General features: G+C 70.3%; 43 protein-coding genes (1 of these 43 cut by a window edge). 17 read left to right on the forward strand and 26 right to left on the reverse strand.

Features of this window, described 5'->3' with window-relative positions; translation table 11 throughout:
* The 6 genes from ACZ7L9_RS16230 to ACZ7L9_RS16255 all read left to right on the forward strand — a co-directional run.
* Window positions 1–1,402, forward strand: the 3' portion of a protein-coding gene (locus tag ACZ7L9_RS16230; protein WP_471415805.1) for an FGGY family carbohydrate kinase. The gene continues 170 nt to the left of window position 1, outside the view; only the last 1,402 of its 1,572 coding nucleotides appear in the window; its start codon lies beyond the left edge, outside the window; the stop codon is at window positions 1,400–1,402.
* Window positions 1,403–1,477: 75 nt separating this feature from the next.
* A complete protein-coding gene (locus tag ACZ7L9_RS16235) occupies window positions 1,478–3,151 on the forward strand; it encodes a glycerol-3-phosphate dehydrogenase/oxidase (protein WP_471415806.1) in 1,674 nt (557 codons plus the stop codon).
* Complete coding sequence (locus ACZ7L9_RS16240; RefSeq protein ID WP_471415807.1) at window positions 3,148–4,701, forward strand: FAD-binding oxidoreductase; 1,554 nt, start codon at window positions 3,148–3,150, stop codon at window positions 4,699–4,701. Before ACZ7L9_RS16235 ends, ACZ7L9_RS16240 begins: the two co-directional genes overlap by 4 nt.
* A 43-nt stretch (window positions 4,702–4,744) precedes the next feature.
* Window positions 4,745–5,404, forward strand: a complete 660-nt coding sequence (locus tag ACZ7L9_RS16245; RefSeq protein ID WP_471415808.1) for a glycerol-3-phosphate responsive antiterminator — start codon at window positions 4,745–4,747, stop codon at window positions 5,402–5,404.
* Between the two features lie 5 nt (window positions 5,405–5,409).
* A complete protein-coding gene (locus ACZ7L9_RS16250; protein WP_471415809.1) occupies window positions 5,410–5,712 on the forward strand; it encodes a putative quinol monooxygenase in 303 nt (100 codons plus the stop codon).
* Complete coding sequence (locus ACZ7L9_RS16255; protein ID WP_471415810.1) at window positions 5,709–6,848, forward strand: zinc-binding dehydrogenase; 1,140 nt, start codon at window positions 5,709–5,711, stop codon at window positions 6,846–6,848. Before ACZ7L9_RS16250 ends, ACZ7L9_RS16255 begins: the two co-directional genes overlap by 4 nt.
* A gap of 74 nt (window positions 6,849–6,922) precedes the next feature.
* Here ACZ7L9_RS16255 and ACZ7L9_RS16260 read toward each other — a convergent pair whose 3' ends face one another.
* The 3 genes from ACZ7L9_RS16260 to ACZ7L9_RS16270 all read right to left on the reverse strand — a co-directional run bounded on the left by ACZ7L9_RS16260 (window position 6,923) and on the right by ACZ7L9_RS16270 (window position 8,903).
* Window positions 6,923–7,348: a nuclear transport factor 2 family protein gene (locus ACZ7L9_RS16260; RefSeq protein ID WP_471415811.1), complete on the reverse strand. Its 426-nt coding sequence runs from the start codon at window positions 7,346–7,348 to the stop codon at window positions 6,923–6,925.
* 302 nt (window positions 7,349–7,650) lie between these two features.
* Window positions 7,651–8,229 (reverse strand): dihydrofolate reductase family protein, encoded by a 579-nt coding sequence (locus tag ACZ7L9_RS16265; protein WP_471415812.1) that lies wholly within the window; start codon window positions 8,227–8,229, stop codon window positions 7,651–7,653.
* A complete protein-coding gene (locus ACZ7L9_RS16270; protein ID WP_471415813.1) occupies window positions 8,226–8,903 on the reverse strand; it encodes a class I SAM-dependent methyltransferase in 678 nt (225 codons plus the stop codon). Before ACZ7L9_RS16270 ends, ACZ7L9_RS16265 begins: the two co-directional genes overlap by 4 nt.
* Before the next feature lie 65 nt (window positions 8,904–8,968).
* Between ACZ7L9_RS16270 and ACZ7L9_RS16275 the strand changes: the two genes are divergently transcribed.
* Window positions 8,969–9,364, forward strand: coding sequence for a hypothetical protein (locus ACZ7L9_RS16275; RefSeq protein ID WP_471415814.1), 396 nt, complete (start codon window positions 8,969–8,971; stop codon window positions 9,362–9,364).
* 66 nt (window positions 9,365–9,430) lie between these two features.
* Here the strand turns inward: ACZ7L9_RS16275 and ACZ7L9_RS16280 are convergent, their stop codons facing one another.
* Window positions 9,431–9,946 carry a DinB family protein gene (locus tag ACZ7L9_RS16280; protein WP_471415815.1) on the reverse strand — a complete coding sequence of 172 codons (516 nt, stop codon included), beginning with the start codon at window positions 9,944–9,946 and terminating at the stop codon, window positions 9,431–9,433.
* Between the two features lie 233 nt (window positions 9,947–10,179).
* Between ACZ7L9_RS16280 and ACZ7L9_RS16285 the strand changes: the two genes are divergently transcribed.
* The gene (locus tag ACZ7L9_RS16285) at window positions 10,180–11,412 is read left to right on the forward strand and encodes an MFS transporter (protein WP_471415816.1); all 1,233 of its coding nucleotides are present in this window, start codon (window positions 10,180–10,182) and stop codon (window positions 11,410–11,412) included.
* On the opposite strand, the gene ACZ7L9_RS16290 is transcribed toward ACZ7L9_RS16285, so the two are convergent.
* From ACZ7L9_RS16290 to ACZ7L9_RS16320, 7 genes are all read right to left on the reverse strand, one after another.
* Window positions 11,399–12,016: a DUF4097 family beta strand repeat-containing protein gene (locus ACZ7L9_RS16290; RefSeq protein ID WP_471415817.1), complete on the reverse strand. Its 618-nt coding sequence runs from the start codon at window positions 12,014–12,016 to the stop codon at window positions 11,399–11,401. The genes ACZ7L9_RS16285 and ACZ7L9_RS16290 overlap by 14 nt on opposite strands.
* Window positions 12,017–12,146: 130 nt before the next feature.
* Window positions 12,147–15,917, reverse strand: a complete 3,771-nt coding sequence (locus ACZ7L9_RS16295) for a S8 family serine peptidase (RefSeq protein WP_471415818.1) — start codon at window positions 15,915–15,917, stop codon at window positions 12,147–12,149.
* Window positions 15,918–16,022: 105 nt separating this feature from the next.
* A complete protein-coding gene (locus tag ACZ7L9_RS16300) occupies window positions 16,023–17,174 on the reverse strand; it encodes an XdhC family protein (RefSeq protein WP_471415819.1) in 1,152 nt (383 codons plus the stop codon).
* Window positions 17,175–17,230: 56 nt separating this feature from the next.
* A complete protein-coding gene (locus ACZ7L9_RS16305; RefSeq protein WP_471415820.1) occupies window positions 17,231–18,682 on the reverse strand; it encodes an NCS2 family permease in 1,452 nt (483 codons plus the stop codon).
* Between the two features lie 340 nt (window positions 18,683–19,022).
* Window positions 19,023–21,407, reverse strand: a complete 2,385-nt coding sequence (pucD, locus tag ACZ7L9_RS16310; RefSeq protein ID WP_471415821.1) for a xanthine dehydrogenase subunit D — start codon at window positions 21,405–21,407, stop codon at window positions 19,023–19,025.
* A 2-nt stretch (window positions 21,408–21,409) separates the two neighbouring features.
* On the reverse strand, window positions 21,410–22,003 hold the full coding sequence (locus ACZ7L9_RS16315; protein ID WP_471415822.1) for a (2Fe-2S)-binding protein: 594 nt from the start codon (window positions 22,001–22,003) through the stop codon (window positions 21,410–21,412).
* 2 nt (window positions 22,004–22,005) lie between these two features.
* Window positions 22,006–22,896 (reverse strand): FAD binding domain-containing protein, encoded by an 891-nt coding sequence (locus tag ACZ7L9_RS16320; RefSeq protein ID WP_471415823.1) that lies wholly within the window; start codon window positions 22,894–22,896, stop codon window positions 22,006–22,008.
* Between the two features lie 258 nt (window positions 22,897–23,154).
* On the opposite strand from ACZ7L9_RS16320, the gene ACZ7L9_RS16325 reads away from it, so the two are divergent.
* Together ACZ7L9_RS16325 and ACZ7L9_RS16330 are read left to right on the forward strand one after the other, a co-directional pair.
* On the forward strand, window positions 23,155–24,927 hold the full coding sequence (locus tag ACZ7L9_RS16325) for a PucR family transcriptional regulator (RefSeq protein WP_471415824.1): 1,773 nt from the start codon (window positions 23,155–23,157) through the stop codon (window positions 24,925–24,927).
* Window positions 24,928–25,090: 163 nt separating this feature from the next.
* Entirely contained in the window at window positions 25,091–25,876 is a 786-nt protein-coding gene (locus ACZ7L9_RS16330) for a hypothetical protein (protein WP_471415825.1), read from the forward strand.
* 18 nt (window positions 25,877–25,894) lie between these two features.
* On the opposite strand, the gene ACZ7L9_RS16335 is transcribed toward ACZ7L9_RS16330, so the two are convergent.
* The gene (locus tag ACZ7L9_RS16335; RefSeq protein ID WP_471415826.1) at window positions 25,895–26,701 is read right to left on the reverse strand and encodes a GntR family transcriptional regulator; all 807 of its coding nucleotides are present in this window, start codon (window positions 26,699–26,701) and stop codon (window positions 25,895–25,897) included.
* 146 nt (window positions 26,702–26,847) lie between these two features.
* On the opposite strand from ACZ7L9_RS16335, the gene ACZ7L9_RS16340 reads away from it, so the two are divergent.
* On the forward strand, window positions 26,848–27,696 hold the full coding sequence (locus ACZ7L9_RS16340) for a (2Fe-2S)-binding protein (protein WP_471415827.1): 849 nt from the start codon (window positions 26,848–26,850) through the stop codon (window positions 27,694–27,696).
* Window positions 27,697–27,887: 191 nt separating this feature from the next.
* Entirely contained in the window at window positions 27,888–28,964 is a 1,077-nt protein-coding gene (locus ACZ7L9_RS16345; RefSeq protein WP_471415828.1) for a DUF2637 domain-containing protein, read from the forward strand.
* 42 nt (window positions 28,965–29,006) lie between these two features.
* Here the strand turns inward: ACZ7L9_RS16345 and ACZ7L9_RS16350 are convergent, their stop codons facing one another.
* A complete protein-coding gene (locus tag ACZ7L9_RS16350) occupies window positions 29,007–29,369 on the reverse strand; it encodes an ATP-binding protein (RefSeq protein ID WP_471415991.1) in 363 nt (120 codons plus the stop codon).
* 480 nt (window positions 29,370–29,849) lie between these two features.
* Window positions 29,850–32,237 carry a M9 family metallopeptidase gene (locus ACZ7L9_RS16355; RefSeq protein ID WP_471415829.1) on the reverse strand — a complete coding sequence of 796 codons (2,388 nt, stop codon included), beginning with the start codon at window positions 32,235–32,237 and terminating at the stop codon, window positions 29,850–29,852.
* Window positions 32,238–32,564: 327 nt separating this feature from the next.
* On the opposite strand from ACZ7L9_RS16355, the gene ACZ7L9_RS16360 reads away from it, so the two are divergent.
* Window positions 32,565–34,031: an aminopeptidase P family protein gene (locus ACZ7L9_RS16360; RefSeq protein WP_471415830.1), complete on the forward strand. Its 1,467-nt coding sequence runs from the start codon at window positions 32,565–32,567 to the stop codon at window positions 34,029–34,031.
* Window positions 34,032–34,117: 86 nt separating this feature from the next.
* On the opposite strand, the gene ACZ7L9_RS16365 is transcribed toward ACZ7L9_RS16360, so the two are convergent.
* The 7 genes from ACZ7L9_RS16365 to ACZ7L9_RS16395 all read right to left on the reverse strand — a co-directional run bounded on the left by ACZ7L9_RS16365 (window position 34,118) and on the right by ACZ7L9_RS16395 (window position 40,235).
* Window positions 34,118–34,843 (reverse strand): GntR family transcriptional regulator, encoded by a 726-nt coding sequence (locus tag ACZ7L9_RS16365; RefSeq protein WP_471415831.1) that lies wholly within the window; start codon window positions 34,841–34,843, stop codon window positions 34,118–34,120.
* 88 nt (window positions 34,844–34,931) lie between these two features.
* A complete protein-coding gene (locus tag ACZ7L9_RS16370; RefSeq protein WP_471415832.1) occupies window positions 34,932–35,135 on the reverse strand; it encodes a hypothetical protein in 204 nt (67 codons plus the stop codon).
* Window positions 35,132–36,133, reverse strand: a complete 1,002-nt coding sequence (locus tag ACZ7L9_RS16375; protein ID WP_471415833.1) for a proline racemase family protein — start codon at window positions 36,131–36,133, stop codon at window positions 35,132–35,134. Before ACZ7L9_RS16375 ends, ACZ7L9_RS16370 begins: the two co-directional genes overlap by 4 nt.
* Window positions 36,134–36,222: 89 nt before the next feature.
* Complete coding sequence (locus ACZ7L9_RS16380; RefSeq protein ID WP_471415834.1) at window positions 36,223–37,131, reverse strand: dihydrodipicolinate synthase family protein; 909 nt, start codon at window positions 37,129–37,131, stop codon at window positions 36,223–36,225.
* An 81-nt stretch (window positions 37,132–37,212) separates the two neighbouring features.
* Complete coding sequence (locus ACZ7L9_RS16385) at window positions 37,213–38,730, reverse strand: FAD/NAD(P)-dependent oxidoreductase (RefSeq protein ID WP_471415835.1); 1,518 nt, start codon at window positions 38,728–38,730, stop codon at window positions 37,213–37,215.
* The gene (locus ACZ7L9_RS16390; RefSeq protein ID WP_471415836.1) at window positions 38,711–39,037 is read right to left on the reverse strand and encodes a (2Fe-2S)-binding protein; all 327 of its coding nucleotides are present in this window, start codon (window positions 39,035–39,037) and stop codon (window positions 38,711–38,713) included. The genes ACZ7L9_RS16385 and ACZ7L9_RS16390 overlap by 20 nt, the downstream gene beginning before the upstream one ends.
* Window positions 39,038–39,074: 37 nt before the next feature.
* Window positions 39,075–40,235: an NAD(P)/FAD-dependent oxidoreductase gene (locus ACZ7L9_RS16395; RefSeq protein ID WP_471415837.1), complete on the reverse strand. Its 1,161-nt coding sequence runs from the start codon at window positions 40,233–40,235 to the stop codon at window positions 39,075–39,077.
* 161 nt (window positions 40,236–40,396) lie between these two features.
* Between ACZ7L9_RS16395 and ACZ7L9_RS16400 the strand changes: the two genes are divergently transcribed.
* Window positions 40,397–43,552, forward strand: a complete 3,156-nt coding sequence (locus ACZ7L9_RS16400) for an alpha-mannosidase (protein ID WP_471415838.1) — start codon at window positions 40,397–40,399, stop codon at window positions 43,550–43,552.
* A 30-nt stretch (window positions 43,553–43,582) separates the two neighbouring features.
* Here ACZ7L9_RS16400 and ACZ7L9_RS16405 read toward each other — a convergent pair whose 3' ends face one another.
* The 3 genes from ACZ7L9_RS16405 to ACZ7L9_RS16415 all read right to left on the reverse strand — a co-directional run bounded on the left by ACZ7L9_RS16405 (window position 43,583) and on the right by ACZ7L9_RS16415 (window position 50,424).
* Complete coding sequence (locus ACZ7L9_RS16405) at window positions 43,583–45,325, reverse strand: pyruvate dehydrogenase (RefSeq protein ID WP_471415839.1); 1,743 nt, start codon at window positions 45,323–45,325, stop codon at window positions 43,583–43,585.
* Between the two features lie 65 nt (window positions 45,326–45,390).
* Window positions 45,391–46,533, reverse strand: a complete 1,143-nt coding sequence (locus tag ACZ7L9_RS16410; protein ID WP_471415840.1) for a protein phosphatase 2C domain-containing protein — start codon at window positions 46,531–46,533, stop codon at window positions 45,391–45,393.
* A gap of 126 nt (window positions 46,534–46,659) precedes the next feature.
* Window positions 46,660–50,424 (reverse strand): S8 family serine peptidase, encoded by a 3,765-nt coding sequence (locus tag ACZ7L9_RS16415; RefSeq protein WP_471415841.1) that lies wholly within the window; start codon window positions 50,422–50,424, stop codon window positions 46,660–46,662.
* Window positions 50,425–50,634: 210 nt separating this feature from the next.
* On the opposite strand from ACZ7L9_RS16415, the gene ACZ7L9_RS16420 reads away from it, so the two are divergent.
* The 3 genes from ACZ7L9_RS16420 to ACZ7L9_RS16430 all read left to right on the forward strand — a co-directional run bounded on the left by ACZ7L9_RS16420 (window position 50,635) and on the right by ACZ7L9_RS16430 (window position 54,811).
* Window positions 50,635–51,612 carry a helix-turn-helix domain-containing protein gene (locus ACZ7L9_RS16420; RefSeq protein ID WP_471415842.1) on the forward strand — a complete coding sequence of 326 codons (978 nt, stop codon included), beginning with the start codon at window positions 50,635–50,637 and terminating at the stop codon, window positions 51,610–51,612.
* Window positions 51,613–51,778: 166 nt separating this feature from the next.
* Window positions 51,779–52,261: a DUF456 domain-containing protein gene (locus ACZ7L9_RS16425; RefSeq protein ID WP_471415843.1), complete on the forward strand. Its 483-nt coding sequence runs from the start codon at window positions 51,779–51,781 to the stop codon at window positions 52,259–52,261.
* 159 nt (window positions 52,262–52,420) lie between these two features.
* Window positions 52,421–54,811 (forward strand): glycosyl hydrolase family 95 catalytic domain-containing protein, encoded by a 2,391-nt coding sequence (locus tag ACZ7L9_RS16430; RefSeq protein WP_471415844.1) that lies wholly within the window; start codon window positions 52,421–52,423, stop codon window positions 54,809–54,811.
* Window positions 54,812–55,002: 191 nt separating this feature from the next.
* Here the strand turns inward: ACZ7L9_RS16430 and ACZ7L9_RS16435 are convergent, their stop codons facing one another.
* Window positions 55,003–56,379, reverse strand: coding sequence for a bifunctional transcriptional activator/DNA repair enzyme AdaA (locus tag ACZ7L9_RS16435; RefSeq protein ID WP_471415845.1), 1,377 nt, complete (start codon window positions 56,377–56,379; stop codon window positions 55,003–55,005).
* A gap of 88 nt (window positions 56,380–56,467) precedes the next feature.
* On the reverse strand, window positions 56,468–57,652 hold the full coding sequence (rsgA, locus tag ACZ7L9_RS16440) for a ribosome small subunit-dependent GTPase A (RefSeq protein ID WP_471415846.1): 1,185 nt from the start codon (window positions 57,650–57,652) through the stop codon (window positions 56,468–56,470).
* Window positions 57,653–57,671: the final 19 nt, after the last annotated feature.

Below are 57,671 nucleotides of genomic sequence, written 5' to 3' on the forward strand. Positions count from 1 at the left end.
GATGGAGATCTGGAGCGCCACCGTCGAAGTGGCGCGCCGGGCTGTCGGCCGGGCCCGCGAGGAGGACATCGAGATCACCGCGGTGGCGCTCTCCACCCAGCGGGCCACCGCGATGCTGTGGGACCGGATGACCGGGCGGCCGCTGCTGCCCGCGGTGGTGTGGCAGGACCGGCGTTACGCCCATGAGCTCACCGCGTACGAGGCGGAGTGGGACGCCGCCCTGCTGGCTCGCCAGGGCCGGCCGGTCGGCGCCCGCGCTCCGTTCCTCTGGGCCGCGCGGCAGATCGCCGCGCACCCGGAGGTGGCCGCCGCACACCGCGAGGGCCGGCTGCTCTTCGGCACCGTCGACACCTGGCTGATCTGGCGCCTCACCGGTGGTGCCGTACACGCCACCACCCCGACCAACGCCGCCTCCACCGGCGGCTATCTGCTGGAGCGGCACGCCTGGGACGAGGAGTGGATCAGCCACCTCGGCTTCCCCCTCGACCTGCTTCCGGAACTCCGCTCCGACGACGCCGGATTCGGTACCACCGACCCGGCCGCCCTCGGGATCGCCGTCCCGCTGGCCGCCTCCATGGGCGACCAGCACGCCGCACTGATCGCGCTCGGCGGCCTCGCCGCCGGGCAGGGCATGTGCGTGTACGGGACCGGCGCGTTCGTCGACGCGGCGACCGGCACCACGCCCGCCCTGCCCCGGCCGGACATCTCCGGGGTGCTCGCCCAGCCCGGCCGGCGGCAGGGCGACACCAGCCACTACAGCCTGGAGGCGTACACCTCCACGGCGGGTTCGGCGCTGCGCTGGCTCTGTGACGACCTGGGGCTGTTCGCCTCGCCGAAGGAGCTCGGTGAGGAGGCGGGCCGGGTCCCCACCCGGCCGGGCCGCACCCCGCGTTTCGTCCCGGCGCTCGCCGGGGTCCGTACGCCGGTCTGGCACCCGGAGGCCACCGCCTCCCTCACCGGGCTCACCCTCGCCACCACCCGCGCCGATCTCGCCCGCGCCGTGCTCGACGGCATCGCGCACTCCGTGTGCGACCTGATCGACGGGGTCGCCGACACCATGGGGACGCCGTTCACCCGGCTCCGGGTCGGCGGCGGGGTCTCCGGCAGCGACCCGCTCATGCGGATCCAGGCCGACCTGACCGGCCTGCCGCTGGAGCGGGTCTCCGACTCCGCCACCGCCAGCCTGCGCGGCACCGCCTACCTGGCCGGGGTCGCCCAGGGCCTGTGGTCCTCGCTCGCAGAGGTCGTCGAAGCACAGCCGCACGGCCGGATCTTCGAACCCGCGATCACCGCGGCCGAACGCACCGAGCAGCGGGCCGCCTGGCGTGACGTGCTGATCGCCCATCTGAACGACCCCGCGCTGCTGCCCCTGACGAACCCCGAACCCCGAACCCCCCACTGACGGCCCCCGACCGTCGCACCGGCGGCCCGTACCCGACCACGTGGCCGCCGCACCGAAACACCAGGAGTTGATGTTGTGATCACCATGCCCGCCCGGAAACCGCGGCGCAGCGCCGCGGCGACCCGCCGAACGCCCCTGCTGCTCGACCGGGCGGCCCTCAAGCGCCGGCTGGCCGACGACACGTACGACGTGCTCGTCATCGGCGGCGGCATCACCGGGGCGTACGCCGTGCTCGACGCGGCCTCGCGCGGGCTGCGCGCGGCACTGATCGAGAAGGACGACTTCGCCTCCGGCACGTCGTCGAAGTCCTCGAAGATGGTGCACGGCGGCCTGCGCTACATCGAGCAGGGGAACGTCAACCTGGTCCGCCACTCGCTCCTGGAACGTCACCGCTTCCGCAAGAACGCCCCGCACCTGGTGCACCGGCTGCCCTTCCTCTTCCCGATCCTGGAGAAGGAGGGCATCTTCGACGCCCGCCTCGCCAAGGGCTTCGAGGGTCTGCTGTGGACGTACGACCTGGTCGGCGGCTGGCGGATCGGCAAGCTCCACCAGCGGCTCACCGTCCCCGAGGTGCTCGCGCAGGCGCCGACGCTGCGCGCGGAGAACCTCAAGGGCGGGCTGATGTACTTCGACGCCCGCACCGATGACGCCCGGCTCGTGCTGACCATCGTCCGGACCGCCGCCGCGCTCGGTGCGACGATCCTCAACGGTGCCAAGGCCGAGGGTCTGCTGATGCAGATGGGCAAGGTGTCCGGCGCCCGGGTCTCGGCGGACGGCGACACCATCGACATCCGCTCGCGGGCCGTCGTCAACGCCACCGGTGTGTGGACCGACGAGCTCGACGCGAAGGCCGACGACGGTCACAAGCCGCAGGTACGGCCCGCCAAGGGCGTCCACATCGTGGTGCCGTGGGACAAGGTCCGGATCAACTGCACGGTCACCGTGCCGATTCCCGGCCGGGCCCGCCGCGCGACCTGCACCCGCTGGGGCAACAGCGTCGTGCTCGGCACCACGGACGAGGACTACCAGGGCTCCCCCGACGATGTGCACTGCACCCGTGAGGAGATGGACTTCCTGCTGGAGGGCGCCAACACCGCCTTCGAGGGGAAGCTCACCCCGGACGACGTGGTCGGCTCCATCGGCGGCCTGCGACCACTGGTCGGCGGCAAGGAGGGCGCGACGCTCGACATGCGCCGCGACCACCACATCACCGTCGGCCGCACCGGCATGGTGACGGTGACCGGCGGCAAGCTCACCACCAGCCGGCACATGGGCGAGCTCGTCATCGACAAGGTGATGGCGGTCCTCGGCCGCAGGGGCAGGAGCCGCACCACGGACCTCCCGCTGCTCGGCGGTGCCGGTTACGACGCCGAGGCCGTCGCGGCCTCCGGTGGCATCGCCGCACACCTCGGCGAGCGATTCGGCACCGAGGCCCGGTTCGTCGGCGACCTGATCCAGGACGACCCGACGCTGGCCGAGCCGGTGGTCGCGGGACTGCCGTACACCAAGGCGGAGGTCGTGTACGCGGCCCGCGCCGAACTGGCCCGTTCGGTCGACGACGTGCTCTCCCGGCGGCTGCGCGCCCGGCTGTTCGCCCGGGACGCCTCCGTCGACGCCGCCGGGGCCGTCGGCGCGATCCTCGGCCAGGAACTGAACCTCTCTCAGGCCGAGGTGGAGCGTTCGGTCTCCGAATACCTCGCAGCCGTCCGTCACGAAAAGTCCGTACTCCTCGAAGGGGCAGCAGCATGATCAGCCGTCAGACCATCACCCACCCGTTCAACCGGGGCAACTACACGATCGGCGCCCCCAGCTTCGCCAAGTGGGCGCAGAACACCCCGATCGGGGACGGCGAGGCCGCCCTCCAGGTCGACCCGGTCGACGTTCCCGAATCCGTGATCGAGGCGCTGCGCGGGGCCGCGCACGCGGTGCACACCTCCCGCGACGAGGTCGTCACCCGGACCCGTGACTGGTGGGCCGGCTCGATGATCGGCGAGACCGAGGGCCGTCCGGCGACGCCGAACGCCGTGATCGTCGAGGCGGCCGACGCCGACCAGGTCGCGGCAGTGCTGCGGATCTGCCACGAGGCCGGCATCCCGGTCACCCCGTCCGCCGGCCGCTCCAACGTCACGGGCGCGGCGCTCCCCGTCTTCGGCGGCGTCGTCCTGGACGTCTGCGGACTGAACGAGATCACCGGCTTCGACGCCGAGTCGAACATCGTGGACGTCCAGGCCGGCATGTTCGGCGACCTCTTCGAGAAGCAGCTCCAGGAGGAGTACGGCGTCACCACCGGCCACTGGCCGTCCGCGTTCGCCGTGTCCACGGTCGGCGGCTGGATCGCCTGCCGGGGCGCCGGCCAGCTCTCCACCCGTTACGGCAAGATCGAGGACATGGTCGTCGGCGTCGACGTCGTGCACGCGGACGGAACCCGTGCCACGTACGGCGACTACGCCCGCGCCGCGGTGGGTCCGGACCTGCGCCAGCTGTTCGTCGGCTCGGAGGGCACCCTCGGTGTCATCGTCTCGGCGCGGCTGCGCGTCCACCCGCTGCCCGAGTACGCGAACGCCGTCGCGTTCGGCTTCAAGACCTTCGCCGAGGGCCTGGACGCCTGCCGCAGGATCATGCAGCGCGGTGCCACTCCGGCCGTGCTGCGGCTGTACGACGCCCTGGAGTCGGGCACCCACTTCGGCCACCCGGAGACCAACCTCCTGCTCATCGCCGACGAGGGCGACCCGGCGATCGTCGACGCCTCGATCAAGGTGGCGCGGGAGGTCTGCGAGGCCTACGGCCCCGAGCTGGACAGCAAGGCCGTCTTCGAGCGCTGGCTGGACGAGCGGATGCTGGTCGGCAAGTCCGCCGACGGCTTCAAGCCCGGTCCCGGCTTCGTCGCCGACACCCTGGAGATGGCCGCTTCCTGGACCGACCTCCCGGTGATCTACGACGAGGTGGTCGCCGCGATCCAGTCGGTGGACGGCACCCTGGCCGCCTCGGCCCACCAGTCCCACGCGTACACCGACGGCGCCTGCGTCTACTTCTCGCTGCGCGGCGACGTGGCGCCCGAGTCGCGGCGCGACTGGTACCGCTCGGTGTGGGACGCGGCCAACGCCGTACTCATCAAGCACGCGGCCGCGCTCAGCCACCACCACGGCTGCGGTCTGCTGCGCGGCCCCTACCTGGAGGAATCCCTCGGGGCGGGCTTCGCGACGTTCGTCGCGGTGAAGAAGGCCCTGGACCCGGCCGGCATTCTCAACCCTGGCAAACTGGGCCTTCCCAGCCGATTCGGTACGTCCCCGCTGAACTGACCTCAGCAGCCGCGAACCCTCCTTCCCCAGGCAGGCCCTTGCCATGACCCCTTCCCCGTCCCGGTCCGGTGCCGCACTCGACCCCCGGCTCGCCTCTGCGTTCGCCGAGGTGCCGGTCGTCGCGTCGGTCGTCGGCACGCAGCCGCTGCGGCAGTTCCTGACCGCACCGGCCAAGGTGTGCATCGTCGCGTCGCTCGCCGTGGGGCAACTGCCCCAGGTCGTGCCGGCGCTGGGCCGGGCGGGGAAGACCGTGTTCGTGAACGTGGACAGCAGCCCCGGTCTGGCTCAGGACCGGGGCGCGCTGGAGTTCATCAAGAACATGGGCGCGCACGGCGTGGTCAGCACCCGGCTCTCCCTCATAGAGAAGGGCCGCCCGCTCGGCCTGCTGACGATGATGAAGGTGTTCGTCACCGACCGGTCCAATCTGCGCCGCTCCACGGACGCGATCTCGCGCGGGGCGCCGGACCTGGTCGAGATCATGCCCGCCCCGATCATCGGCCGGATGAGCGCGCAGGCACAGCGCGCGATGTCCCCGTCGATCGCCGCCGGCTTCGTGGAAACCGCCGCGGACGTGGCGCTCGCTCTGGCCCTCGGGTCGGCCGCGGCAGCCACGTCCGACCCCCGCCTCTGGCACCTGCGCCGGGACCAACTGCCGCCGGTCCCGCCCAGTGCCCTGAAGAGGCCCGCCCCACCCCAGGAGTAACCCCCATGACATACGTGGTCGTAGCCCGCTACCGCACCAGGGCCGGCGAGGAGAACACCGTCCTCCCCCTGCTCGACACCATGGCCACCGCCTCCCGCCGGGAGCCGGGCAATCTCGCCTACCGGGTCCACCAGGGCACCGAGGACCCGCGGGCGATCGTGCTGTACGAGGAGTACGGCTCCGAGGCCGACTTCACCGCACACTGCGCCACCCCGCACTTCCAGGAGATCGTGCTCGGCAAGGTCGTCCCGCTGCTGGAGAGCCGCGACGTGCTGCGCTGCGCCCCGCGTCCGGAGGTGCGGGCGTGAAGACCCGTGCGGTGGTGCTGCGCGGGATATCGACGGCCCGCCCCTACTCCGAGACCCGCCCGGTGGAGGTGGAGGAGCTGGAGCTGGGCGCCCCGCGCGAGGGCGAGGTACTGGTCCGTATCGCGGCCGCCTCGCTCTGTCACTCGGACCTCTCGGTGGTCAACGGCGACCGGGTCCGCCCGCTGCCGATGGCGCTCGGCCACGAGGCGGTGGGCGTCGTCCAGGACACCGGACCGGGCGTCAGCCGGGTCTCCCCCGGCGACCATGTGGCCCTGGTCTTCGTGCCGAGCTGCGGCTTCTGCGCCGACTGCGCTGCGGGCCGGCCCGCCCTGTGCGCGCAGGCAGCGGCGACGAACGGATCGGGCGCGCTGCTGCACGGCCCGTCGCTGCTCACCGACGCGTCCGGCAACCGGGTCCACCACCAGCTGGGCGTCTCCGCGTTCTCCGAACACGCGGTGCTGGCCCAGGAGTCGGTGGTCCCGATCCCCAAGGACATCCCGTTCGCCGTCGCCTCGATGTTCGGGTGCGCGGTCCTCACGGGCGCGGGCGCGGTCATCAACACGGCGGCCCTGCGTCCCGGCCAGTCGACGGTGGTTTACGGCCTGGGCGGCGTGGGGCTGTCGGCGGTGCTGGGCGCCCGTGCAGCGGGGGCATACCCGATCGTCGCGGTCGACCCGGTCCAGGAGAAGCGCGAACTGGCTCTCCGACTGGGGGCGACACATGCGTACGGCCCCGACGACGCGGTGCGGCAGGTCCGCGAACTCACCGCCGGCGGCGCCGAGCTGGCGGTGGAGGCGGTGGGCAGCCCCAAGGTCATGGCCGAGTGTCTGAGCGCCGTGGCCCGCGGCGGCAAGGTCGTCTCGGTGGGCCTCCCCGCCCCCGACCGGGTGCTGGAGGTCCCGGCCCTGGCGTTCGCGGGCGAGGGGAAGTCCCTGCTCGGCTCGTACATGGGTGACGCGGTGCCGCGCCGCGACATCCCGAGGTTCCTGGACCTGTGGCGGGCGGGCCTGATGCCGGTGGAGCACATGCACACCGGCACGCTGCCGCTGGCCGACATCAACGCGGCGATGGAGGAGCTGGCCTCGGGCCGGGCGATCCGCCAGGTCATCGACACGTCGGGGATGCTGAACGCCTGACGCGTCGCCCGGAATCCGTTGACGGCGCCCCTGGGCCGCAGGGGCGCCGTCAGTATCCGGGGACATGTGACATGTCATTCGGACCGCTTGTTCGCGCCATTCGCACCGGTGGGCGCATGCCGTACGGCGACCTTGCGACGGTTGATGCGCCACCCCCTCTCACCACGCACGATCACGTCCTCGTACGTCACACTTCCACTCGTACCGTCCGCCTTGATTCCGATCCCTTTGGACCGGGCGCGCACCTGATCGTCACCGACCTCGGTGAGGACGACGTTGGTGACGTGATGACTGACGAGGCCGCGTCGCCCCATCGCCCTGGCCGCGTCCCGGAAGGCCTCCAGCCCGTGCATCGATCCGTGGCCCAGGGCAGAGGCGTCGTAGACGACGTCGGCGGTGAACAGCTCGTCCAGTCGGTCGAGTTCACCGTCATCGACCAGGTGCCATTGCAGGGCGATCAGTTCATTGATGGCCAGGCGGTCCTCGGCTCCGAGTGTCATGCGCCGGTCCTTTCATGAGATCTCGCGACGGTTCGGCAGTTAGAGGAGCTCACAAAATGGGAGTCCGATCAGCTCGCGGCGTCTGGTGCGTGCGATCGCAAGGCGCTGGAAGGTCCTTGGATGGGGTCTCCCCTGCTCTTCAAGAGCTTGGGGAAGGAGCTACTAGGGCGTTTCGGCAACGCAGCGAGCGTGCGTGCCAGGCGTCGCGAGCCGGACGCCCATTTTGTGAGCTCCTCTTATACGGGGAGATCTCCCGTACGGCCCGGCAATGCAGCGGTCCTGCCACCGTGGGCTCGGCGAGTTCATCCCGGTGGAGCAGCCGCCGGGCGTTCGTAGCGCAGGAGCACGACCCCGTTGCCGAAGGAGCGGGTCTCGGCCAGTTGTAGATGTGTCCGGGCATCCGAGGCCGGGAACAGGGGCTTGCCTCGTCCGATGAGGACCGGATGGACGTAGATGCGGTACTCGTCGATCAGGTCGAGCCGCATGAAGGACGCGGCGAGATCGGCACCGCCGAGCGACAGATCTCCGCCGGGCCGGGCCTTGAGAGCCGTGATCTCGTCGACGTCGACCTCCCGCATGATGGTGGTGTTCCAGTCGGCCCGCTCCAGGGTCCGGGAGAACACGATCTTGGGCATGTCCCGCCAGATGGCGGCAAACTCCGCCATGGGTCCGGCACTTGAGGGGTCGGAATCGGCGGTCGGCCAGAAATCAGCCATGAGTTGATGGGTCACACGGCCGTCCAGGAAGCCGCCCATGGTCCTGAGCTGCTCGTTGAAGTGAGTGTGCAGTTCGTCATCGACCAGGTGCCAGTCGATCTCACGGTCCGGTCCCTCGACGAAGCCGTCGAGGGACACCGACATCATCAGGATGATCTTTCTCATCGCAGTCCTCTCTCACAGGAGCCGTCGCGCCATACAAGTGTGTAGCGCCAGAACAGTCGACGCCTGAGCCGCACGCCCGGCAACACCTGACGCGCCTCGCGGACGATGTCGGAGAAGGACATCTCCGCCGCCCGGGTTCTGGCGGTCATCGAGTCGGGGCGGGGCGCGCTGCGCCCCTTGTTCTTGATCCAGCCCATGGCGGCATTCAGTGGAATCGAGGTGCAGCTCAGCAGGTGATCACCGAGGGTCGTCTCCCGGGAGAGGCCGACCACCACCAGTGTTCCGCCTGGTGCCAGATGCTCACGGAAATGGGTGAGAGCATCGGTGAACGGCAGATGGTGGACGGTGGCGACGCAGGTGATGATGTCGTACGGGCCGGGCGGTATCCCAGCGGGCGCGTCCGCGACGGTGAAGGTCACCGGAGCGGCCTGGGCGGTCAGTTCACGGGCCCGGGACACGATATCGGGGTCGGAGTCGATTCCGTGCACCGCCTTGGCCCGTGTCGCCAGGAGCCGGGCCAGTTCTCCGCTGCCGGAGCCGACGTCCAGGGCGCTGTCGCACCTGCCGGGGAGCCGGCGCAGGATCCACGGGTGGTAGTGGGTGTTGTGGTCCCAGGGGTGGGCGGCGTTGAAGCGATCGAGGACCTGGAAGACTCGGTGCAGCAGGTTCTTCATGCCCTGATTCCAGCACACCGGTATGTCGACCGGTTGGTGGCCGGGGCTCGGCGAGGAGACTCGGTGTGAGAGTCGGTACGGCCCGAGCGGCCGCTGTGCGGTGGGTCAACGAGCACGCCCGGCCCGGTTCCGGCTTCCGCGGCGCCTACTTCAGCGGCTCGACGGTCGGTCTGCCGGACGACGCCGAGCTGTCCCCCTTCTCCGACATGGACATCGTCGTCGTCACCGCCGAGGCACGGCCGATCGCCATCGACGGAAGCCGGCACCTCATCGAGCGCGGCGACCACCGCGAAGCCGTCTTCTGGATCACCGCGACGTTCGCCCGATGTCACACCGTCCTGGCCACGGACGGCCCCGACCAGCACCTCGCCCGCCTCCCGGCATTCCGGGAGGCCGTCGCCGACCTCGCCGTCACCTCCACCGGTGACCTTCTCCACCGTGCCGAGGAGGTCATCGGCTGAGGCAGACCGCCGAGGAAATCCTGGCGGCCAATGCCGACATCATCGGATGAGGGGGCGGAAACCGGGTCAGTAGTAGCCCGTCTCGCCGTCCAGGATCTCCCTGATGGCGTCCAGATGGCCCGCGTGCCGGGCGGTCTCCTCGATCATGTGGAACATGATCCAGCGCACGCTCGCAGCCGAGGCGCCGAAGTCCGGGTGCCGGCCCACGTCGTCGAGCGACTTCGATGCAACGATCTCGTTCGAGACCGCGATCTGCCGGTCGTAGTTGTCGAGGAGCTCGGCAAGCGGCACACCTTCGACCATCATGTCGGCATCCTCGGGCCCGTCGAACTGGGGCCCCACGGCCGGGCGGCCCAGCAGGACGACCTCGTACCAGAGGTGCTCGACCCATCGAAGGTGTGACATGACGCCCGCCACCGTCATATGGGGCGAGGACGGCAGGACGGACCGATGGGCGTCGGTCTCGGAAAGTCCTTCGCACTTCCAGCGGGCGACCGCCCGCTGCATGTCGAGCCAGCCGACGAGCTGAGTCCGCTCGTCCGCGTCGTAGGGAGGGCGATTACGGGAAGGGAAAGGTGACATGGGCGCCGAGGCTACTCGATGCACTGTCACACCTCACAGCGATATTCGGTCGCTGCGGCCCTGAAGCGACCCTCCACAACACGTTTCACACCCTGATAAGTTGGCCGGCATGTTTCTCTCCCGTGCGTAGGACCCCCTACTGACCGCACCCCCGTCCCACCGGGTGCGGCACTTCGGTGTCCCCGCATGCCCGCAGCGCCGTGTGCCGCGCTGCCCTCACGAGGAACGTCCTCATGCTTTCGCCGTCACCCGCGCCCTCGCGCACGCCTTCGTATGCCACCGTCCTGCGTACCCGACACGCCTCCCGCACCTTCGGTGCCGCTCTGTTGGGGCGGCTCTCGTACGGGATGGTCTCCCTCTCCCTGATGCTGGCGGTGAAGGACGCCACCGGCTCGTACTCCGTGGCGGGCGCCGTCATGGCTCTGTTCGGGGCGACCAGTGTCTTCCTCTCCCCCGCCCGTGCCGCGCTGATCGACCGGTACGGGCCGCGGCGGGCACTGCCACCGATGGCCGGTGTCTACGCCGCGCTGCTCGCCGCCCTGGCCTACGTCACCTGGCGGCCGGGGGCTTCCTCGCTCCTGCTGGGGGCACTTGCCGTGACGGCAGGCGCCTGCACCCCGCCGCTGGGACCGGTGATGCGGACCCTGTGGAGCAGTCTCGTTCCCGACCGTGAGCTGTTGCAGCGCGCGTACAGCCTGGACGGTGTCGCCGAGGAGCTGCTGTTCGTCACCGGGCCGTTGCTCGTGGGTCTGGTCACGAGGTTCACCGACCCCGCAGCAGGTGTCGCGATCAGTGCCGCACTCGTGCTGGTGGGCGCGCCGGCATTGGTGTCCTCACCCGCGGTGCGCGGTATCGGCGCGCCACCGTCGACGGAGAAGGCCGCTGCGTCACAGGACACGCCCCGCAGACAGCGGTTGCTCGGCATCGTCGGATTGCGGCACGCCGCGCTCGTGGCAGCTGCCGTGGGGTTGTGTCTGGGGGCGCTGGATCTGCTGGTGGTGGCGTTCACCGAGCAGCATCACCGGGGCGCGGCGGTGGCGTGGGTGCTGGCCGCACTCTCTGCCGGGAGCGCGGTGGGTGGGCTCGCCTACGGTGCCGTCTCATGGCGTGCGCCGAACCGGGTGCGGCTGCCGGTGCCGGCCGCCGGTCTCGGTGTGGCGGTGATCGTGGCCGGGATGTCGCCCCATGTGTATGTACTGGTCGCGATGGTGACGGCCGCCGGGGTCTTCGTCGCCCCGGCCCTGACCACCGCGTATCTCGTCGCGGACGAGTCCGTGGGCGCGGACAGCCGCACACAGGCGGGTGCATGGGTGAACACCGCGGTCAATGCCGGGTCCTCGGCGGGCACCGCGGCAGTGGGCCTGCTGGTGGACCGTCTGCCGCCGGCCGTCTGTTTCGCGGTCGCGGCGCTCCCTGCGCTGCTGTGTGCGGCTGCGGTGGGACGCGGCGCGTTCAGCCGTTCCTGACCGTGATGGAACCGTTGGCGGTGGCCAGATCGATCTTGTGGTCGCCCGCCGGGTCATTGGGGATGCCGATGTCCTTGTGACCGTGGTGGGTGCTGGCGGCGACCACGTATCGACCCGCCGGCGCAGTGACGACGATGGCCCCGTTGGATGTCCTGGCCCCGACATCCTGGGGGTTCACCGGGATCAGTTCGATCCGGCCGTTGGAGGTCTTGGCCCGGACGGGACCGGCCAGCCCGCGCCCCTCGATCCGGCCGTTGGAGGTGTGCACATCGGCCGGGCCGGTCACTCCGTCCAACTCGATCCGTCCGGAGTGTGTGGTGACGTTCACCGGCCTCACTCGGGTCAGGACCACGGATCCGGACGAGGTCCGGCCGGAGACCGGGAGGCCCTCGGGCACCTCGACGGCGTAGGACACCGAGCACTGGCTGCCGCAGCCGCTCAGCACCAGGACGCCGTTCTCGACCCGGTGCGACGCGCCTTCGGGCTTGTCCCTCCGATAGCGGACCGAGCGGTGCAGGGACACGTCGGCGGCTTTCGCCAAGCCCCGCAGATTCACCCGGCCGGAGCCGAGATCCAGCCTGACGGAGGTGATCTTCTGCGGCACATGGGCGTCATCTTCGAAGGTGTTCCAGTCGTCGTCACTTTCATTTCCGGAGCCGCGCCAGTCGACAGAAGAGGCGGCCGTACACCCCGATCAAGGGTGCACGGCCGCCTCACGTACGCACCCCAGAAGGTCACTTCAGGCCGAACGCCCGGATGATCTCCTGATCGATGCCGAGCCCGTCCCCGGCCTCGGAGTGCGCCTTGATCGAGACGAAGCCGCCGGCCTTCTTCGGCGTCTTGAACCGGGCGGTCCAGCTGCCCTCGGAAGTCTTGGTCAGCTCCACGGCGTTCCAGTTCTTGCCGTCGTCGTAGCTGACCGACAGCGACGCCTTATGCGCCTTCACGGCACCCTCCAGCCACTCCTGCGTACCGGAGGTGAGACCGATCTCCGTCCACCCGCCGGCCTCGACGTCACCGGCAAGGTCGGTGTCGACCTTGTAGTCCAGCTGCAGCAACGGCAAGTCGGCCTGGTAGGGGCCGTTCTCGTCCATGGCACCCGAGACGAAGTTCCACTCGGTGTGGGTGCGCGTGGAGGTCTTCCACACGTCTGCGTCCCGGGTGGCGTCGAGCACGAAGCGATACGGCAGCTTCTCGGCGGACACGTCCCAGGCGAAGCCGGCCCGGCCCTTGACCTTCTTGATCAGCGTGTCGCCCTGGTAGAACGCGGTGCTGGTGGTGTCGTACTCGTCCTCCGGCATGGCGCCCGAGTGGCCCGCGCCCGAGTCGGTCCACGGAGTGAAGTTGAACTGGATGTCGTTGTAGACGGAGCGGAACGGACCCCAGTAGCCGGTGCCCAGACGCGGGCGGGAGATCGGTGCGAACCACTGTGCGGAGTAGGTGCGGCCCGCCTTGTAGTCCAGGTCGCCGCTGCGCATCTCGTGCGCGGATCCCGTCTCGGCGGAGTCGAGGACCGAGTGGTTCTCGTACCAGAAGGAGGCGCCGGGAAGTGGGTTGACCCACTCCTCGCGGGTGCCGGGGAACTTCTCGTACTCCTCGAAGCCGAGACCCGGGCCGTAATCCGGGATGTCGTAGCGGAAGCCCCCGCCGAGCACGTCCTTGTGACCGTAGAAGGTGTTCTCCACCTTCGCCAGCTGACCGGTCGACGGAGCGAACGCCAGCGAGCGGTCCGGGACGACGCCGTCGTGGCGGTCGACCAGGTCGTACACGTAGCCGGCGAAGCGACGCTGATCGATCGTCAGCTTCTTATCGCGCTGGACGGACTTGATCAGGTCCTCGCCCGCCAGGCGCTGGACCGAGGCGACCGGGATGGTGCCCTTGGTCCCGTAGGGGGTGTAGCTCTCCATCAGGACGCCATCGCCGTCGTTGACGACGAACAGTGCCTCGGCGCCCGCGGCCACCGCGTTGGCGAGCCGGTCGGCGGGAGCGACCGCATCACTGCTGCGGATGACGACGGCCTTGCCCTTGACGTTCAGACCCTCGTAGTCGGACACGGCGCCGTGGCCCGCGAAGACGCCGGCCAGCTTCTTCTCACCGTCCTCGGCGATGGCCGCACCACCTTGCGGGAAGACCGGCACATCACGGCCCTCGGCCGACACATCCAGCTGCTTCTCGCCCTGCCGCCAGCGGGTCAGGAAGGAGAAGCTGCCCTGCGTGACCTTCTTGGTGGGGCCGGCCCACAGCTGGTCGTAGGTCAACGGGATCTGGTACGCGTCGCGCTGGACCGTGCCGTCCGGTGCGGTACGTGCCATGTCCCATCGCAGCTGTCGGGTCTCGGTCTCCTTCGGGGTCCGCACACTGACCTTGTGGGCCTTGGACGCGTCGAGGGTGACCGTGGTCGCCTTGTCGAGGATCGTCTCGGGGGCCGCGAGGAATGCGAGGGCCTTCGAGTCGGCGCGGTCGCCTGCGATGTCCGCGAAGGTCCAGGCGGTGTAGTTGCCCGGCGGCAGCCGCAGCGTGGACTCGCCCGACACCTGGACGATCCCCAGGTTCGGGTCGCCGAGCTCGCCGAGGACGACCACGCCGTCCATCGGCTTGCCGGCGCGGTCACGGAGCCTGAGCGTCAGGTCGTACAGCTCCTGCTCCTTGCTCAGGGCGAAGCCGGTGTGCGCGACGACGGTGCCCGCCGCGTCCTTGGCGATGACCTGACCGGAGAACCGGGTGTCGTTCGCGACCTCCGACGGATCCAGCGAGAGCACGGCATCGGCGGTGGAACCGGCCGGGACGGTCAGCTGCTTCGTCGACAGGGTGTAGGCCTCGGCGTCCGTGTCCGTGGCCAGGTCGAGGGTGACATCCTTCGTACCGGTGTTGCGGTACGTGATGGTCCGCTGGGCGACCGGGTCGGGCGCGGAGTGCGGCCAGTCGTAGGAGGCGACCGCGACGGAGCCGGTGGCCTCGATGGTGGTGTCGACGGCCGCCTTCACATCGAGCCGACCGGTGCCCTGCTCGTACGGGGTGTACGCGTCGAGCTTCTTCGACGAGCTCATCAACGCGTCCTTGATCCGCTGGCCGGACCAGTCTGGATGACGTTGCTTCAGGATGGCTGCGGCGCCCGCGACATGCGGGGTCGCCATCGATGTACCCGACATCGTCCGGTACATCCCGCTGACGCCCGGGACCGCCTGCGAGGCGGCAGCGTTGATGTCCACACCCGGTGCGGACAGGTCGGGCTTCAGACCGTAGGATCTCACCAGCGGGCCCATCGAGGAGAAGTCCGCGCGGTTGTCCTTCTTGTCGACGGCGGCAACGGTGAGTGCCTTCTCCGCCGAGCCGGGCGAGCCGATGGTGCCCGCGCCGTACGCGTTGCCCGCGGCGATCACGAACAGCGGCCCGCCGTCGGCGGAGAGCGCGTCGACGGCCTGGGACATCGGGTCGGAGCCGTCGTCCGGGATGCTGGAGCCGAGGCTCATGGAGACTACGTCGGCGCCTTCGGCCTTCGCCCACTCCATGGCTTCGATGATCCCGGAGTCCTCGCCGGAGCCCTCGTTGCTGAGCACCTTGCCGATGATCAGGTCGGCACCCGGGGCGACGCCCTTGTTGACGCCCTCCGAGGCGGCGCCGGAGCCCGCGATCGTGGAGGCGACGTGCGAACCGTGGCCGTGCTTGTCGAGGACCTCCTCGCCCGGCACGAAGCTCTTCGTTTCGAGAATGCGGTCCCTGACGTCCGGGTGGGTCGCGTCGATTCCGGTGTCCAGGACTGCGACCTTGGAGCCCTTGCCGTCGTAGCCCTCGGCCCACGCCTGCGGGGCGTTGACCTGCGGCACGGAGTCCTTGAGCGCGGCCTCCACCCGGCCGTCGAGCCAGAGCTTGGCGATGCCGTTGTCCAGCGAACGGGCTGTGGAGGTACGGGCGATGTCGTTCCAGAAGGCCCGCGCGGTGTCCTTCCCGGCCTTCAGCGCGGCGCCGTGGATGCTCTCCAGGGTGCGGGTCTTCTTCGCGCCACGAGGGGCGACGGGCAGTGAACGGCCCCGGCTCGCCGTGTAGGTGGCGATCAGCGGAATGCCGCCCGACTTCTTGTCGTCGTACCCCATCTTGGCCAGAGCCGAGACGTTGAACAGCCGACGGTCCAACTTGCCCGCTGCGAGAAGGGTGTTGGCCTCGTCGGGCAGGACGTACAGATCGTCACCGGCCTGCTGGACATGCACGCCGCCGACCGCTCCGTCGGGGCGGTCCACGGTGACGGTGTCCTGCTTGCCGACACCGTCCGAGTAGTGCACGACATCACCCGTGAGCAGGGTGATGTCGTACTCCTTGACGGGGGTGGCGGCCTGGCGGTCGACGGGCCTGGACCGACCTGCGGCGGCGGAGGCGGAGGCGGAGGCGGAGCCCGCTGCGGGCAGCAGTGCGCCACTCACCAGGGCGACCGAAGTCGCTATGAGCAGAGCCCTGCGTCCCGCACGAGCGGATCTCGCCCGGCCGGATGCGGAGGAGGTCGTGAATGTCATGCGGCAGGTCTAAAGGCAAAACCGAAACCACGGTTGAGTCCATACCTGGCGTGAAGCCGCCGTGGCGGCAACCCGCCCACGCACAAGCCTGGTTCACGGGACGGTTCAGGCCACGGACGTGATCGATCCGGTCGACGGCCCGCCACCCTCGTGATGGATCGGCGTGTGCGCGCCCTTGAGCGGTACCCCGCTGCCGCCGCGCCGGTCGGCGACGATTTCGGCGGCGATCGACAGTGCGGTCTCCTCGGGGGTACGGGCGCCGAGGTCGAGACCGATCGGCGAGTGCAGCCCGGCCAGTTCCAGATCCGTGACGCCGACCTCGCGCAGCCGGTCGTTGCGCTCCAAGTGGGTGCGGCGCGAGCCCATCGCTCCGACGTACGCCACCGGCAGCCTCAACGCCAGTTCCAGCAGCGGGACATCGAACTTGGCGTCGTGGGTGAGGACGCACAGGACGGTGCGCGCGTCGACGTCGGTCGCTGCGAGATAGCGATGCGGCCAGTCGACGACCAGTTCGTCGGCCTCCGGGAAACGGGCCTTCGTCGCGAAGACGGGCCGTGCGTCGCACAAGGTGACGTGGTACCCGAGAAACTTTCCGGCCCGGACCAGCGCGGACGCGAAGTCGATCGCCCCGAAGACGATCATCCGGGGCGGCGGAACGCTCGATTCGACGAGCAGGGTGAGTGGTTGCCCGCAGCGCGAGCCGTCGGCGCCGATGGTGACGGAGCCGGTGCGGCCCGCGTCCAGCATCGCGCGGGCGTCGGCCGCCGCGGTGCGGTCCAGCTCCGGATGTCCGCCGAGCCCGCCCTCGTACGAGCCGTCGGGGTGGACGAGCAGGGGGCGGCCGAGGAGCTCCGCGGGCCCGTCGGTGATCCTGGCGACCGCCGCCGCCTCCCCCCGAGCGGCGGCGGCGAGCGCGGCGGCGAACACCGTCCGCGCGGGGTCGTCCGCACGGACCGGTGTGACCAGGATGTCGATGACGCCGCCGCAGGTCAGCCCGACCGCAAAGGCGTCCTCGTCGCTGTAGCCGAACCGCTCCGGGACGGTCCTGCCGTCGTCGAGGGCCTGTCGGCACAGCTCGTACACCGCGCCCTCCACACACCCGCCGGAGACCGATCCGATCGCCTCGCCGTCGCGGTCGACGGCGAGGGCGGCTCCCGGCTGCCGGGGCGCGCTCCCGCCGACCGCCACGACGGTGGCCACGGCGAAGTCGCGTCCCTGCTCGACCCACCGGTTGAGCTCTTCGGCGATGTCCAGCATGGCGTTCTCCTTCTACGGGGGTGCGGAGGGACGGGCCGATCCCGTTACGGGCGGACCTACTTGGCCCCGATCCAACTCTCGATCGGGCTGAGCGCGAAGTACACGACGAACACACCGGCCAGCACCCACATGAACGCGCCGACCTCACGGAATCTGCCCTGCGCCGCCTTGATCGCGACGAAGGAGATCACTCCGGCGCCGACACCGGCGGTGATGGAGTACGTGAACGGCATCAGGGCGACCGTCAGGAAGACCGGCACCGCGACGGAGCGGTCGCTCCAGTCGACGTGGCGGGCATTCTGCATCATCATCGCGCCGATGACGACCAGCGCGGCGGCCGCGATCGGCCCCGGCACGATCTGGGCGAGCGGGGTGAAGAACACTCCGGCGGCGAAGAGTACACCGGTGACGACGGCGGACAGACCCGTGCGGGCCCCCTCGCCGACGCCGGTCGCCGACTCGATGAAGACGGTCTGGCCGGAGGCTCCGGAGACGCCGCCGATCGCCCCGCCCGCGCCGTCGATGAACAGCGCCTTGGACAGGCCGGGCATCCGGCCCCTGCTGTCGGCGAGCCCGGCCTCCGTACCGACGCCGATGATGGTCGCCATGGCGTCGAAGAAGCCGGCCAGCACCAGAGTGAAGACGATCATGCCTACGGTCATGACGCCGATGTCGCCCCAGCCGCCGAACTCGACATGGCCGAAGAGCCCGAAGTCTGGCATCGAGACGGCGCTGCCCTGCAGTTCGGGTGCGCTGCCGCCCCACGCCTTGGGGCTGATGTCGCCGACGGCGTTGACGATGACGGCGAGGACGGTGCCGACGACGATGCCGATCAGGATCGCGCCGGGCACATTGCGGGCCTGCAGCATGAAGATGAGCAGCAGGGTGACGCAGAAGAGCAGTACGGGCCAGCCGGAGAGCTGCCCGCCCACGCCGAGCGTGACCGGGGCGCCCTTGCCGACGAAGCCGGCGTTGACCAGGCCGATCAGCGCGATGAACATGCCGATGCCGATGGTGATGCCGTGCTTCAGGGCCAGCGGTATCGCGTTCATGATGATCTCGCGCAGCCCGGTGACGACCAGCAGCACGATCACCACGCCGTACATCACACACATGCCCATGGCCTGCGGCCACGTCATGTGGGGCGCCACCTGGGTGGCGAGCACGCCGGAGACGGAGAGTCCCGCGGCGAGAGCGAGGGGCACCTTGCCGATGAAGCCCATCAGCAGGGTGGAGACGGCGGCCGCGAGCGCGGTCGCCGTGATCAGCCCGGCGTGGCTGAGCCGGTGGCCCGCCGCGTCCGGTCCGGACAGCAGGAGCGGGTTGAGCAGAAGGATGTAACACATCGCCATGAAGGTCGTGATGCCACCGCGCACTTCGCGTGCGACGGTCGAGTCACGTTCGGAGATGTGGAAGTACCGGTCGAGCCAGGATCTTCCTGCGGGGATGCGCGAGCCGGAGCCCGCGTCCTCCGCGATGGTCCCGGGCTCCACTGACTGCTGGGTCATGATGCCTGACTCCCAAGGTTCACAGGGGCACCCGCGATGAAGAATCGATATGCGGGATTTGGGATGACTGCGCCGGCGGCACGACCCGGGGGACGGCCCGAGACGAACTGTGCGTGCAGAGTGGAATGTGCTGGCACTACGGAACTGCGGGACTGTGTCGTCACCGCTGGACTGCGGACTGCTTCGTCACCGCTGCCAACTGCGCTGCTGCGGGACTACTCGTTGCGCCGACAGCCGTGAAGCGGTGAGCCCCTCTGAGTGCTCCGGGCGGTGCGGGCAGCGGAAGTGTGACGTTCCTGGGAAGCACGCACCGCCCGGAGGGTTCTGGAGGAGCCGGGACTCAGGTGCCCGTGAGGTGCTCGGGGCGTACCGGAGTCCTGTTGAGCTCCAGGCCCGTCGCGTTCCGGATCGCCGCGAGGACGGCCGGGGTCGACGACAGGGTGGGGGCCTCACCGATGCCGCGGAGCCCGTACGGGGCGTGATCGTCGGCGAGTTCGAGCACATCGACCGGGATGGTCGGGGTGTCGAGGATGGTGGGGATCAGGTAGTCCGTGAAGGACGGGTTGCGCACCTTCGCGGTCTTCGGGTCGACGATGATCTCCTCCATGACCGCCACGCCCAGGCCCTGGGTGGTGCCGCCCTGGATCTGTCCTTCGACGGACAGCGGGTTGAGGGCCTTGCCGACGTCCTGGGCGCAGGCCAGTTCGATGACCTTGACCAGGCCGAGTTCGGTGTCGACCTCGACGACCGCGCGGTGGGCGGCGAAGGAGTACTGGACGTGGCCGTTGCCCTGTCCGGTACGGAGGTCGAACGCCTCGGTGGGCCGGTGGCGCCACTCCAGTTCGATGTCGACCGCTTCGTCCTCCAGTACGTCGACCAGATCGGCCAGCACTTCGCCGCCGTCGGTGACGACCTTGCCGCCCTCCAGGAGCAGTTCGGCGGTGGCCCAGGCGGGGTGGTACGTACCGAACTTGCGGCGGCCCATCTCCAGGACCTTCTCGCGGACGGCCTCGCAGGAGTGCTTCACGGCGCCACCGGTGACATAGGTCTGCCGGGAGGCGGAGGTGGAGCCGGCGGAGCCGACCTGGGTGTCGGCCGGGCGGATGGTGACCTGGGTGACGCCGAGTTCGGTACGGGCGATCTGGGCGTGGACGGTGACGCCGCCCTGCCCGACCTCGGCCATGGCGGTGTGCACGGTCGCGACGGGTTCGCCGGCGACGACCTCCATGCGCACTCGGGCGGTGGAGTAGTCGTCGAAACCTTCGGAGAAGCCGACGTTCTTGATCCCGACCGCGTAGCCGATGCCGCGTACGACGCCTTCGCCATGGGTGGTGTTGGAGAGTCCGCCGGGCAGGGCCCGTACATCGGGCTGCTCACCGGCCACCTCCCACTGGCGCTCGGGCGGCAGCGGCCTGGCCTTGACCCGGCGCAGCAGCTCGGCGACCGGGGCCGGCGAGTCGACGACCTGTCCGGTCGGCAGGACGCTGCCCTGTTCCATGGCGTTGAGCTGCCTGAACTCGACCGGGTCCATGCCGAGTTCGGCGGCGAGCTTGTCCATCTGGGCCTCGTAGGCGAAGCAGGCCTGGACCGCGCCGAAGCCGCGCATGGCGCCGCACGGCGGGTTGTTGGTGTAGAGCGCGATGGCCTCGATGTCGACGTCGTCGACGACGTACGGGCCGACGCCGAGCGAGGAGGCGTTGCCGACGACGGCCGGGGAGGCGGAGGCGTAGGCTCCGCCGTCCAGCACGATGCGACATTTCATATGGGTCAGCTTGCCGTCACGGGTGGCGCCGTGCTCGTACCAGAGCTTGGCGGGGTGACGGTGCACATGCCCGAAGAAGGACTCGAACCGGTTGTAGACGATCTTGACCGGCTTGCCGGTGCGCAGGGCGAGCAGGCAGGCGTGGATCTGCATCGACAGGTCCTCGCGACCGCCGAAGGCGCCGCCGACTCCGGAGAGCGTCATGCGGACCTTGTCCTCCGGCAGGCCGAGGACGGGAGCGATCTGGCGCAGGTCGGAGTGGAGCCACTGGGTGGCGACGTACAGGTCGACGCCGCCGTCCTCGGCGGGCACGGCCAGACCGGACTCGGGACCGAGGAAGGCCTGGTCCTGCATGCCGAAGACGTACTCACCGCTGACCACGACATCGGCGCGGGCCGCCGCCGCGTCCGCGTCGCCGCGGACGATGGGCTGGCGGTGGACGATGTTGGGGTGCGGTACGTGCCCCGCGTGGTGGTCTTTGCGACCCTCGTGGATGAGAGGGGCGCCGGGGGCGGTGGCGGAGGCCTCGTCGGTGACGACGGGCAGCTCGCGGTAGTCGATCCTGATCTTCGCGGCTGCGCGCCGGGCCGTCTCGGGGTGGTCGGCGGCGACGAGCGCCACCGGTTCGCCGTGGTGGCGGACCTTGCCGTGGGCGAGGACCGGGGTGTCCTGGATCTCCAGCCCGTAGTTCTTCACCGAGGTCGGCAGGTCGTCGTAGGTGAGTACGGCGTACACGCCGGGGGTGGCGAGCGCTTCCGAGGTGTCGATGGAGACGATCTCGGCGTGCGCGACCGTGGAGCGCAGCGTGTGGCCCCAGAGCATGTCCTCGTGCCACATGTCGGAGGAGTACGCGAACTCGCCGGTGACCTTCAGGATGCCGTCGGGGCGGAGCGTGGACTCGCCGATGCCGCCCTTGGTACGGGTGCCCTGGTTGATGCTGGTGGGGTTGCCGGTAACGCCCATCGTCAGACCGTTTCTTCCGCGCGGGCGGCCGCCAGGCGGACCGCGTCGAGGATCTTCTCGTAGCCGGTGCAGCGGCAGAGGTTGCCGGAGAGCGCTTCGCGGATGTCCGCGTCGGACGGCTCCGGGTTGCGTTCGAGCAGTTCGTCCGCGGCGACCAGCAGGCCGGGGGTGCAGAAGCCGCACTGGACGGCGCCGGCGTCGATGAACGCCTGCTGGATCGGGGAGAGTTCACCGGTGTCCCGGCTCTCCTCGCCGGCCGGCTCGGCTTCCCACCGGCGGGCCTTGTCGAGTGCGGTGCCACACGCGCCGGAGGCGCAGCCACTGCCGGGGTGTGCCTGGGAGCGGTGGGCGGCGAAGTCCGCGAGGCCCTCTACGGTGACGACCTCGCGGCCCTCCACCTGGCCTGCCGCGACCAGGCAGGAGCAGACCGGGACACCGTCCAGACGGACGGTGCACGATCCGCACTCGCCCTGCTCGCAGGCGTTCTTCGAGCCGGGCAGGCCCATCCGTTCACGCAGCACGTAGAGAAGGGACTCGCCCTCCCAGACGTCGTCCGCCTCGTGCCTGCGTCCGTTGACCGTGAAATTGACGCGCATGATCAGGCAGCTCCTTCGGTGCTGCGGCCGTTGCCGCGGTACGACTCCCAGGTCCAGCCGAGGGTGCGGCGGGCCATGATCCCGACCGCGTGCCTGCGATAGCTCGCGGTGCCGCGCACATCGTCGATCGGGTTGCAGGCACCGGCGGCGAGCGCGGCGAACTGCGAGGCGATGGACGGGGTGATGATCGTGCGGCTGTCCCAGAAACCGCCCTCTTCGAGCGCGGCGTTCAGGAATTCCTCGGCCGCCTTCGCCCGTACGGGCGTGGGGGCGGCCGAGCCGATGCCGGTGCGCACCGTGCGGGTCTCGGGGTGCAGGGCCAGGCCGAAGGCGCAGACCGCGATGACCATCGCGTTGCGGGTGCCGACCTTGGAGAACTGCTGCGGCCCGTCGGCCTTCTTGATGTGCACGGCCCGGATCAGCTCGTCCGGTTCGAGGGCGTTGCGCTTTACGCCGGTGTAGAAGGCGTCGATCGGGATCATCCTTGTCCCGCGGACGGATTCCGCCTCGACCTCGGCGCCCGCGGCGAGCAACGCCGGGTGGGCGTCTCCGGCGGGCGATGCGGTGCCCAGGTTGCCGCCGACGCCACCGCGGTTGCGGATCTGCGGCGAGGCGACGGTGTGCGAGGCGAGCGCCAGTCCGGGCAGCTCGGCGCGCAGGTGCTCCATGATGTGGCTGTAGGGAACGGAGGCGCCGAGCCGTACGCTCTCCTGGCCCACCTCCCATTCGGACAGTTCTCCGATGCGGTTCAGGTCCAGGAGGTAGTCGGGCCGCCGGTGGTCGAAGTTGATCTCGACCATCACATCGGTGCCTCCCGCAATGGGCACAGCCGTGGGGTGCTCGGCCTTGGCGGCGAGCGCCTCCTCCCAGCTGGCGGGGCGAAGGAAGTCCATGAGTGGCTCTCTTCTTCTCGATCGAGTCGTTCGCTGGGTCTGGGGACGGCCGGCCCTCGACTGGTCGCTCATGTGTTGTTGACGCGGTGTGGGGCTCAGTACACAAGCCGTGCTCCACCTGGTGCAGTCACCGAAACCATGAAGGAGTTGGCCGCTCGATCACCTCGTCTTGTAGATTCGAACGAATGGCGGTGGTCAGTAACCTCACCGCAATAACCAGTTTTCACCCGCACCAACGAAAGAGACGGCGGCGACGAGATGCGGCTGCGCGCACTGCTGGAGACCGACGCGCTGGGCCTGCGGCTGCTCGGCGGCGAGGACGAGCTGGACAGGACCGTCCGCGGCGTGATGACCACCGACCTGCGGGATCCCAGCCGCTACCTGTCGGGCGGTGAGCTGGTCCTGACGGGCCTGGCCTGGCGCCGGAACGCGACGGACTCGGAGCCGTTCGTACGGATCCTGGCGGGCGCCGGGGTCGCCGGGCTGGCGGCGGGCGAAGCGGAGCTCGGCAATGTTCCCGGCGATCTGGTGGAGGCTTGTGCGAACCACCGGCTGCCACTCTTCGCCGTCCATGAGACCGTCGCGTTCGCAACGATCACCGAGCATGTGGTGCGCCAGGTGTCCGGCGAGCGGGCGGGCGATCTGGCCGCGGTCGTGGACCGGCACCGCAGGCTGATGACCTCGGGGCCGGCGGGCGGCGGCCCCGAGGTGGTGCTCGATCTGCTCGGCTCCGACCTCGACCTGCATGCCTGGGTGCTCTCCCCCACCGGTCGGCTGATCGCGGGCGCCGGTGACGCCCCGCTGGCCGGAACGGTGGGCACGGCGCTCGCGGGCCACCATCTGGCCGCCACCCGCACCGGCCGCCCGGCCCCGCACCGGACCACGGTCGGCGGCACGACGTATTCGCTCTTCCCGATCCGCAACACCGGGCGGGGTGCGCTCCCGGCTTCCCGGGATGTGCGCGAGTCGGTGCTCTCCGACTGGCTGCTCGCGGTCGAGGCGGACGCCGGCGACTGGCCGCCCGCCCGGCTGGATCTGCTCCAGGGCGTCACCCAGCTCATCGCGGTCGAGCGGGACCGGCGCGACGCCGCCCGTACGGTACGCCGCAGGCTCGCCCAGGAAGTCCTGGAGCTGGTCCAGACCGGCGCCCCGCCCACCGAGATCGCCGCCCGGCTGCGGGTCGCCGCCCCGGTGCTGCTGCCGGGGCTCGGGGCCGCGCCGCAGTGGCAGGTCGTGGTGGCGCGGGTCGAATGGGGCGGCGCGGAGGGCTTCACGGGCACGGGCGGGCCGGTCGGCTCCGTCGCGGGCGCCCCGGCCGGGGGCCCCGGCTCCGCCGCCACGGGCGGCCCGGTCGCCCAGGCGCTGCTGGAGGAGATCCTGGTCGACCCCGCGGTCACCGGCCCCGACTCCGCGGACCGGATCGCGGTCGCCCACACGGGCGACGAGGCCGTGGCCCTCGTGCCGCTGCCCGCCGCCACCGCGCCCGCACCGTCCCACGGCTCCGCCCCCGATGCGGCACCGGCCGAGGAGGACCCCTCGCTGCACGCCGATGTACTGCTCGCCGCCGTCCGCGAACCGCTCTCCGCGGGCCTGGCCGACGACGGCCGGCTGACACTGGGTGTCAGCGCGGCCGTGCATTCGCCCGAGGCCCTGCGCGGCGCCCTGGAGGAGGCCCGGCACGCCCGCCGGGTGGCGGCGGCCCGCCCCGGTCGGGTCTGCGCGGCCGGCCATCACGAGCTGGCCTCGCACGTACTGCTGCTGCCGTTCGTCCCCGACGACGTGCGCCGCGCGTTCACCGCACGGCTGCTCGACCCGCTGCGCGACTACGACGAGCGCCACCGCGCGGAGCTGATCACGACGCTGGAGGCGTTCCTGGACTGCGACGGTTCCTGGACCCGCTGCGCGTCCCGGCTCCATCTGCACGTCAACACGCTGCGCTACCGGGTCGGGCGAATCGAGCAGTTGACGGGGCGTGACCTTTCGCGCCTGGAGGACAAGCTCGATTTCTTCCTCGCCCTGCGTATGAGCTGACGTCGCGGGCCTGCCGCGACTCCCGGCAGGCCCCATCGTTTGTGAAATCTTTCACCTGACATTGACCCGACCCCTTGGCCCGGCGTGCCAATCCGTGCTGAGATGCGGCCACACTCAACAGCTCAATGGCGCGCTCGGGGAGGGCAATGTGGCGCATACCGCCATGTCTGGTTCCGGAACGACAGCAGATGACGATCCGCCGCTCCAGACAGCGGTATGGCGGCTGCGGTCACGCGCCTGCTGGACGGACGCCGCCGCGCTGCTCGAACCCGACGCCGCCACCGATCCGGCGGCAGCACTCCAGCGGACGGCCCTGCTGATCGAACGGTGCCTGTACACCGGGCAGGGCTGGACCGACGCCGAGGACGCGCTGCGCACCGCCGAGGCGCTGGCCCACGACGATGCCGAACGGGGTGCGGCCGCCTGCGAGCGCGGTCATCTGGCGTACGCGTCGACGCTCCTGGGGCTACGGGACCGGGCCGACGAGGCCAGCGTCGCGCTGAGCCGGGCCGCCGCGCTGCTCGCACCGTCCGCGCCGGGCCGCCCGCTGCTGGACTTCCGCCGGGGTCTGATCGCGCAGAACATCGCCGACTCGCCGCAGGCCGCGCGCGCCGCGTACCGAAGGGCCCACGCCGGTGCTACCGCTCAGGGCGACGCCCTGCTGCTCTCCTCGACGTGGCGTCATCTCGCCCTGCTGGCCCTGCGCGAGGGCGAACTCGCCGAGGCCCGGCACGGCTTCGCCGAGTCCCTGCGGATAAGGGAGGAGCTGGGCTATCTGATCGGTACGGCTCCGGCCCTCATCGCCCTCGCGGACTCCGAGCCGGAGCCGGAGACGGCGACCCGGCTGCGTGCCGAGGCGGGCAGGCTCTTCCGGCTGCTCGGCGGCGTACCGACCTGGCTGGCCCCGCATCTGGACCCGCCGCCCCCGGAGACAGCCGAGGCGAACTGAGCCCCGGGGGCCGCTCGGTCAGCTCTCGGTGCCGGTGAAGTGTTCCCGTACGAGCGACTGCACGACGGTCAGATCCTGGGCGATGAGCGCGTCGAGCAGAGCGGTGTGCTCGGCGGCGTGGGCGAGCAGGTCGGCGCGGCGGGTGACGGGGGTGTTCCCCAGGGGCCACTGGGAACGGCGGTGCAGGTCGTCGGCGACCGTCACCAGTTGCTCGTTGCCGCATAGCGCGAGGACCGCGCCGTGGAAGGCCCGGTCGGACTCGGCGTAGCTCGCCCGGTCGCCCACGGCGGCGGCCGTCACCGTGGCGTCGGCCAGCGGGCGCAGGGCGCACCAGCGGGCCGGCGGGACGGTACGGGCCAGTCGCAGCATGACGGGGACCTCGATCAGGGCCCGTACCTCGGCCAGCTCGGCCAGCTCGCGCGGGCCCCGCTGGGACACCCGGAATCCACGGTTCGGTACGACCTCGACGGCGCCCTCGACGGCCAGCTGCTGCATCGCCTCGCGCACCGGGGTCGCGGAGACCCCGAAGCGGGCGCCGAGGGCCGGTGCGGAGTAGACCTGCCCCGGGACCAGCTGGCCGTCGACCAGCGCGGCGCGTAGCGCGTCGAGGATCTGGCCGCGCACGGAATGCCGCTGCACCGCCGCGCGCGGGGCGGGCGGCTCGCTGTGGGTGTGCTCGCCACGTGCCTGTTCCCTGCGTGCCACGGCACCACGCGCCTGCTCGCCGCGTGGCTGTTCGGGTACGCGTACGGATGCCGGGGTGGTCGCGGACGTGACGGACGCGCACGTCGACCGCGCCTGCTCTCGCGCTCTGCCCTGCTCCACTCGGACCTCCTCGGCCTGCCGTGGGCGCGACTCGCGTGCGCCATGCCCCCTGTGCACGATAGGCGGAGCAGGCCGCAGTTCAAACATCGATCCCTTCGGGTAAGGTAAGCCTTACCTGCAAACGATCGCGATTCGGTGGTCCCTGCATGACACTCCCCACCCTGCTTCCCGACACCACCGCGTCCGCCGTGACGGGCGCGTACACACGTCTGGCCGAGGTCTTCCCCGGCCTGCGCGCAGAGGTGCTGACGGACGATGACGCCGCACCCCGCGGCGCCGGCTGGGTGGGTGCGGACGAGCTCGCGGCCGGCGGTGCCGCGCTCGACGCCTTCCTCGCCTGGGACCACGCGCAGGTGGTGCGGGACTACGGACAGCAGCCCCGCCCCGATGTGGTCGCCGGCTTCGGGCTGCACCGGTACGCCTGGCCCGCCTGCCTGCTGGTGACGGTGCCGTGGTTCCTGCACCGGCGAGTGCCCCGGATCCCCGTCGGCGATGTGGCGTTCCAGCGCGCGCTGGGCCATCTGACCGTCCGCGTACGCGAGTTCGCCTGCCTTCCGGACGATCCCGCGGCCGGACTGCCGGGCGCCCGGGTGGTCCCCGACGAGGCGGCGCTGCGGGCCGAGGTGCTCGCCGCGGTGGCGGACCACCTCGGCCCGGTGCTGGACGGCTTCGGAGCGCGGATGCGGCGCGGCAGGCGGGCGCTGTGGGGCATGGCGACGGACGAAATCGTCGAGGGCCTCTGGTACATCGCCCATCTCCTCGGCGAGGAGCGGCGGGCGATGGCCGACCTGGAGGCGCTCCTGCCCGGCACCACGAAGCCGTACGTCGGCTCGGCGGGCTTCCGTGAACTGACCGGGCCGGACGGCGGGCCGCTGCCCACCCGCGACCGGGCGAGCTGCTGCCTCTTCTACACGCTGCGCCCCGAGGACACCTGTGTCACCTGCCCCCGCACCTGCGACGCCGACCGGGTACGGAAACTGACGCCTCCTCACTGATCCACACCACCTTCACGGGTAGTACTATTCGAACGCACATCATTGGCCGTGTACGGGTATTCGATCAGATCCCGGCTATCCGTATGCCCTGCCAACCCAATGGCGTTCTCTTGCCCCGAAACCCCCTGAGTGTGACGGGGTTTCGGCAATCATGGCGCCCGAAATGCCCTACGCGACGCAAGGGACCGCGCATGAGACTGACCGACATATCGCTGAATTGGCTGCTTCCGGGCGCCGTGCTGCTCGTGGGGGTCCTGGCGGCGGTGGCGGTGGTCGCACGCGGCAAGCGCGCCGCTGACAGTTCCGCCACCGAGGACAGCTGGGAACGCAGCGAGGAGCGTCGCAGACGCAAGGAGGCGCTGTACGCCACCGCCTCGTACATCCTGCTGTTCTGCTGTGCGGCCGTCGCCGCCGCGCTCTCCTTCCACGGGCTCGTCGGTTTCGGCGAGCAGAACCTCGGCCTCACCGGGGGCTGGGAATACCTCGTTCCGTTCGGCCTCGACGGGGCCGCGATGTTCTGTTCCGTGCTCGCGGTGCGCGAGGCCAGCCACGGTGACGCGGCGCTGGGCTCACGGCTGCTCGTATGGATGTTCGCCGGGGCCGCGGCCTGGTTCAACTGGGTGCACGCGCCGCGCGGAATGGACCACGCGGGCGCCCCGCAGTTCTTCGCGGGGATGTCGCTCTCGGCGGCGGTGCTCTTCGACCGGGCACTGAAGCAGACCCGCCGGGCAGCGCTGCGCGAACAGGGCCTGGTGCCCCGTCCGCTGCCGCAGATCCGGATCGTACGGTGGCTGCGCGCCCCCCGGGAGACCTTCGCCGCCTGGTCGCTGATGCTGCTGGAGGGCGTACGCACCCTGGACGAAGCGGTCGAGGAAGTACGTGAGGACCGGCGGGAGAAGGAGCAGAACCGTCTCCGCAGGAAGGACCAGGCGAAGCTGGACCGAGCCCACATCAAGGCGCTCAACCGGCAGAACCGGGCCTGGCGCCGGGTCGGCCGCGGTGGCACCCAGGTGGACATCCAGGCGATCGCCCCGACGACGGCCTCCGCGCAGTCCGTCGTGGAGCCCGCCGCGTCCGAGCCGGGACAGCTGTCCTTGCGCCCCCGGCCATCCCTGCAAGCCGTGACGGGTCCGAACGCCGGCGCCCCGGACCGGAACGCGCTCGATCCGATCACCGTCGACCTCACCGCCGAGGACGACACCCAGGCACTGCCCCGGCTCGATTCGCTGGAGCGGAAACTGAAGGATCTGGAGCAGCAGTTCGGCTGATTCGTCGCAGGAGGCCCTGACGGCCCGGTCATCTCCGGGCTCTCAGGGCCTCTCGTCGTGCAGCTCGAACCAGACGACCTTGCCCAGCGCGTGTGCCCTGACTCCCCAGGCGTCCGCGAGGCTCTGCACCAGGATCAGCCCTCTGCCATGCGTACCGTCGTCGGATTCCGGTACGTACGCCGGGGGCAGCACGGACACGAAGTCCCGTACCTCCACCCGCAATCCGGCGGGTGCCACGCTCACTGTGACGACCGCGCCATGTCTCGTGTGGATCAGCGCGTTGGTCACCAGTTCACTGAGCAGGAGCTCCGCCACCTCAGCCGGCTCTGCGCGCCACCGGTAGCGTAGGAACTCCCGTAACGCACCGCGTACTTCACTCACGGCCGCCAGATCCGTGTGGGCCAGTCTGCGATGCAGCCGGACCGGCCGCTGTCCCTGCGCCGCTGGCTCGTGCGCCGCCCTGCCTGCCATGGAATCGGCATCTCCCCGACGCTCCATCGTTTCCCCCGCCCGCACAGTGAATCGCCCCCTTCTCGACTTCTCGTTGCCTTGTCGTCTCGTCTTCTCGTCGTGTCTCGTCGTCTGGTCGAACACCTTCGCTGAACACCTTCACGGGGATGCATGCCCCACAGGCGGGCCGCCACGCTTGTCGACTCATCAATAAGTGAACAGAGAACGGGCGGCATACAGCGGCTCGACGACGCCCTGGCCGGATGGGCGCCGACGCTGTTCGACCTGATCTCGGAGATCCTGGCGGACGGCGCGACGCCCGGCACGCTGCGGCTGTCGAGCCCCGGGCCGGTCCGGCGGACGCGCCCCGGGACGGTATCGGCCGGCCGAGCGGGAACATCACTCGGCCGGCCGATACGATGGGGGTCGTGGGGATCAGAACTCGGTGGTGACCTTGGCGCCGTCGAACTTCTCGTTGCCGTAGAGGCTGATGAAGTGGTAGCCCGGTGCCGGGTTGTTGACGGTCAGGGTGTGCTCGTTGCCCGCCCCGACGGACTTGTCGGTGTTGACCTGGGTGGTCGCCCATTCCTGCGAGCTGTAGTAGAGGTCGGCGTCACCCGTGCCGCCGGACGCGGTGATCTTCAGCTGGGTGATGCCGGCCGGGATGAGGATGGCCAGGTACGCGTAGTCGCCCTTGACGGCCTTCAGCTCGCTGCGCATGCAGTTCCGGCCCAGCAGTCTGGTGTCGGTCGCCGTGCACTCGGTGATCTCACCGGGCGGGTTGGTGGACCCGCCGCCGCAGGCGCCGGCCGCGCAGGCGGTCAGCCAGGTGTTCCAGTCGGTGTCGTAACGGCTGCCGATGGTCGACGTGAGCAGGGTGCGGGCGCCGTCCCAGTCGCCCTTGCGGTAGAGACCGAGCAGGGTGTCGACGTCCGAGCGGTGGGATTCGAGCATGTAACGGACGGCCAGGTAGCCCCAGTTGTACACACGGGTCTGGTCGGCGTTGTCGTAGGTGGTGTCGAACAGGGTGCGCAGGGCGTAGGTGTGGTTCGCGGCCTGGGCGATGGCGGCCTCGTAGGCGAGCTTGCGGTACGAGTAGGAGACGTACTCCGCGAAGCCCTCGACCCACCAGACGGTCGGCGTGGTCATTCCGGCCTCGAAGTCGCCGTACATGTTGAAGCGGCCGTCGAGGTAGTGCGTGTACTCGTGGTTGAGGTTCCAGATCTGGAAGTCGGGGCGGGCCCATTCGGCCTCGTAGGCGATGAACCGGGGCTGGTTGCCCTCGACCTTGGGGTCGCCCTCCAGGTACATGCCGCCGTTGTTGGTGTCGATGCCGAAGATCACTCCGGCGTAGGTCTGGTAGTCGGTGCTGGAGTCGAAGGCCACGACCTCGATGGTCTTGTTGTTGTCGTCGGCGACCGGGCCGTTGTCCCGGGCCACCTCGTGGAAGTAGGCGTCCTGGTTGCGCAGGCTGGTGCAGCTGGCCTCGAGTTCCTCCGCGGCCATGTCCTGCGCCCGGATGGTGATGCTGTCGCTGCAGGTGTGCTTCACCGGCAGGACGGCCTTCTCGAGACGCTGCGCGAGGTCACAGGCGCCGTAGTACGAGCAGTTGTCCTTGTCGTAGGCATCGACCATCTTGGCCAGGTTGACCCAGAGCGGGGCGGTGGGGCCATCGATGGAGCTCTTGCTCATCAGGTCGGCCGCGAACGGGCTCGCCTTGACGCGCAGCGAGTCCTCCTTGAGGAAGCGGCCGAGCTCGAGTCCCGCGTTGGAGGCCAGGAACGACTGCTTGGTGCCGAGCAGTTCGAGGTGGTTCGCGGCGAAGTCGTGCAGGGAGGTCAGCACGCTGGAATCGGCCTCGATGGCGCTGATGAACTCGGGCACCTGGTGACCGCGGAACATGATCGTGTACACGCTGTTCACGGCGTTGAGCATGTACCAGGAGCTGTTGTACGACTCGTCGTAGTCGGCCAGCATCCGCTTGACGATGTTCAGGTAGCGGGCGTTCTCCTCGGCGCTGTCGACCAGGATTATCGCCTCGGACAGGCTCTCGCCGTTGGCGTCGGTGACGTCGAAGGCGTGCGAGGAGCCGAAGAAGCCGTCGAGCGCACCCTGGATGGCCGTGCGCAGGCGCGGCCCGTACTCTCCGACGGTGTCGGGGTCGTAGTACTGCACGTAGTAGCCGGCCCGGAGGAAGAGGATCAGCTGAGGCATGCCGGTGGTGCCGTCACCGGGGTAGGAGGCCGACGCGTCGCGCATGGCGTCGGCGATGGTGACCATCTGGTCCTCGCGGAAGGCGTGGTAGCCGTCCTGGCCCTGGAGACGGAACAGCGTGTTGACGCAGTCGGTGGTCGCCGCCTTGACCTTCTCGACCAGGGCGCCTCCGGTGCTGTTGGTGAAGTCGGTGACGTCGCACTCGGCCGCGGCCTTGCCGGACTTCTTGGCGTGGGCCTGCTTCTCGGCCTTCATCGAAGGTGCCAGGTGGCTCGGAAGCGCGGTGGCCGGGTCGTCGTAGTCCCGCTTGAGCGCGTCCTTGGACGCGGACAGCGGCGGCTGGTCGGCGGCCTTGAGCGACTTGCGTTCGACGTGAGCGGCATCATCGGCGGGTGCTGTCAGCGCCTCGGCGGTGGGGCCGCCGGGGTCCTCGGCCCGGCGTTCCGCCCGATTCTGAGCGGCGTCCGAGGAGTGGGGGGTCGCGGCCGATGCGACGGGGCGTTGCTCGACGGCCTGGCTCGGTGCCGTGAACAGGCCCACGCCCAGACATGCCGCCAGAACCGCAGTGGACAATCCGGTTATCTTCTGTCGAACCCTCAGGTTCTTCACGTGCCGCCTCCCAGCGGAGTGGTAACCGCGTAACCTCGCGCGGCTGTGGGGGAATGCGAGGGGGTGGGTCCGGGTCGGGTCCTGGTGCGCGCTATGGCATGGACACGACCGCTTCCCCTCTGCGCGCTGTACAATGGCACATGTCACATGTTCTTCGGAAGCCCTCTCACGCACATTCATCTCCGTGACAACTCACCGACACAGCACCGGACTTCAGTGGCGGCCCGCACGCAGACGGCCGCCGCCATCGGATTCCTGACCACCTGGGCGCTGCCCGGTCGGCGCCCAGGAGCCCGAGCCCGACAGAGCCCTGAGGAGAAGACGCCCGTGTCCCATTCCCTCCCCGCGCCCCGAACCAGCAGCCATGACCTTCCGGTGTCGCCCGCGCTCGACGCCTTCATGCGCACGGCGTGGGCCGACACCCCAATGCCGGTGGACATCCGCGTTCCCTCGTACGACGTCACTCCCGCCCGCCGGGCCCGGCTCGCCGCCCGCTTCCCGGGCGAGCGCCTGGTCATCCCGGCGGGCGCGCTCGCGGTCCGCTCCAACGACACCGACCATCGCTTCCGTCCGCACACCGGCTACGCCTGGCTCACCGGCCTCACCGGCGAGGATCAGGCCGGACACGTCCTCGTCCTGGAGCCCGACGGTGACGAGCGACACGAAGCGGTGCTGTATCTGCGTCCTCGGTCGCCGCGCACCGGTCACGAGTTCTACCGTGACCGCAGGTACGGGGAGTTCTGGGTCGGGCGCCGGCCCGACCTGGCGGAGGCCACCCGGATGACCGGCATCCGCTGTGCGCACCTGGACGCCTGGGAGAAGCTGCTGACCGGATCACAGCCCCCGGTACGGGTTCTGGGCGGTGTGGACCCGTCCGTCGACGAACTCCTGATTAACCGTGGTTCTTTTCCGCCCGGACGGGCGGCTCCGGCCGGACTGGCCGCAGTGCTCAGCGAACTCCGGCTCGTCAAGGACCCCTGGGAGACCCATCAGTTGCAGCATGCCGTCGATGCGACGGCGGCTGGGTTCGAGGATGTGGTGCGAAGCCTTCCACAGGCACTGCGGCACCCACGCGGCGAGCGTTGGATCGAGGGCGTCTTCGATCTGCGGGCCCGGCTGGAGGGCAACGGTCCGGGCTACTCCACGATTGCCGCAGCGGGGGCACACGCATGTGTCCTGCACTGGATCCGCAATGACGGTCCACTGGACCGCGACCAGCTGCTGCTCCTGGACGCCGGGGTGGAGACCGATTCGCTCTACACGGCCGACATCACCCGCACCCTGCCACTGTCCGGCCGCTTCTCCCCCGTACAGCGGAGTGTCTACGAGCTGGTGCTGGCCGCGCAGGAAGCGGGCATCGCGGCCCTGCGTCCCGGGGCGCGATTCCGTGACTTCCACCTGGCAGCCATGCGGATCATCGCCGAAGGGCTCCACGAATGGGGCGTGTTGTCGATGTCCGCCGATGAGGCGCTCGACGCCGGCAACGGCTTCTACCGCCGGTACACGCTCTGCAGCAGCGGCCACATGCTCGGCATGGACGTTCACGACTGCGCCCAGGCACGCGCCGGCACCTATCTGGACGGCCGCCTGGAAGTCGGCCAGGTACTGACCGTGGAACCGGGGCTCTATCTCCAGCCCGACGACGAGACACTGCCCCCGTCGCTACGCGGAATCGGGGTACGGATCGAGGACGACCTCGTGATCACGGCCGACGGCGCACAGCTCATGTCGTCCGCGCTGCCGCGCACCGCCGATGGAATCGAGGAGTGGATGGCCGCCCTGCTGGACGGTTGAGAGCCTGTCGGCCCACTCGGCGGCCACCCCGCACACCGGGTCGGCCGCCCGAGGACGGCGCGCCCCCGCGTGACTCGACCGGCGGTTCAGGCCTCCGCCGCCGGCAGTGGCACTTTTGCGGCCCCGGCGCCTCCCGCGCCCGTGTCGCCGTCCTCCTCGGCCCAGAGCGACCTGACATGTGACATATGAGCCAGCATGCAGCTCTCGGCACGCTGGGCGTCACCGGCGATCACGAGGTCGAGCAGTTGGACATGTTCCTCCGCCGACGCGGTCAACTGCCCTGTCGCATCCAGCCGGTTGAGGCCGAAGAGGCGCGACCGCTTGCGCAGGTTGCCGACCTCCTCGACCAGCCTGCGGTTTCCGGCCAGTCCGAGCAGTTCGAGATGGAAGCGACGGTCCGCTTCCAGGTAGCCGATGATGTCGTGCTCCGCGGCCGCGGCGACGATCGCCAGGGCGAGCGGCCTCAGCGCCTCCAGCTCCCTGACCTTGCCCATCCGGGCAATGCGGCCGACGGTCGGTACCTCGATCATGGCACGGAGTTCGGTGAAGTCGTCGAGGTCCTGGTCGGTCAACTCGGTGATCCGGAAACCCTTGTTACGGACCGCTTCGACCAGGCCCTCACGCGCCAGGTCGAGCATGGCCTCGCGGACCGGGGTGGCGGACACCCCGAACTCGGCAGCGAGCGCGGGAGCGGAGTAGATCACACCCGGGCGGAGGTCCCCGGCGATCAGGGCCGCCCTGAGTGCGTTCGCCACCTGGTCGCGCAAGTGCTCCTGCGCCGAGATGGCATTGAGCGTCGACAGGCGGGCCATGTTTGTTCCTCCAACGCCGTACGGGCCCTCAGAATACAATGTCACGTTTCTACTCGGCCCCGTCGCTCCTCACCTGTGGACAATTCGGTCAGGGCGCCGACTTCCGGTGCACCGCCGCGGCGACGGCGAGGTCTTCCCAGCCCATTCCGACGCTTTTGAAGAACCGGGGGTGCTCGAAGGCAGCGGGCTTCTCACCGAGGCGCCCCCTGCTCAGCGCCGCCTCCAGCGCGTCCACGGCTCCGGTCGGCGCCACGGCCTCGATGTCGTCGGCCCCGAGCAGGGGCAGCTTCACAGCAGGAATCCTTCGGGGAAGGGGTCGGACGGGTTCAGGAAAAATTGTGCGGTACCGGTGATCCAGGCCCGGCCGGTGACGGTGGGGACGACTGCGGGCAGCCCGCCCACGGTGGTCTCCTCGACGAGACGTCCGGTGAACGACGTTCCGATGAAGGACTCGTTCACGAAGTCGGTGTCCAGGGGCAGTTCGCCGCGTGCGTGCAGTTGGGCCATGCGTGCCGATGTGCCGGTTCCACAGGGCGACCGGTCGAACCAGCCCGGGTGGATCGCCATCGCGTGCCGGGAGTGGCGGGCATCGGAACCGGGTGCGATGAACTGCACGTGCTTGAGGCCGTGAATGTCCGGATCCTCCGGATGGACGGGGCGGTCGGCGGCGTTGACCGCGTCCATCAGGGCGAGTCCGGCCGCGAGGATGTCGTCCTTGCGTGCCCGGTCAAAGGGCAGGCCGAGGTCGGAGAGATGCAGCATCGCGTAGAAGTTGCCACCGTAGGCGAGGTCGTAACGCACCGGTCCGTAGCCGGGTACGTCCACCGTCCGGTCGAGTGCGACGCTGAACGCGGGAACGTTTATCAGTGTGACAGCGGCGGCCGCGCCGTCCCTCACACGGACGTCGACGCTGACGAGTCCGGCCGGGGTGTCCAGCCGTACGGTGGTGACGGGTTCGGTGACCTCGACCATGCCGGTCTCCACCAGAACGGTCGCGACTCCGATGGTGCCGTGCCCGCACATCGGCAGAAACCCCGAAACCTCAATGTAGAGGACGCCGAAGTCCGCGTCGGGGCGGGTGGGCGGCTGGAGGATCGCGCCGCTCATGGCGGCATGGCCGCGCGGTTCGTACATGAGCAGGGTGCGCACGGCGTCCCGGTGCTCCTGGAAGTACCTGCGCCGTTCGGCCATCGTGGCACCGGGGATCGTGCCGATGCCGCCGGTGATGACACGGGTGGGCATGCCCTCGGTGTGTGAGTCGACCGCATGGAAGATGTGACGTGTCTGCAAGGCTCCCCCTGGGTTGTCAGTTCGTCATGAACAACGCAAAGAACGGGCTGGGTCGGGCACGGGCCGGACGCACCACGGCCGGACCGCGCTCAGCCGAGGCCCCCGGCCAGTGCCTTCTCCGTCGCGGCACGTACGGCGGCCGCGTCGTCTGCGGGCAGGGGAAGCCGTGGCGGACGGGTACGGCCGCCGTGGCGTCCGACAACGTCCATGGATGCCTTGATGGCCTGGACGAACTCCGGCTTCGAGTCCCACCGCAGCAGGGGATGCAGCTCGCGGTACAGCGGCAGGGCAGTTGCCATGTCACCTCTCACAGCGGCCCGGTACAGCTCGACACAGCAGGACGGCAGCATGTTCGGGCAGCCGGCGATCCAGCCGACGGCCCCGGCGAGTGCCAGTTCCAGCAGTACGTCGTCGGCGCCCACGAGCAGGTCGAGGCCGGGCGCCTGTTCGGCGATCTCGTAGGCCCTTCGGACATCACCGCTGAACTCCTTGACTGCCACGATGCTGCCCTCCTGTTGGAGAGCTGCGAGCAGGCTCGGTGTCAGATCCACCTTGGTGTCGTAGGGGTTGTTGTACGCGACGACCGGAACCCCGACGTCGGCCACAGCGGCGTAGTGGGCTCGGACCGCCGCGTCCTCGCACCGGTATCCGTTGGGCGGCAGGAGCAGCACGGAACCGGCGCCCGCCTCTGCGGCCTGTTCCGCCCAGCGCTGCGACTCCGCGCTGCCGTAGGCGGAGACGCCCGGCATGACGCGGCTGCCGTCGCCTGCCGCCTCGACGGCGACCCGGACCACCTGCTCGCGTTCGCTGTCGGTCAGAGTCTGGTACTCCCCCAGTGACCCGTTGGGCACCACACCGTCGCAACCCGCCGCGATCAGCTGTTGGACATGTGTGGCATAGGCGTCGTAGTCGATCGTGCAGTCGTCGCGCAATGTGAGCGGAGTGGCGACCATGACCCCGTGCCAGGGGCGGGTGCGCGAATGGGTGTTCGTCTGCATCGTGGCTCCTTGAGAGGTGTGACATGTCACGGTTTGGCGGAAGCGTGGGCAGCGTCTGGCCGCGCGCGGTGCCGAGGCGTGTCAGGGTGTGTCGGGGAGGGGCTGCGGGTCCACTGGTTCGGCCAGGTCGGCGAGCGTGGACAGCCCTACCGGGCAGGCCAGTGGGCGCCGGTCGGGGCCCTCCGGCTCTTCACCGGTGCTGCGTCCGGCGCCGCGTCCGCTGCCGTGCGCGTCGGCCAGTTCACGGACGGCGAATCCGCAGGTCCGGCCCTGGCACCACCCCATTCCCGCCCGGGTGAGCAGTTTGACGGTCCTGGCGTCACCGGCCCCGAGCTCCTCGCACGCGGTACGGATCCGGCCCGCGGTGACTTCTTCGCAACGGCAGACCTCCGTGTCACCGGTCAGCCATTCGCTCCACCCCGCCCCGGGCCGGTGCACGGCACCCATCAACGCGGAAAAGGCCCGCAGACGGCGTCGGGATCGACGCAGAGCGACTGCTCTGCGCGCCGCTGTCCGCTGCACCCCGCCCCGCATCTCGCGAATGATTGACAGCACCGCCAACTCTCCTTCACAGAGGGCAAGTTCGACGCCGCCGATGCCGCCGGTCTCTCCCGCCGCCCAAACCCCGGGCACGGTTGTCCTGAGCTGCTCATCGAGGGTGACCGCATGTGTGCCGTCCGCGCACGCACGCGTACCGCAGCCCGCCGCCACGGCGAGTTCCAGCTGAGGAACGAGCCCGTGTCCGACGGCGAGCGCATCGCAGGCGATCTTGCGGCCGGTCCCCGGCACGGGGCGCCACCGGTGGTCCACCCGGCTGACGGTCACCGCCTCCACCCGGTCGTCGCCGTGCACGTCGGTCACCGCCCGGTGAGTCAGCATTCGAACTCCGGCGCCGGTCAGTGCCGCCCTGTACCGGACCCCTTCCGCCATCTTGCCGGGGTTGGCTGCCAGCACCCGGGGAGCGCGCGCGTACGCTCCGTAGCCGGACGCTTCGATGACTGCGGGAACGCTCGCACCGGCGCGCGTCAGCGAGAGGGCGACGGCCTGCAGAAGCGGGCCGCTCCCCGCGACCACGATCCGGCGGCCGGGCAGCACCAGGCCGGACTTGAGCATGGCCTGGGCGCCCGCCGCACTCACCACACCCGGAAGCGTCCAGCCGGGGAAGGGAAGTTGACGTTCATGGGCACCCGTCGCCAGCACCAGTCGGCGGGCCCGGACCGCGGAGGGTTGATCCCCTTCGGCTCCGGTGACCGTGTGCAGGATCCACTCGCCGTCACCGGCCCGTTCGACAGTCCACACCTGATGGTCGGGGAGATGGCGGATCGCGCCGGAGTCGCGGTGCGCGGCAAGTCGTGCGGAGAGTTCTACGAAGACGGGCCAGTCGTGGTGGAGGGCGCCGGGCCGGGTCGCGCCGAGCCCGCCGGGCGGGCTTCGGTAGTACTGCCCACCGGGCGTGACGGCCGAGTCCAGCAGAACCACGTCGAGCCCGTGATCGGCTGCGGTGACGGCGGCGGCCAGGCCGGCCGGTCCCGCGCCCACCACGGCGAGTCCTGCGCAGTCCGCGTCCCGTGGGCGGCGTTCATCTGTCGAGTGCGGCATGCCCGTCGCCCTCCTGTGTGGTGATGGCGTCGCCGGGGCGTGCGGGAAGCAGGCATGCGCGCTGGTTCGGCCGGCCGTTGACCGTGGCCAGGCAGTCGTAGCAGGCACCGATGCCGCAGAAGGCTCCCCGCGGCCGGCCGTGCACCCGAGTGGTGCGCCAGGTCAGGATGCCCGCCGACCAGAGGGCGGCGGCGACGCTCTGCCCCGCCAGTCCACGAATCGGGCGCCCGTCGAAAGTCAGCTGGAATTCCGGTTCGGGCTGTGCCGCGACGAGCTCGGCCGGGGTACGTGCACGGGTACGTCTCACGGGGTCCTCTCCTGGGGCACGGGAGCCCCCTTCGCAGTCATGTGCCATGGCACGTGGTGTCGAACCGGTCCGGGGCGAACGGTCCGAGATCGAGTACCGGCTGCCGCCCGGCGATCGCGTCGGCGATCAGCAGTCCGGTCGCGGGCGCCAGCCCGATCCCGGCTCCTTCATGGCCGCAGGCGTGGAAGAGGCCTGGCACCCGGGGGTCCGGGCCGATCGCCGGCAGATGATCGGGCAGGTAGGGGCGGAACCCGTGGTAGGCGCGCATCACCCGCACATCCGCCAGCACGGGGAAGAGAGCGGCGGCCTGGGCGGCCAGTCGGGCGATCGCGGGAACCGACAACGTCCGGTCGAAGCCGACCCGTTCGCGGCTGGCCCCGATCAGCACCGGCCCCGCCGGGGTTCCCTCCACCACGGGCGAGGTCTGCAACGCCGCGGACCCGCTCGACACATCGGACACGTACTCCGCTGCGTAGACCTTGTGCCGGATCAGCCGCGGCAACGGCTCGGTGACGAGCACGAACCCCCTGCGTGGCAGGACCGGCAGGTCCACTCCGGCCCTTGCGGCCAGGTCACCGCCCCAGGTGCCCGCCGCGTTGACGACCACCGGGGCGCGCAGTTCGCTCCGTGCGGTGCTCACCCCGCGTACCGCGCCGTCCCGGTCCCTGAGTATCCCGACAACTTCCTCCCCCGGGCACAGGCGTGCCCCGGAGCGACCGGCTGCCCGTAACAACTCGGCTGCCGCCAAGGCTGGTTGGACCTGGGCGTCTTGCGGGTAGTGGCAGCCTCCGGCGAGGTGCGGTGCGAGGTGGGGCTCGGCATCGCGGAGCCGGTCGGATGTGACGTGGTACGCCTCGACCCCGACCCCCCGCTGGGCGGCGGCTGTTGTGGACAGGGTGGTCAGGGATTCCTCGGACGCCGCCACGACCAGGCCGCCCTTGCTCTCGTACTCGATGTCCGAAGAAAGTTCTTCCGAAAGCCGGCGCCACAAGGAGGCGGAGAGCAGGGCCAGCTCCAGTTCGGGTCCTGGCATCTTGTCGGAGACCAGGAGGTTGCCCTCCCCGGCTCCGGTGGTGCCTCCGGCAACCGACCCTCGGTCGACGACGGCTACGGACAGTCCGGACCGGGAGGCGTAGTAGGCGCAGGCGGCACCGACCACTCCGGCCCCGACGATGACGACATCCAGGGGCTGTCTCATGAACACGACAGTAATATGTCACATTGTTTTGGAGCCGCCAAGGGTGTGTGCAGGGCCAGTTGATCAACCATCACCCCGTCGCGCCGCTCGCAGGGATGCCGGTTCCGCCGCCGGGGAAGTGGAGCCATGAACACCCCAAGGCGCCGACCCGAGGAGCCGTGATGCACGACGACCGCACCCTGGTGGAGGACCGCCTCGAACGGGCCCTTCACCAGTTCATCCGCCCAGCCCAGTACCCGGCCCGGACCCCGCTCGCCGTCTCCGTCCGGCACATCCCCGGCGAACCCGTACCGGTGTCCGAGGTACTGGAGGGAACCTACGAGCCGTTCAGTCCAGGTACGAAGTGGGGGAAGCCGTGGTCCACCAGCTGGTTCCGGCTGGAGGGGACGGTGCCCGAGGACTGGGCAGGGCGCCGGGTCGAGGTGGTCGTCGACCCCGGGTTCTCCGGCCAGGGGCCCGGATTCCAGGCCGAGGGGATGCTGTACGACGCCGCGGGCATCCCGCTCAAGGGCATCCATCCGCGCAATCGGCATCTGACGGTCGCGTCCCCGGCGGCGGGCGGCGAACCGATCTCGCTGCTGCTGGAGGCGGCGGCCAATCCGGCGGTGCTGGAGCACGGCTTCGCACCGACGCCGCTCGGGGACGTACTGACGGCGGGTGACCGGCCCCTCTACCGGTTCGTCTCCGCGGATCTCGCCGTGCTGGACGAGGAGGTCTGGCATCTCGTCCTGGACATCGAGGTGCTCTCCGAGCTGATGCGGGAGCTGCCCGTCGACCGTTCGCGGCGACACGAGATCCTGCGGTCGCTCGAGCGCATGCTCGACGCACTGGACCTGCACGATGTGGCGGGGACGGCGCGGGCCGGCCGGGGCGAGCTGGCCGAGGCGCTGTCCCGGCCGGCGTCGGCGAGCGCGCACCGCGTCTCGGCCACCGGCCATGCACACATCGACTCGGCCTGGCTGTGGCCGCTGCGCGAGACGGTGCGCAAGGCCTCGCGCACGTTCGCCGATGTCACGGCGCTGGCCGGGGAATATCCGGAGCTGGTCTTCGCCGCCTCGCAGGCCCAGCAGTACGCCTGGGTGAAGGAGCATCAGCCGCATGTCTGGGAGCGGATCAAACAGGCCGTGGCGGGCGGGCAGTGGGTGCCCGTGGGATCGATGTGGGTGGAGTCCGATGCCAACATGCCGGGCGGCGAGGCGCTGGCCCGGCAGCTCGTGCACGGCAAGCGGTTCTTCGAACAGGAACTGGGGGTGGAGACCGAGGAGATCTCGCTGCCGGACTCCTTCGGCTACACCGCCGCCTTCCCTCAGCTGGCGCGGCTGGCGGGGGTGAAGTGGTTCCTCGCCCAGAAGCTGTCCTGGAACCAGAGCAATAAAATGCCACACCACACCTTCTGGTGGGAGGGCATCGACGGAACCAGGGTCTTCACCCACTTCCCGCCCGTGGACACCTACAACGCGCAGTTCCACGGCCTCGAACTCGCCTATGCGGAGAGGAACTTCGCGGAGAAGGGACTGGCGACCCGCTCCCTCGTCCCGTTCGGCTGGGGTGACGGCGGGGGCGGTCCGACCCGCGAGATGATGGAGAAGGCGCGCAGGCTCAGGGATCTGGAGGGGTCGCCGCGGGTCCGGATCCAAAGCCCGTCGGCGTTCTTCGCGGCAGCCGAGGAGGAGTACGGGGCGCAGGCACCGGTCTGGTCGGGAGAACTGTATCTGGAGCTGCACCGGGCCACGTACACCACCCAGGCCAAGACCAAGCAGGGCAACCGCCGCAGCGAACACCTCCTCCGTGAGGCCGAGTTGTGGGCCACGGCAGCGGCGCTGCGGACCACTGACCGGCACTACCGCTATCCGTACGAGGAGCTGGACCGGCTGTGGAAGACGGTGCTGCTGCATCAGTTCCACGACATCCTGCCGGGCTCCTCGATCGCCTGGGTGCACCGGGAGGCACGCGAGACATACGACCGGGTGCGGGAGGAACTGGCCGATCTGGTCGCGGACGCGGTGGCCGCGCTGGGCGGAGCGGAAGGCCTGGTGGCCCTCAACTCCTCCCCGTATCACCGCAGTCAGGTCATCGAGCTGGACGCGGAGGCGAGCGCTGTGCTGCCCTCCGGCGCGCGGGTGCAGCCGCTGGGCGACGGGCGTACGGCGGTGCTGGCCGAGACACCCGGGCTGGGCGCCGGTCTGCTGAACGGCTCGACGGTTCCGGAAGACGCGGTCGCGGCGACGGGGTACACGACCGAATCAGCGGATGGTTCGGCGGCAGGCTCGACGCGGGAAGGATTCGTACTCGACAACGGGCTCCTCCGAGTCCTCGTCGACGGCGACGGATTGATCACCGCGGTCCGCGATCTCGACGCGGGGCGGGACGTACTCGTCCCCGGTCACCGGGCCAACCTCCTTCAGTTGCACCCGGATCATCCCAATCGCTGGGATGCCTGGGACATCGACCGGCACTACCGCCGCACCCGCACCGATCTCACCGACGCCGACTCCGTCGATCTGGTCGAGGAGGGGCCGTTGCGGGCCGCTGTCCGGGTGACACGGTCGTTCGGGGCGTCGCACATCGTGCAGGTGATCCGGCTGGCCGCGGGCAGCCGGCGGATCGACATCGAGACGGAGGTGGACTGGCAGGAGTCGGAGAAGGTCCTCAAGGCGTCGTTCCCGCTCGATGTGCATGCCGAACGGTCCACGGCCGAGATCCAGTTCGGGCACGTCCACCGCCCTACGCACGACAACACCGCCTGGGACGCCGCCCGTTTCGAGATCTGCGCCCATCGCTGGCTGCGGGTCGCCGAACCGGGGTACGGCGTTGCCTTGCTCAACAACTCCACGTACGGGCACGAGGTGACCCGGACCCCGCACGATGCGGGTCTGGGCACGACCGTACGGCTGACGCTGCTGCGCGCCCCGCACAGCCCCGACCCGGGGACCGACCTCGGTACGCACCGGTTCACGTACGCGCTCGCGCCGGGCGGCGAGATCACGGACGCGGTACGGGAAGGGCTGGCGCTCAATCTCCCGTTGCGGGCGGCCGCGGCCCCGGCCCTGCCGTCGCTGGTCAGCACCGGACATCCGGCGGTCACGGTGGAATCGGTGAAGCTCGCCGAGGACCGCGGCGGCGATGTGATCGTGCGGCTGTACGAGTCGGCCGGAGGGCGCGCCGACACGACACTGCGGGTCGGATTCCCTGTCGTGCGGGCCCGGATCACCGACCTTCTGGAACGGCCACTGCACGAGGCGGACACCGATGAGCACGGTCTCGTACTGTCGCTGCGGCCGTTCCAGATCCTCACGGTGCGGCTGACCCCGGCGTGAGGTCCGGCCGGGCCCCGCCCCGGTTTCCGGTCAGCGGCGGGGCACGTTCCGCAGGTTGGAGCGGGCCATCTGGACCATCCGGCCCACTCCCCCATCCAGCACGATCTTGCTGGCGGAGAGCGCGAAGCCGGTCACCATCTCCGCGCTGATCTTCGGCGGGATGGAGAGTGCGTTGGGGTCGGTGACGACATCGACGAGCGCCGGACCCTTGTGCTTGAAGGCGTCCTTGAGGGCGCTTTCCAGCTGCTTGGGCTTCTCGACCCGGACGCCGTACGCCCCGGCGGCCCGGGCGATCGCCGCGAAGTCCGGGTTCTTGTTGGCCGTACCGAACGACGGCAGACCGGCGACCAGCATCTCCAACTCGACCATGCTGAGCGAGGAGTTGTTGAACACCACGACCTTCACCGGCAGGTCGTACTGCACCAGGGTGAGGAAGTCGCCCATCAGCATGGTGAATCCGCCGTCGCCGGACATCGACACCACCTGCCGGTTCCGGTCGATGAACTGGGCGCCGATGGCCTGCGGCAGCGCGTTCGCCATCGAGCCGTGACTGAACGAGCCGATGACGCGACGCTTGCCGTTGGGCGAGAGGTAGCGGGCCGCCCAGACATTGCACATGCCGGTGTCGACGGTGAACACGGCGTCGTCGTCGGCCAGTTCGTCAAGCACCGAGGCGACGTACTCCGGGTGGATCGGGATGTGCTTCTCGACCTTGCGGGTGTACGCCTTGACCACGCCCTCCAGCGCGTCGGCGTGCTTCTTCAGCATCCGGTCGAGGAACTTGCGGTCGGTCTTGACCTTCACCCGCGGGGTCAGACAGCGAAGCGTCTCGCGGACATCGCCCCAGACCGCCAGATCCAGCTTGGAGCGGCGGCCGAGGTGTTCGGGCCGCACATCGACCTGGACGATCTTCACATCGTTGGGAAGGAAGGCGTTGTACGGGAAGTCGGTGCCGAGCAGGATGAGGAGATCGCACTCGTTGGTCGCCTCGTAGGCGGCGCCGTAGCCGAGCAGTCCGCTCATGCCGACGTCGTACGGGTTGTCGTACTGGATCCATTCCTTGCCGCGCAGCGCGTGCCCGACCGGGGACTTCACCCGTTCGGCGAACTCCATCACCTCGGCGTGGGCGCCCGCCGTGCCGCTGCCGCAGAACAATGTCACACGTTTCGCCTCGTCGACCATGCGGCAGAGCTTCTCGATCTCCCCGTCACCGGGCCGTACCGTCGGCCGCGAGGTGACCAGGGCGTGCTCGATCGACTTCTCCGGGGCGGGCTGCGAGGCGATGTCGCCCGGCATCGCGACGACGCTGACCCCGCCTCGGCCGATCGCGTGCTGAATGGCCGTCTGGAGCAGCCGCGGCATCTGCTGCGGGTTGGAGATCATCTCGTTGTAGTGGCTGCACTCCTGGAAGAGCAGCTCCGGATGGGTCTCCTGGAAGTAGCCGAGACCGATCTCGCTCGACGGGATGTGCGAGGCGAGGGCGAGAACGGGTGCCATGGAGCGATGCGCGTCGTAGAGGCCGTTGATGAGGTGCAGATTGCCGGGGCCGCAGGATCCGGCGCAGGCCGCCAGGGAGCCGGTGATCTGGGCCTCGGCTCCGGCGGCGAACGCGGCGGTCTCCTCGTGTCTGACCTGGATCCAGTCGATGGCCGCGTTCCGGCGGATGGCGTCGACGACCGGGTTGAGGCTGTCGCCGACGACCCCGTACATGCGCTTGACCCCCGCCCGGACGAGGATGTCGACGAACTGCTCCGACACATTCTGCTTGCCCATGGGTGCGTACCCTTTCCGCGCTTCGGCTTCCGGACTCCGCATCCATCAACCCATGACACGGGCGGTTACGCCTCCCAGACCGCGGCACTCGTACGGTCGTCGGAGTACCCCTTCACCCTGATCTGGGTGTCCGCGAGGAAGGCCGCGAGCCCGGGCGCACGGTCGTCGGCCCAGCGTTCGGCCAGCTCCCGGGCCAGGGCGGGCTCGCCGCGCAGTGGTTCGGCGAGGCCGGTGCTGCACAGCAGCAGCGTGTCCCCCGGCCGGGCCACCGAGGCCCGGAACCGGAACGGCTCGGCGGGCAGAGGTCCGGATCCGGCCGCGGCTTCGCCACCGGCGTCACCGCCGGATTCCGGAACCTCCGGTTCGAGGTCCTGCCAGACGCCGTCGCGCAGCCGGAAGAGCCCTCCGGCGCCGACGCCGAAGAAGATCCTGGTACGGCAGTCGGGATCCGCCGACAGCAGGAGGCAGCGCAGGCCCGCGGTGTACTGCTCCGGTTCGAGGCCCAGTTCCGCGGCGCGGGCGCGCAGCTTGCCGTAGGTGCGGTCGGTGAGGCGGTGCAGACCGGATTTGAGGTCGTCGCGGCGGCCGACCGCTATGTCCTCGGAGAGCCTGGCATGGCTGCGGCCCACGACACCGCCGATCCAGCGGCAGGCGTCCGCCGCCGCCAGATGTGCCCGCTCGGTGGCGCGGGCGCCGGTGGCGACGGCGACCAGGACGAGCGCGCTCCGGTCGGTGCCGAACCGTACGGTGAGCAGCGCGTCGCGGCGGGGCTCGCCGCGGAACCGCGCGGAGTCCCCGCGCACGGAGGCGGCGCGCAGGGTGTACGTGCCGTACCGGGCACCGTCGAGCACGGTGTCGGCGACGAGACCGTCGAGCTCCTGGGGGACGGTGGCGGGCAGTGCGGTGGGCTCCGCGCCGTAGGTGGGCGGCCGGTCACCCACATGGCCGATCTCGGGGCGCCGGGCAGGAGCGGATGCGGGCTCGGGAGTCTGTGCGGTGACGTCGGTGACGGGGCCTTTCGGGGCAATGGTTCTCTCGGCGACAGGCCGCTTGGGCGGAGGCGGCACCTGCGCGGACGCTCCGGCGGCGACGGCCGGGCGGGATAGATCGGGCGCGTCGGTCGCCGCGGTGTGCCCGGCGGTCTCGTCGTACAGCCTGCGCCACCAGTCGTCCTCGTGGGCGGCGGACCTCTCCCCCTGCTGACTCATGCCCTTATTGTCGACCGCCCGGGCCGTACGAAAACGGGTCATCCGGAAACAGTGCCGTGAAAAGAGGCCCGCCGGGCGTCCCCACCCCCCACGGGAAGGACGCCCGGCGGACCGGTCAGGGCGTGATCAGCGCACGGCGTACGCGTCGTTCACCGTCTGGATGACGGAGTTGCCGTTGGCGTCCGTCAGTTCGGTCTTCAGGGTGACCGGCTTGCCGGCCGCGCCCGCATGGTTCACGGTCGCGGTCCACTGGCCGCCCTGCTGTGCGGTGGTGGCCCGGGTCCAGGTCTCGCCACCGTCGTACGAGTAGGAGACCTCGGCGGCGACCAGCTTGCCGGGCGTGTAGCCCGCGTGGCCGGTGACGCTCAGGCCGATTGTCTGACCGTCCTTCGCCGGAAGGGTCTTGAGCCCGTCGGTCTCCAGGTCGTAACCCGGGAAGAGCAGAGGAATCCCCTGTGAGTACACGTTCTCGTCACGCTTCGAACGGAACTTCCAGGTGGTCTCGGTCTGGGTGGACCGCTTCCACACGGCGGCGGGCTGACCGAACTTGGCGGTGCTCATGGTGAGTTCGTACGCGGCTTCCTCGGCCGGGACGGTGAACACCCCGGCCGGCCAGCCGGACTCGCCGAGCACCTCGCCACCACTGGTGAGCCTCATGTTGCCCACGTCGCCGAAGGAGCCCTGGAGTCCGCCGTGTTCGGTGTCCGCCCAGAAGCCCGGGGCCACACCGATCAGGTTGTCCTGGCGCTCGGCGGCGAGCTGGACCTTGCCCGCGGCGTCACGCGGAGCGGCCGGGGCCGGGATGCCCCGGTACCAGTTCTCGGTACGCTGCGAGCCCGCCGTGTAGGTACGGGGCTGGTCGACCATGAACTCGCCCCAGGGGAAACTGGAGGAGAGGTACCGCACCCAGGCGGTGTCGCCCGCCGAGTAGTACTCGGTGCGCTTGCCGGGGACGCCTACGGTGTCGAAGCCGCCCGAGTAACTCCCGCCGTACGGCCTGTTGATGATCATCGTGTCGACATAGTCTGCCGCGACACCCATCGCCTCGTAGTTGGCGGTGGCCTTGCCGAGCTTGCTGTCACGGACCTTGTACGTGCGGTCCGAGGTGACCGGGCCGGCCTCGGGGAAGGCCAGGTTGTAGACGAACGGGCTGGCGGCGGTGGCCTTCCAGCTCAGCTTCACCGGGCCGGCGGCCAGGGCGGCCTTCAGGACGTCGGCCTCGCTCGACTCGATGCCGAGCGAGGGCAGCGGCGCCGTACCGTAGCCGACGGACGGCTTCCAGATGCCTGCCGACGGCCGGTGCGCGATGACCGCCTTTGCCCCGGCGGCCTTGGCGTTCCGCGCCTGCGTGTTCATGGAGCCGTCGTCGGCGACCTCGACCAGGGCGATCTTGCCCGAGACACCCGCGGCCTTCAGCTCGTCGGGGGTGCCGGTGCCCGCGTCGACGAGTGCGGCTTCGCCAGTACCGTCGAGGTTGACGGAGCCGGTGCTGGCCACCGTCGGGTGCAGTTCGGCGCCGCCGACGACCGACAGCTTCTCGATCTGCGGGGCGTACGCGCGCCAGAAGCTGGCGAACTCGAAGTCGCCGTCACTTGCCTTGCCCTGCACATCGGCCAGGTAGTTCTTGACGAGGCCGGTGCCGGTGATGGAGCCCGAGTGCAGCCATGTGTCGTCCCAGCTGCGACCGAAGGAGAGTGTCGTGGAACGGTTCTCGGACGCGCGGTCCTCCGTCTTCACCTGCACCTGGTGAGCCTTGCGGGCGTCCAGCACCAGGGTGGTGTCCTTGGTGACGTTCAGCTGCGGCCTGGCGAGGTAGCCGACCGACTCGACCAGCCTGCCCGTGGCGTCCTTCGGGTCCGGCGAGGTGATGAAGCTGGAGACGAAGTACGCACCGGGGCGCACCTGGTAGACCTGCTCGGTGGCGCCGTCGTTGAAGCGGCGCTCACCGCCGGCGGTGTCGGTGCCGATGAGGTCCAGCGAGGACGAGCCCGCGGCGGGCTTGCCGGCGCGGTCGACGAGCTTGACGCGCAGGGTGACGGTCTCCGGTCCGACGTACATCGAGAACGGGGTGGAGACCTTGACGCCGCCGGGCCCGGTGGCCAGTACGCGTCCGGTGACATCGCCGTACTGCGCGGCCTTCAGGTTCGCGGTCGGGTCGATCTCCAGCGGTACCTTGACCGTGGCTCCGGCCGGCACGGTGACGGTGCTCGCGCCGAGCTCGGCGACCGAGGAGCGGACGTCCGAGCCGTCGTTGCCCGTGACACCCTGGACCTTCAGCGACACCTTCACCGGCTTGGAGCCGGAGTTGGTGTACGGGACGTCGACCGTGGTGCGGTCACCCTTGCCCTGCGGCCAGTTGAAGGTGCCGGCCTGGACGGCGGGGGCACCGACGACGGTGGTGTCGATGGCGGCCTTCACATCGAGGCGGCCACCGCCGGTCTCGCGTACGTCGCCGGGGACGTCGCTCTTCGCGGACGACACGAGGGCAGCCTTGATCTGCTGGGCGGTCCAGTCCGGGTGACGCTGCTTCACGATGGCCGCGGCGCCCGCGACATGCGGGGTGGCCATCGACGTACCGGACATCGTCCGGTACGCGTAGATACCACGACCGCCGGCCGCCGCCGCCGAGATGGCGACGCCGGGCGCGGCGATCTCGGGCTTGAGGGTGTGCGATCCGATGACCGGGCCGCGGCTGGAGAACTGGGCCGTGGAGTCGTCGCGGTCGACGGCGCCGACGGTCAGCACGCTGGGGGCGCAGCCCGGCGAGGAGACGGTGTTCAGCGTGGGGCCGGAGTTTCCGGCCGCGATCACGAACAGGGTGTTCCTGCTCTGAGCGAGTTCCTCGGCGGCGACGCTCATCGGGTCGGTGCAGTCGGTCGGCGTCGGGCTGCCGAGGCTCATGGAGACGACGTCGGCCTTCTGGTCGACGGCCCACTGCATTCCGGCGATGATCCAGGACTCGGCGCCGAAGCCGCTGTCATTGAGGACCTTGCCCGCGAGCAGGTCGGCGCCGGGGGCGACGCCCTTCTTCCTGCCGTCGCTGGCCGCGCCGGAGCCGCCGACGGTGGAGATGGTGTGGGTGCCGTGGCCCTGCCGGTCGTCGGTGGTGCTGGAGTCGGTGAAGTTCTTCGAGGCGGCGATCCGGCCCTTGAGGTCGGGGTGTTCGGCGTCGGCGCCGGTGTCGAGGACGGCGACCTTGGTGCCCTTGCCGTCGTATCCGGCTGCCCAGGCGAGGTCGGCGCCGATCTGCTTGGTCGACTTGTCGAGGGTGGCCTGAACCTTGCGGTCGAGCCAGAGCTTCTTCAGGCCGGAGGCCGAGCGGGAGCGGGTGTTGGTGACGTCCGACCAGAAGTCGGCGGCCTTCTTCTTGTCCGCCTTGAGCGCGACGCCGTCGATGGCGTCCAGCGCGAGTCCGCGCTCGGCGCCGCGCGGGGTGGCGGGCGCGGAGCGGGCCACGTCCTTGCCGTAGACGGCGATCAGCGGCAGCGACTTGGTGCTCGCGTCGTCGTAGCCCTGGCGGATGAGTCCGGTGACGTTGAAGAGTTCCTCGTCGACCGTGCCCGCGGCCAGCGCGTCGGCGGCGGTGTCGGGGTAGACGTAGAGGTCCTTGCCGGACTGCCTGGTCTGTACGAGGGGGACGGTGCCGTCCTCGCGCGGCAGTGCGGTGACCGATGCGGCCCCGGAACTGTCCGTGCTCACCAGGACCTTGTCGCCGGTGACCAGGGTGACGGTGACCGGCTTGCCCTCCTTGGTGCCGGCGGCCGCACTGCCGGTCAGTGGTCTTTTCGCGGTCGTGTCGTCCTGCGGCGCTGCCGCGGACGGTGCGATCGCGGTGACGGCCAGGACGGCGGCGGTGGCCGCTCCGAGTGCCGTACGCGATATCGGACGCATCGCTCTCCCAAAGTGAAACCGGAACACCTCTGAACAAACCGCAGCATTCCGGAGGTTGTTGGTACTGCGGTGGCGCCACATTGGCAGAGCGACGGGCGGTAAAGGGATGATGTACACGGCGGGTTTACGCCGTGGCCGCTTTCCGCCACGACCGGGCTCCCGAAGACAGCGACATCGTGCGGAACAAATGCGTCCGGGAGGGGTCCGGGGATGCTTGGAGCCATAGGTCTCGACGAGATACAGGAGTCGGCGTACCGCGCGCTCGTGGCGGTGGGAGCTGCGGAGGTCTCAGACCTCGCGCGCCGGCTGGCACTTCCCGAGTCGGACACCGAACGGGCGTTGCGCCGGCTGGAACAGCACGGACTGGCCGCCCAGTCGTCGGCCCGCACGGGCCGTTGGGTGGCCGCGCCGCCGGGGGTGGCGCTGGGTGCGCTGCTGACCCAGCAGCGCCATGAGCTGGAGCAGGCGGAACTGGCGGCGGCGCTTCTCGCCGAGGAGTACCGGGCGGAGGCCACCGAGCCCGCCGTACACGATCTGGTCGAGGTGGTGACGGGCGCGGGCGCGGTGACGCAACGCTTTCACCAGCTGCAGCTGGGCGCGACGAGCGAGGTGTGCGCCCTGGTCACCGGCAAGCCGATCGCGGTGAGCGGAATGGAGAACGAGTCCGAGGAGCAGGCCGCCACGCGCGGGGTGTCCTTCCGGGTCGTCATCGAACGCGAGGTGCTGTCGCTGCCGTCCGGGATCCTGGAGCTGTCGGCCGCGCTGAGCCGTGACGAGCGGTGCCGGGTCGTCGACCGGGTGCCCACCAAGCTGGTCGTCGCCGACGGCGCCCTGGCAATGGTGCCGCTGACCGGACGGGGCGCCGAGCCGGCGGCGCTGGTGGTGCATGCCTCCGGGCTGCTGGAGTCGTTGATGGGGCTCTTCGAGGCGGTGTGGCGCGAAGCCATGCCGCTCAGGCTCGGCGAGAGCGGCCGGCTGGATGAGGTATCCACCTGGCCCGATCCGACGGACCTGGAGATCCTGTCGCTGCTACTGGCCGGGCTGACCGATGCGAGCGTGGCGAAGCAGCTGGAGCTGGGGCTGCGGACCGTGCAGCGGAGGGTGAAGGGCCTGATGGAGCTGACCGGGGTGTCGACCCGGCTGCAATTGGGCTGGCACGCGTACGAACGGGGCTGGGTGTCCCGCTGAGCCGGCGCCACTCCCGGCAGGCTTCGTCCCGTCACGGCACCAGGCCCCGCCGGATGCCCCGGCACGGTGTTCCCGCCGCGCCGTCGCGGCCCCGAGCTGGATCGACGGCCCCCGGCCGGGGCCGCGCTGACGGGCGGGAGCGGCCGGACTCCGGCACGCTGGTCAGATGGGTGTGTGGCAACTCGTCGCCGTCGGCCTGGTCATGTTCCTCGGCGTGGTCGGCGTGCTGGTACCGGGGGTTCCGGGGCAGGCGATCGTCTGGGCCGCCGTGCTGTGGTGGGCGCTGACCGACGTGACTCCGGCCGCCTGGAGCGTACTCATCGGGGCCACGGCGCTTCTGCTGGCGAACCAGGCGCTGAAGCCGTTGCTGCCGCATCGCCGCCGCCATGAGTCGGGGGCCCCGCGCAAGACGCTGATGCTGGGCGGAATCGGTGGGATCGTGGGCTTCTTCGCGGTGCCGGTGGTGGGCGGGATCGTCGGCTACGTCGGGGCGATCTACGGGGCGGAGCGGTTGCGGCTCGGCAGCAGCGGGGCGGGGTGGGCGTCGGTCCGCTCGGTGATGCGGGCGACCGGCTATGCGGTGCTCGTCGAGCTCTTCGCGTGTCTGCTGGTGACCGGGGCCTGGCTGGGCACGGTGATCTGGAGTTGATCGCGTACACCTGAATAAACAGGTGGATGTCGTACAGATAGACGGAAGCACATCGGATGTCTCCCTCGCTATTGACGCAAGGATGCCCCATGTCTACCTTCCCTGAAGGAATAGCTCGGATGAATCGTTGCGCCTGTATACGAGTCGCCAGGAGACGCCTTGCCCTCAGCACCGGAACCGTCCCGCCCGTCCCGGAACGAAGCCCAGGCCCCTTCCCGTAGAAGCGTTCTCGCCACCGGCAGTGCTATCGGCGGCGCGCTCGTGGTGGGCGGCGCGGCGGCCGTCCCCGCCCGGGCAGCCACGCCCGGCGCCCCGGCGCCCACCGCCCCGGCTCCCGTCACCGTCCACTCCCCCGACGACGCCTGGCGCACGGTCCTGGACGACGCCGACCTGCTCTGGCAGAAGCTCCCGAAGACCTGGTACGAGGGCCCGTATCTGGGCAACGGCCGCCTCGGCTCCGGTATCTACGCCGAGCCCGGCGCCACCACCACGGCCATCCGCTTCAACGTCCAGCACTCCGAGGTCCAGGACCACCGCCCCGAGTTCGGCTCCCTCTTCGGCCTCGCCCGCCTCCCGATCGGCCATTTCACCCTGGAACCGGCCGGCACCATCACGGGCATCGAGTGGTGGATGCGACTGCGCACCGCCGAACTCGAAGGCACGATCACCACCACCGCGGGCACCCTGAAGCTCCATGCCTTCGTCCACTCCTCCAGCGACCTGCTGGCCGTGGAGGTCACCCCGAGCGCGGGTGAGCAGGACTTCCGCTGGGTCTTCCACCCCGCCGACGCGATCAGCCCGAGGGCCGACTTCCAGAAGCTTCCCGCCGGCTATACCGGTAATCCGCCCGCCACCGTCGAGGAGCACGGGGGATCATCGGCCGCCGTCCAGCCGCTGCTGGCGGGTGGCGAGCATGTCACCGCCTGGCGTGAGGTCACCCGCGGCGGGGCACGGACCCTGTACGTCACGGTCACGCACTCGCACCCGGGGGCGACGGCCCGCGACCGTGCGCTGCGCCACGTGAGGACCGCGGCCGACCTCCCGTACGGTCGGCTCGTTGGACCGCATCACATCTGGTGGGACCGGTACTACCGAAAGAGCTTCCTGTCACTCCCGGACGCCCGGCTGCAGCGCTTCTACTGGATCCAGCTGTACAAGACGGCATCGGCGGCGCGTAAGGACGCGCCCGTGATGGCCACTTCCGGTCCCTGGCTCGAACCCACTCCCTGGCCCAACACCTGGTGGAACCTCAACGCCCAACTGGAGTACTGGCTGATCCATGGCTCCAACCACCTGGAGCTCGACGCAATCACCCGGTCACTGAGCGAATTTCGCGACAACCTCTCCAAGGAAGTGGCCGCCCCCTACCGAGCCGATTCGGCCGGACTGCCACGCACCACGGACCCGCACCTGATCAACGGCGGTGCCACCGCCCCCGTCCTCGGCTACGGCGTCGGTATTCCGGGCCAGGACCCGCCCACCCCCGAGGTCGGCAATCTGACCTGGGCGCTGCACAACGTCTGGCTCTCCTACCGCCACACCATGGACAAGTCGATCCTGCGCGACACCTTGTTCCCTCTGCTGCGCAAGGCCGTCAACTACTACCTGCACTTCCTGGCACCCGGTGCGGACGGCAAGCTGCACCTCCCGGCCACGTTCTCTCCCGAGTACGGCGTCAACGCGCCGGACTGCAACTACGACCTGATGCTGCTGCGCTGGGGCTGCCGCACCCTGCTCGACTCGGCGAAGGAACTCGGCGTCCGCGACCCGCTGACCGCCCGCTGGCAGGAGGTGCTGTCCAAGCTCACCCCCTATCCGGTCGACGGGAACGGCTTCATGATCGGCGCCGGGGCCCCGTTCGCGAAGTCTCACCGCCACTTCTCGCACCTCCTGGCGGTCTACCCGCTGTACGAAGTCAATGGCTCCACCGCGGACGAACGCGCCCTGATCGAGAAGTCCCTGGCCCACTGGGTCGGTTTCGAGGGCGCCCTGCAGGGCTACACCTTCACGGGTGCCGCCTCCATATCCGCCCTGCTCGGCAAGGGCGAGGACGCGCTGAAATATCTCGGCGAGCTGATGAGCCGCTTCATTCAGGCCAACACGATGTACAAGGAGTCCGGCCCCGTCATCGAGACCCCGCTCGCGGCGGCCCAGTCGCTGCACGACATGGTGTGCCAGTCGTGGGGCGGCACGATCAGGGTCTTCCCGGCGCTGCCCGCCGCCTGGCGGGACATGACGGTCCATGACTTCCGCACCCAGGGGGCCTTCCTGCTGAGCGCGGTACGCGAAGCGGGCCGGACCCGCTGGGTACGGCTGACCAGCGAGGCGGGCGCGCCGTGCGTCGTACGCCATGGCATCGAGGGTGCCGTCGAGATCCGCGACCGGCACGGACGCCCGCTGGATCACGAGGAGTTGGCCGACGGTACGGTACGCATGCGCCTGCGCAAGGGCGACTCGGCGCTGATCACGGCCAAGGGCGACCGCCCGGATCTGACCATCCGCCCGGTCACTGCGAACGAGCCCGCACCACGCTGGGGCCTGCCCGCCTGAGCCCCGGCCCGAGGTCCCGGCCCGAGGTCTGGCAACGGAGTCCCGGGCCAGGGTCCGACACGGCGGACGACGCGGGTGACGGGTACGCGCGCTCCACCTTGCTGACCGCACGACCGCATTCAGCTAGGCCGAGCGCGCGTACCCCGGCGCCCACTTCGCGAAGAACTCATCCGCATCCACCCGAAGAGGATTCACGGCTGGGACCGCGAAGAGGCCCCCTGGACACTCAGGTGGCGCACGGCGTACGAACGCCACGGCCGCCACCGCTCCGACCCGGGCCTGCCGTCCGGGTCCACATCGGGGTCGCCGAGCGCCCGCATCCTGATCAGTGCCGCCGCTGCCGGGCCGATCCCCGGCAGCCGCAGCAGCGCCTGCTCGGCCTCGTCGCGGTCGGCCCCGGCGTCGAGCCGTACGTCCCCGTCGGCGAGGGCGGCCGCCAGCGCCCGCAGCGCCGGGTCGTCCACCACACCGGCCAGCACCCCCGGCTCGGGGAACACATGCGTGAGCCCGCCGCAGGGGACGTCGAGGACCTTGCCGTACGCCTCCACGAGCCGCACCGCCCCGGACCTGCCCACCAGCGTCCGCACGGCGAACTCCTCCGGGTCGGCTGCGCCCGGCGAGCGAAGCCCGGGGCGGGCGGCGACGCCCGGTGCCAGGCGCGGGTCGGCGCCGAGCCGCCCGTCGACGGCGTACGGATCGGCGTCCAGGTCGAACAGGCGCCGCAACCGCTGCACGGCCGTCGTCAGATCCCGCAGGTCCGTGAGGTGGATCCGGGCGTCGAGCCAGGACCCGGCGGACCGCTCGTCGACGGCCACGATGCCCGTCCCGTACGGCAGCCGCAGGGTGCGCCGGTAGGTGCGCGTGCCCGGCTCGCCGCTGACCTCCTCGATCCGGGCGACCGTCTCGCCGGCCAGCAGATCGAACGCCTCGCGGGCCGCGTACGGCCCCCGGTGGGCCAGCCGCAGCGGGACGCCGGTGGTCCGCGCCTCCCGTACCGCCGCTCCCAGCCCCGTACCGGCCTCGGCCCGCAGAGCGCTGGGCGTACGGGCGTAGATCTGCCGGATCGTGTCGTTGAACTGGCGCACGCTGGCGAATCCGGACGCGAAGGCGATCTCGGTCACGGGCAGCGTGGTCGTCTGGAGCAACACGCGTGCGGTGTGGGCCCGCTGGGCGCGGGCGAGCGCGACGGGCCCGGCGCCCAGCTCCGCGTTGAGCTGCCGCTGCACCTGGCGTGAGCTGTAGCCGAGCCGGTGGGCGAGACCGGGCACGCCCTCCCGGTCGACCACGCCGTCGCCGATCATCCGCATGGCGCGGCCCACGACATCGGCCCGTACGTTCCAGTCGGCGGAGCCGGGCACGGCGTCCGGGCGGCAGCGCCTGCATGCCCGGAAGCCGTTGCCCTGGGCGGCGGCCGCGGTCGGGAAGAACCGCACGTTCTTCCGCTTGGGGGTGACGGCGGGGCAGCTCGGCCGGCAGTAGATGCCGGTCGTCTCGACGGCGAAGAAGAACTCCCCGTCGAAACGGGCGTCGCGGCTGCTCACCGCCTCGTACCTGGTCTGTTCGTCCATCACACCGTCCAGTGTGCGGCACCCCCGGGTACCGCACTCGCGGTTTTCGGACGTCGACCGAGTCGACAGGGCGACCCGCGGGCTGCGGCTACCGCACCCGACCCCTCTTCGCGTCCATGGCCGCCCGGCCCTCGGCCCCCTTGCGCTTCCATTCACGCAGCATCTCGGACCGCACCCGGGCATCGGTCTTGGCGACGATGCGCTGGTTCTCGCGGAGCAGCTTGCGGAAGCTGTCGAGGCGCCGCTCGGGCAGCGAACCGTCCTCGACCGCGCCAAGTACCGCGCAGCCGGGCTCCGACAGGTGGGCGCAGTCGTGGAACCTGCACCGCTCGGCCAGCTCCTCGATCTCGGAGAAGACCTGGCCGACGCCGGTCTCCGCGTCCCAGAGGCCGACCCCGCGCAGCCCGGGGGTGTCGATCAGTACGCCCCCGGAGGGCAGGACCAGCAGATTGCGGGTCGTGGTGGTGTGCCGGCCCTTGCCGTCGACCTCACGGGCGGCCTGCACCTCCATGACATCGCGGCCGAGCAGGGTGTTGGCGAGGGTCGACTTGCCCGCACCGGACGCCCCGAGCAGCACACTCGTACCGCCCGAGACGATGGCGGCGAACACATCGAGCCCCTCCCCCGTGGCCGAGCTGACGGTCAGCACCTGCACACCGGGCGCGATGGCCTCGATGTCCTGGACGAGGTACGAGAGCGTGGCGGTGTCCGGCACCAGATCGGCCTTGGTCAGCACCACGATCGGCTGAGCGGCACCATCCGCGGCGGACGCCCCGTCGCGCAGCAGCGCGTCGCCGCTGGAGCTGGACATGGCGAGCGCGAGGAAACGCTCCACCCGCCCCAGGTCCAGCTCCACGGCGAGGGAGACACAGATGGCGATGTGGTCGACATTGGTGGCGAGCACCTGCCCTTCGGAGCGCTGCGACGACGTCGAGCGGACGAAGGCCGTACGCCGCGGGAGCAGCGTCCGTACGAATTGCGGGTCTCCGTCGGGGTCGACGGCGACCCAGTCGCCCGTGCAGACGATCCGCATCGGATCGCGCGGGACGACGAAGGCGGTGTCGGCCCGGAGCGTGCCGTACGGGGTGACCACGTCGCACTGTCCGCGGTCCACCCGCACCACGCGCCCGGGCAGCAGACCCTGCTCGGCGTACGGAGCGAATGCGGCGGCCCAGTCGTCGTCCCAGCCGTACGGGGACAACGGATGCGACACGGACGCGCCCTGAAGAGAGGAAGAAAGGGACGAGGAGGACGGAGAAGAGGGGAAAGACAAGGGAAACCCTTCACAGGGT

It is taken from the genome of Streptomyces sp. NPDC111516 (genome assembly GCF_055635345.1).

Excerpts from the sequence above, each read along its gene's own strand:
- ACZ7L9_RS16240 (WP_471415807.1), top strand. The coding sequence starts at position 3,148 with ATGATCAGCCGTCAGACCATCACCCACCCGTTCAACCGGGGCAACTAC.
- ACZ7L9_RS16245 (WP_471415808.1), top strand. The coding sequence starts at position 4,745 with ATGACCCCTTCCCCGTCCCGGTCCGGTGCCGCACTCGACCCCCGGCTC.
- ACZ7L9_RS16250 (WP_471415809.1), top strand. The coding sequence starts at position 5,410 with ATGACATACGTGGTCGTAGCCCGCTACCGCACCAGGGCCGGCGAGGAG.
- ACZ7L9_RS16260 (WP_471415811.1), bottom strand. The coding sequence starts at position 7,348 with ATGACACTCGGAGCCGAGGACCGCCTGGCCATCAATGAACTGATCGCC.
- ACZ7L9_RS16265 (WP_471415812.1), bottom strand. The coding sequence starts at position 8,229 with ATGAGAAAGATCATCCTGATGATGTCGGTGTCCCTCGACGGCTTCGTC.
- ACZ7L9_RS16270 (WP_471415813.1), bottom strand. The coding sequence starts at position 8,903 with ATGAAGAACCTGCTGCACCGAGTCTTCCAGGTCCTCGATCGCTTCAAC.
- ACZ7L9_RS16280 (WP_471415815.1), bottom strand. The coding sequence starts at position 9,946 with ATGTCACCTTTCCCTTCCCGTAATCGCCCTCCCTACGACGCGGACGAG.
- ACZ7L9_RS16285 (WP_471415816.1), top strand. The coding sequence starts at position 10,180 with ATGCTTTCGCCGTCACCCGCGCCCTCGCGCACGCCTTCGTATGCCACC.
- ACZ7L9_RS16295 (WP_471415818.1), bottom strand. The coding sequence starts at position 15,917 with ATGACATTCACGACCTCCTCCGCATCCGGCCGGGCGAGATCCGCTCGT.
- ACZ7L9_RS16300 (WP_471415819.1), bottom strand. The coding sequence starts at position 17,174 with ATGCTGGACATCGCCGAAGAGCTCAACCGGTGGGTCGAGCAGGGACGC.
- ACZ7L9_RS16305 (WP_471415820.1), bottom strand. The coding sequence starts at position 18,682 with ATGACCCAGCAGTCAGTGGAGCCCGGGACCATCGCGGAGGACGCGGGC.
- pucD (WP_471415821.1), bottom strand. The coding sequence starts at position 21,407 with ATGGGCGTTACCGGCAACCCCACCAGCATCAACCAGGGCACCCGTACC.
- ACZ7L9_RS16315 (WP_471415822.1), bottom strand. The coding sequence starts at position 22,003 with ATGCGCGTCAATTTCACGGTCAACGGACGCAGGCACGAGGCGGACGAC.
- ACZ7L9_RS16320 (WP_471415823.1), bottom strand. The coding sequence starts at position 22,896 with ATGGACTTCCTTCGCCCCGCCAGCTGGGAGGAGGCGCTCGCCGCCAAG.
- ACZ7L9_RS16325 (WP_471415824.1), top strand. The coding sequence starts at position 23,155 with ATGCGGCTGCGCGCACTGCTGGAGACCGACGCGCTGGGCCTGCGGCTG.
- ACZ7L9_RS16330 (WP_471415825.1), top strand. The coding sequence starts at position 25,091 with ATGTCTGGTTCCGGAACGACAGCAGATGACGATCCGCCGCTCCAGACA.
- ACZ7L9_RS16340 (WP_471415827.1), top strand. The coding sequence starts at position 26,848 with ATGACACTCCCCACCCTGCTTCCCGACACCACCGCGTCCGCCGTGACG.
- ACZ7L9_RS16345 (WP_471415828.1), top strand. The coding sequence starts at position 27,888 with ATGAGACTGACCGACATATCGCTGAATTGGCTGCTTCCGGGCGCCGTG.
- ACZ7L9_RS16365 (WP_471415831.1), bottom strand. The coding sequence starts at position 34,843 with ATGGCCCGCCTGTCGACGCTCAATGCCATCTCGGCGCAGGAGCACTTG.
- ACZ7L9_RS16380 (WP_471415834.1), bottom strand. The coding sequence starts at position 37,131 with ATGCAGACGAACACCCATTCGCGCACCCGCCCCTGGCACGGGGTCATG.
- ACZ7L9_RS16385 (WP_471415835.1), bottom strand. The coding sequence starts at position 38,730 with ATGCCGCACTCGACAGATGAACGCCGCCCACGGGACGCGGACTGCGCA.
- ACZ7L9_RS16395 (WP_471415837.1), bottom strand. The coding sequence starts at position 40,235 with ATGAGACAGCCCCTGGATGTCGTCATCGTCGGGGCCGGAGTGGTCGGT.
- ACZ7L9_RS16400 (WP_471415838.1), top strand. The coding sequence starts at position 40,397 with ATGCACGACGACCGCACCCTGGTGGAGGACCGCCTCGAACGGGCCCTT.
- ACZ7L9_RS16405 (WP_471415839.1), bottom strand. The coding sequence starts at position 45,325 with ATGGGCAAGCAGAATGTGTCGGAGCAGTTCGTCGACATCCTCGTCCGG.
- ACZ7L9_RS16410 (WP_471415840.1), bottom strand. The coding sequence starts at position 46,533 with ATGAGTCAGCAGGGGGAGAGGTCCGCCGCCCACGAGGACGACTGGTGG.
- ACZ7L9_RS16415 (WP_471415841.1), bottom strand. The coding sequence starts at position 50,424 with ATGCGTCCGATATCGCGTACGGCACTCGGAGCGGCCACCGCCGCCGTC.
- ACZ7L9_RS16420 (WP_471415842.1), top strand. The coding sequence starts at position 50,635 with ATGCTTGGAGCCATAGGTCTCGACGAGATACAGGAGTCGGCGTACCGC.
- ACZ7L9_RS16425 (WP_471415843.1), top strand. The coding sequence starts at position 51,779 with ATGGGTGTGTGGCAACTCGTCGCCGTCGGCCTGGTCATGTTCCTCGGC.
- ACZ7L9_RS16435 (WP_471415845.1), bottom strand. The coding sequence starts at position 56,379 with ATGGACGAACAGACCAGGTACGAGGCGGTGAGCAGCCGCGACGCCCGT.